The organism is Microcoleus sp. Z1_A1, from assembly GCF_036700305.1.
Lineage (GTDB): Bacteria > Cyanobacteriota > Cyanobacteriia > Cyanobacteriales > Microcoleaceae > Microcoleus.
The window spans coordinates 1-50,105 of record NZ_JAUBOR010000037.1 but is presented as its reverse complement, the minus strand read 5'-3'; the positions used below and the strand labels follow the sequence as shown (position 1 = coordinate 50,105).

35 protein-coding genes and 1 pseudogene are annotated in these 50,105 nt (G+C 47.3%); 20 read left to right on the top strand and 16 right to left on the bottom strand.

Going from position 1 to position 50,105, the window contains the following annotated elements:
• The first annotated feature begins 111 nt into the window (after positions 1-111).
• Positions 112-1,257, top strand: coding sequence for a tRNA lysidine(34) synthetase TilS (gene tilS, locus QT973_RS21105; protein WP_333392106.1), 1,146 nt, complete (start codon positions 112-114; stop codon positions 1,255-1,257).
• On the opposite strand, the gene hmpF is transcribed toward tilS, so the two are convergent.
• Positions 1,254-2,999, bottom strand: coding sequence for a pilus motility taxis protein HmpF (gene hmpF / locus QT973_RS21100; RefSeq protein ID WP_333246760.1), 1,746 nt, complete (start codon positions 2,997-2,999; stop codon positions 1,254-1,256). The two genes, tilS and hmpF, sit on opposite strands and share 4 nt — an antisense overlap.
• A 723-nt stretch (positions 3,000-3,722) precedes the next feature.
• Between hmpF and QT973_RS21095 the strand changes: the two genes are divergently transcribed.
• The 10 genes and pseudogenes from QT973_RS21095 to iscB all read left to right on the top strand — a co-directional run bounded on the left by QT973_RS21095 (position 3,723) and on the right by iscB (position 20,842).
• A complete protein-coding gene (locus tag QT973_RS21095) occupies positions 3,723-4,013 on the top strand; it encodes a helix-turn-helix domain-containing protein (protein WP_333056451.1) in 291 nt (96 codons plus the stop codon).
• Between the two features lie 139 nt (positions 4,014-4,152).
• The gene (locus tag QT973_RS21090; RefSeq protein WP_333056450.1) at positions 4,153-4,977 is read left to right on the top strand and encodes an RNA-guided endonuclease TnpB family protein; all 825 of its coding nucleotides are present in this window, start codon (positions 4,153-4,155) and stop codon (positions 4,975-4,977) included.
• A gap of 358 nt (positions 4,978-5,335) precedes the next feature.
• The gene (locus tag QT973_RS21085) at positions 5,336-6,574 is read left to right on the top strand and encodes a response regulator (protein ID WP_333056449.1); all 1,239 of its coding nucleotides are present in this window, start codon (positions 5,336-5,338) and stop codon (positions 6,572-6,574) included.
• 699 nt (positions 6,575-7,273) lie between these two features.
• Positions 7,274-7,807 carry a chemotaxis protein CheW gene (locus QT973_RS21080; RefSeq protein ID WP_039887356.1) on the top strand — a complete coding sequence of 178 codons (534 nt, stop codon included), beginning with the start codon at positions 7,274-7,276 and terminating at the stop codon, positions 7,805-7,807.
• 147 nt (positions 7,808-7,954) lie between these two features.
• Positions 7,955-11,050, top strand: a complete 3,096-nt coding sequence (locus tag QT973_RS21075; protein ID WP_333056448.1) for a methyl-accepting chemotaxis protein — start codon at positions 7,955-7,957, stop codon at positions 11,048-11,050.
• 57 nt (positions 11,051-11,107) lie between these two features.
• Positions 11,108-12,010: an HNH endonuclease gene (locus tag QT973_RS21070; RefSeq protein WP_333056447.1), complete on the top strand. Its 903-nt coding sequence runs from the start codon at positions 11,108-11,110 to the stop codon at positions 12,008-12,010.
• Positions 12,011-12,061: 51 nt separating this feature from the next.
• Positions 12,062-17,398 (top strand): response regulator, encoded by a 5,337-nt coding sequence (locus QT973_RS21065; protein WP_333210857.1) that lies wholly within the window; start codon positions 12,062-12,064, stop codon positions 17,396-17,398.
• 289 nt (positions 17,399-17,687) lie between these two features.
• Positions 17,688-18,911, top strand: coding sequence for a Rid family detoxifying hydrolase (locus QT973_RS21060; RefSeq protein ID WP_333056445.1), 1,224 nt, complete (start codon positions 17,688-17,690; stop codon positions 18,909-18,911).
• A gap of 261 nt (positions 18,912-19,172) precedes the next feature.
• Positions 19,173-19,307: pseudogene (locus QT973_RS21055) on the top strand (RRXRR domain-containing protein); the annotation flags it as partial.
• Positions 19,308-19,567: 260 nt separating this feature from the next.
• Positions 19,568-20,842, top strand: coding sequence for an RNA-guided endonuclease IscB (gene iscB, locus QT973_RS21050; protein ID WP_333262671.1), 1,275 nt, complete (start codon positions 19,568-19,570; stop codon positions 20,840-20,842).
• A gap of 155 nt (positions 20,843-20,997) precedes the next feature.
• Here the strand turns inward: iscB and QT973_RS21045 are convergent, their stop codons facing one another.
• The 3 genes from QT973_RS21045 to QT973_RS21035 form a co-directional block, all read right to left on the bottom strand.
• The gene (locus QT973_RS21045; protein ID WP_333232253.1) at positions 20,998-21,663 is read right to left on the bottom strand and encodes a methyltransferase domain-containing protein; all 666 of its coding nucleotides are present in this window, start codon (positions 21,661-21,663) and stop codon (positions 20,998-21,000) included.
• Between the two features lie 25 nt (positions 21,664-21,688).
• Entirely contained in the window at positions 21,689-23,032 is a 1,344-nt protein-coding gene (locus QT973_RS21040) for an amino acid permease (RefSeq protein ID WP_333374491.1), read from the bottom strand.
• Between the two features lie 395 nt (positions 23,033-23,427).
• Complete coding sequence (locus QT973_RS21035; RefSeq protein ID WP_333056441.1) at positions 23,428-23,817, bottom strand: hypothetical protein; 390 nt, start codon at positions 23,815-23,817, stop codon at positions 23,428-23,430.
• A 159-nt stretch (positions 23,818-23,976) separates the two neighbouring features.
• Here QT973_RS21035 and rppA point away from each other — a divergent pair, with 159 nt between their 5' ends.
• Positions 23,977-24,651 (top strand): two-component system response regulator RppA, encoded by a 675-nt coding sequence (gene rppA, locus QT973_RS21030; protein WP_333056440.1) that lies wholly within the window; start codon positions 23,977-23,979, stop codon positions 24,649-24,651.
• A complete protein-coding gene (locus tag QT973_RS21025; RefSeq protein ID WP_333056439.1) occupies positions 24,644-25,915 on the top strand; it encodes a HAMP domain-containing sensor histidine kinase in 1,272 nt (423 codons plus the stop codon). The genes rppA and QT973_RS21025 overlap by 8 nt, the downstream gene beginning before the upstream one ends.
• A 556-nt stretch (positions 25,916-26,471) precedes the next feature.
• Here the strand turns inward: QT973_RS21025 and QT973_RS21020 are convergent.
• A complete protein-coding gene (locus QT973_RS21020) occupies positions 26,472-28,625 on the bottom strand; it encodes a polyribonucleotide nucleotidyltransferase (RefSeq protein ID WP_333056438.1) in 2,154 nt (717 codons plus the stop codon).
• 447 nt (positions 28,626-29,072) lie between these two features.
• Here QT973_RS21020 and QT973_RS21015 point away from each other — a divergent pair, with 447 nt between their 5' ends.
• Entirely contained in the window at positions 29,073-32,522 is a 3,450-nt protein-coding gene (locus QT973_RS21015) for a DEAD/DEAH box helicase (protein ID WP_333262674.1), read from the top strand.
• A gap of 448 nt (positions 32,523-32,970) precedes the next feature.
• Positions 32,971-33,798, top strand: a complete 828-nt coding sequence (locus tag QT973_RS21010; RefSeq protein ID WP_333056436.1) for an SWIM zinc finger family protein — start codon at positions 32,971-32,973, stop codon at positions 33,796-33,798.
• Positions 33,799-33,949: 151 nt separating this feature from the next.
• Here the strand turns inward: QT973_RS21010 and QT973_RS21005 are convergent, their stop codons facing one another.
• Both QT973_RS21005 and queG read right to left on the bottom strand, forming a co-directional pair.
• Entirely contained in the window at positions 33,950-34,588 is a 639-nt protein-coding gene (locus tag QT973_RS21005; RefSeq protein ID WP_333056435.1) for an HAD-IA family hydrolase, read from the bottom strand.
• 179 nt (positions 34,589-34,767) lie between these two features.
• Positions 34,768-35,733 (bottom strand): tRNA epoxyqueuosine(34) reductase QueG, encoded by a 966-nt coding sequence (gene queG, locus QT973_RS21000; RefSeq protein ID WP_333056434.1) that lies wholly within the window; start codon positions 35,731-35,733, stop codon positions 34,768-34,770.
• A gap of 209 nt (positions 35,734-35,942) precedes the next feature.
• Between queG and QT973_RS20995 the strand changes: the two genes are divergently transcribed.
• From QT973_RS20995 to QT973_RS20985, 3 genes are all read left to right on the top strand, one after another.
• Positions 35,943-36,905: an orange carotenoid protein N-terminal domain-containing protein gene (locus QT973_RS20995; protein ID WP_333056433.1), complete on the top strand. Its 963-nt coding sequence runs from the start codon at positions 35,943-35,945 to the stop codon at positions 36,903-36,905.
• A gap of 130 nt (positions 36,906-37,035) precedes the next feature.
• Positions 37,036-37,164: a hypothetical protein gene (locus QT973_RS20990; protein ID WP_333056432.1), complete on the top strand. Its 129-nt coding sequence runs from the start codon at positions 37,036-37,038 to the stop codon at positions 37,162-37,164.
• An 81-nt stretch (positions 37,165-37,245) separates the two neighbouring features.
• Complete coding sequence (locus QT973_RS20985; RefSeq protein ID WP_333210843.1) at positions 37,246-37,680, top strand: nuclear transport factor 2 family protein; 435 nt, start codon at positions 37,246-37,248, stop codon at positions 37,678-37,680.
• A gap of 656 nt (positions 37,681-38,336) precedes the next feature.
• Here the strand turns inward: QT973_RS20985 and QT973_RS20980 are convergent.
• The 3 genes from QT973_RS20980 to rsmH all read right to left on the bottom strand — a co-directional run bounded on the left by QT973_RS20980 (position 38,337) and on the right by rsmH (position 42,784).
• The gene (locus QT973_RS20980; protein WP_006633914.1) at positions 38,337-38,759 is read right to left on the bottom strand and encodes an ATP-binding protein; all 423 of its coding nucleotides are present in this window, start codon (positions 38,757-38,759) and stop codon (positions 38,337-38,339) included.
• Between the two features lie 508 nt (positions 38,760-39,267).
• Positions 39,268-40,941, bottom strand: a complete 1,674-nt coding sequence (locus QT973_RS20975; RefSeq protein WP_333392103.1) for a SpoIIE family protein phosphatase — start codon at positions 40,939-40,941, stop codon at positions 39,268-39,270.
• Between the two features lie 940 nt (positions 40,942-41,881).
• The gene (rsmH, locus tag QT973_RS20970) at positions 41,882-42,784 is read right to left on the bottom strand and encodes a 16S rRNA (cytosine(1402)-N(4))-methyltransferase RsmH (protein WP_333392101.1); all 903 of its coding nucleotides are present in this window, start codon (positions 42,782-42,784) and stop codon (positions 41,882-41,884) included.
• Between the two features lie 58 nt (positions 42,785-42,842).
• On the opposite strand from rsmH, the gene QT973_RS20965 reads away from it, so the two are divergent.
• Positions 42,843-44,027: an NAD(P)H-quinone oxidoreductase subunit H gene (locus QT973_RS20965; RefSeq protein ID WP_333056426.1), complete on the top strand. Its 1,185-nt coding sequence runs from the start codon at positions 42,843-42,845 to the stop codon at positions 44,025-44,027.
• Between the two features lie 187 nt (positions 44,028-44,214).
• Here the strand turns inward: QT973_RS20965 and QT973_RS20960 are convergent, their stop codons facing one another.
• On the bottom strand, positions 44,215-44,874 hold the full coding sequence (locus QT973_RS20960) for a hypothetical protein (RefSeq protein WP_333056425.1): 660 nt from the start codon (positions 44,872-44,874) through the stop codon (positions 44,215-44,217).
• A gap of 214 nt (positions 44,875-45,088) precedes the next feature.
• Between QT973_RS20960 and QT973_RS20955 the strand changes: the two genes are divergently transcribed.
• The gene (locus QT973_RS20955; protein ID WP_333262679.1) at positions 45,089-46,306 is read left to right on the top strand and encodes a class I SAM-dependent methyltransferase; all 1,218 of its coding nucleotides are present in this window, start codon (positions 45,089-45,091) and stop codon (positions 46,304-46,306) included.
• Between the two features lie 103 nt (positions 46,307-46,409).
• On the opposite strand, the gene QT973_RS20950 is transcribed toward QT973_RS20955, so the two are convergent.
• The 5 genes from QT973_RS20950 to QT973_RS20930 form a co-directional block, all read right to left on the bottom strand.
• Complete coding sequence (locus QT973_RS20950; protein ID WP_333196244.1) at positions 46,410-46,634, bottom strand: DUF433 domain-containing protein; 225 nt, start codon at positions 46,632-46,634, stop codon at positions 46,410-46,412.
• Positions 46,635-46,751: 117 nt separating this feature from the next.
• The gene (locus QT973_RS20945) at positions 46,752-47,399 is read right to left on the bottom strand and encodes a hypothetical protein (protein WP_333338681.1); all 648 of its coding nucleotides are present in this window, start codon (positions 47,397-47,399) and stop codon (positions 46,752-46,754) included.
• Between the two features lie 55 nt (positions 47,400-47,454).
• The gene (locus QT973_RS20940; protein ID WP_333314992.1) at positions 47,455-47,904 is read right to left on the bottom strand and encodes a hypothetical protein; all 450 of its coding nucleotides are present in this window, start codon (positions 47,902-47,904) and stop codon (positions 47,455-47,457) included.
• 17 nt (positions 47,905-47,921) lie between these two features.
• Entirely contained in the window at positions 47,922-49,064 is a 1,143-nt protein-coding gene (locus QT973_RS20935) for a DNA cytosine methyltransferase (protein ID WP_333314994.1), read from the bottom strand.
• A gap of 96 nt (positions 49,065-49,160) precedes the next feature.
• Entirely contained in the window at positions 49,161-49,910 is a 750-nt protein-coding gene (locus QT973_RS20930; protein ID WP_333058189.1) for a Uma2 family endonuclease, read from the bottom strand.
• Between the last annotated feature and the right edge of the window lie 195 nt (positions 49,911-50,105).

The following is a 50,105-nucleotide window of genomic DNA, read 5'->3' as shown; positions in this document are numbered from 1 at the left end:
CCGTCCAAAAAGGACGGGCGGGACGCCCATCCCACAATAACAATTAAAATTGTAAGTTATTTAATTCGCGATCCTAACTTCCTGATTTTTGCTTAATAAAAAACTGCTCTCATGGCTGAATCTTCCAATTGGACGCACATCCACGCTCAAGTGCACAAGACGCTGCTGTACCGACAAATATTGCCATCAAATCAGCGATTGCTAGTAGCAGTATCGGGCGGACAAGATTCTCTGTGTTTAATTAAATTACTGCTAGATTTGCAGCCAAAATGGGGGTGGAATCTAGCGATTGTTCACTGCGATCACCGTTGGCGTTCTGACTCGGAAGCCTCGGCTAATCATGTAGAACAATTAGCTAAAAACTGGGGAATATCCTACTATTTGGAAACAGCCTGGGACATCCCGAAAACAGAAGCAGCGGCCAGACAGTGGCGATATCAAGCTTTAACCGAAATTGCGATCGCCCACAACTACCCCTACATTGTTACAGGCCATACAGCTAGCGATCGCGCCGAAACACTCCTCTACAACCTGATTCGCGGCAGTGGTGCCGATGGACTTTCTGCCCTCACCTGGAAACGGCCCCTCGCCGATTTTGGATTGCCGATTTTAGACTTTAGATTGCGGAATTCCGGCGAAAATCCCAACTCCCAAATATCTGCCGATTTTAGATTGGAGAATTCAAGTGAAAATTTCCAATCGAAAATCCAAAATCTCAAATCTAAAATCTATTTAGTTCGTCCCTTGCTCGAAATAACTCGATCGCAAACAGGTCAATTTTGTCAAGAGCAAAAACTACCAATTTGGGAAGATTCCACAAATCAAGACTTGCAATATAGTCGCAACCGGATTCGATCGGAATTATTGCCTTATTTGGAAACTCATTTCAACCCAAAAGCCCAACAAGCCCTAGCTCAAACAGCCGAACTCCTGCGCGCCGACGTAGAATATCTCGAACTTGCAGCCAGCGACTTGCTACAGCGAGCAATGTCTCCAATTGCAGACAATATGCAGGTGAATTTTCAACTTCCCGTCAAGTTAAATCGCCCGATTTTGCGGGAAGCACCCCTTGCCTTGCAGCGACGGGCAATGCGGCAACTACTGCAACAAATATTGCCCTCGGCGCCCAGTTTTGAAAGCGTAGAAAAACTAACCAGCTTAATCGTAGCGCCCAACCGATCGCAAACCGATCCATTTCCTGGAGGAGCGATCGGTCGAGTCGAACACCCTTCGATAATTTTACATATTAAATTTTAAGCTGAGAGCAAACTCGAAAGGACTTGCCGCAACTCAGAAACTACCCGATTTTGCTCGTCTCCCGTCTCCTGCACCCGATCGAGTTCCCCCGCCACCGCTTCGAGCTTTTGGCGTAGCGCATTCAAATTGTCCTGCACCGGCTGCAACATTTCTTGATAAACATTCACCCTGCCCCAGAGTTGCGCCACTGCACCTTTCTGGTTGAACAAATTCTGCTCTAACTGCTTGAGTTCGTAGCGTTTCGCCTCACTTTCCCCATTTTGGCGGTTGACATTTGCCTCAATTTGGGATATTGCTTCCTGCACTTGCTGAATTTCGTTTTCCAGTCTTTGCAATTCTTGGCTTTGCTGCTGTCGCTGAGTATTGAGCTGTGCGACAATTGGCCCCAAATCAATATCTCCTCGCTCTTGTTTGGAAGCATTAGCAGTACCCAGCCGCCGCCACAGCACCGCCTGATGCTGCTTTAAAACATCTTCTCGTTCCTGCAACCGGAGGCGCTGTCCCACCAGAGTTTCGTTTAACATCTGATAACTTTCGAGCTCATCTGCCATTTCATTTTCCAAAGCCATGCGATCGTACTCGGAAGCAGCTTGAATTTTCTCTTGCAGCTCCTCGATTGTCTCCCGCTGCAGAGTCAACTCCTCCTCTTGATCGTTAACAAACCGGAACACCTTTTCCAAATCCTGTTGCAGGTGTTGCACCAGCCCTTGTAACTCATCAACAGGCATCTTCTCCAAAGCTGACACATCTACTTTCTGCTCCGTACCCGCAGCACCCGAAGCAGATGCGAGCCTGGAAACTTGCTGGTAAAGCTCCTCAACAGCCCGCACCTGCAAAGACACCGACTGAGCCTGAGCCTGCTTAGCGCTGAGGGTACTTTGCTGTCCTTTAAGCTCCGCCCTAGCCCCGGCCAAAGTATCTTGAGATTGGTACCACTCTTGCCAGCGGTTTTGGAGGCTCTGATTTTGTCGATCGACCTCTTCTTGTTGCTGTTGAGCTATGCTCTGTTTTTGCTCCAACTGCTGCCAGTGCTGATCCAGAATTGCCTGTTGAGCGCCCACGGCACCAAGAGACTGATTCATTTGTTCCCGCACCCCTTGGGCCGAAGCAATTGCCCCTCCCAGCTTCTGCATCAACTCCTGAATCCTCTGGGTCAGCTGCTCATCAACTACTGGCCCCTGCCGAACCTCAGACTGCTGCTGGGCCACCCGTTGCTGCTCGCCCCGCAACTGTTCCCAAGCCGTCTCAATTTCCACGCGACTGCGATCGACTTCTTCTCGCAGTCGGTTAGCTTCATCTCGAGTATTTTCAATTTCCGAGCGCTGAGCCTCCAGCCGCTCCAACTCCTCTTCCATTTGAGCCAACTGCTCTTCGCGGGCTTGCATTTCCATTTCCCGGCGATTGAGTTCCTGACTCGAAAACGTCAGAGAAGCCTTCCACTGTTCAATTTCCTCTTCCTTATCCTTAAACTTGTCCTGCAATCGCGAGAAATTTTGCAGAATGCTCACCAACTGGCGGGCAGCCTCCTGAATCCGCTGCACTTGCTTGCTAGCGCTCAACTCAACCAGCACCAGCGTGCCGTCGTTAAACTTATTAGCTTCCTCAACTGGGATCGCGTCATCACCTGGTACGGCGCTCCAGTTATGTTCGCCCCGCTGACAAGCTAGCAGTTTCAGTTCAGCCTTACCGCCACCGAGACCAAAGCCGCTTCTCTGTTTTTGTACTTCCGCTAGATACAGCACACTAATAGTCCTCTGCTTCGTAAAACCTATCCCAACTTACTTTAAGTTACTTAAAGGCCTAAAAGATAAGTGGTGTTTACTTCCTACGCTGTTGGGTAGACGGCTAATTCCAACATAAGTAGGCTATCCCCCTTAAGCCAAAGGTTCTTGACTAAAGATAACACTGCCTGTGATTTTTAGTCAACTTACCTAAAGTAAACAAGTGTAGGCAAGTAAGGATCGCTTTTTGCCAATTAAGTCTTACTTCTTGGTATTGTTTGCCCAATCGGGGGATAGCATTTTTTCTAACTTTTCTTCAGCACTAACGCATAGCACGTTCTCACGGGAGAACTTCCAGAAATTACGGGCGTCACCAGTTGTCTGGAGGAATGAGACAGCAGTACCAATGCCACTTGATTAAAGACTAGCTCTCACTGCGAAGACTGCCATAGGCTAAAGCTGAAAAAGGTCAGTCCGTCAAAAACTTTCTATTGATTGTACCAGGCTTTAGTTGCGGCTCGATCGTCAGAAAAGCCATCGCTACCCCCAAGCGGACGCCATCCTTCGGCGGACTAGGGATTTGAACCGCGCTGCCTTAGAATAGGGTAATGACGCGAGCCGATGACGCTCGCGGGGGGCGAGCAAAAAGGTCGATCGGCACTGAGGGTGAGAAACTGTAACCAAAATCCTACTCACATCTACTCATTCCTTCTGAAATGAGTAGGGATTGAAGCAGTATATAGCGTGATTCAAAGCGATAGAGAGGTAAAAATGCTGTTAGGCTTCAAAACCGAATTGAAACTGAATAATCAACTTACTCGCACATTGTTAGCCCAGCATTGTGGAGTAGCGCGTCATGCGTTGAATTGGGGATTGTGGTTGACCCCAAATATACTTCACCACAATAAAACCAACGAGAGTGAAAAGCTCAAACTTCCCACAGCTACTGACTTGCACAAACTCTTAGTAGCTATAGTGAAATCAAAAAATCCTTGGTACTATAGCAATCCTCGCATCATTTGTAAAAATATGTAGGGGTAGTGCTACCCCTACTCCCCCTGCCTACCCCAGCCAAGTTGGGGCAACCGGGCGTGGGGAGAGCCCCTACAAGAATTACACGAATCATTTAGGATTGCTATATGAATGCAGCAAGTCTACACCGCAGCAAGCATGAATGGCATTGCGCGAAGCAGGGAAACGGTGTTTTAACAAAACTCGGGGAGTGCCGATATTTAAGAATCAAGGGCGGCGTGACTCTTTCACGTTAAAAAGCGCAGTTAAAATCTTGGGTGACAATAAAATTCAATTTCCTGTTATTGGCATTTTGAAAACTTATGAAAGATTGCCACAAGTATTAACCAAGTCTTGCACGATATCCCGTCAACCCGACAGGTGGTTTATCAGTTGGCGGTTTGACGCCCAACAGCAGGAATCAGGCAATACAAGCATTTTCAGAGTTGACCTCGGCATTAAAGCATTAGCTACTCTCTCAACAGGTGAAGTAATTGCTGGGGCAAAATCCTACCCAAAATATGCAGCCAAAAGGTCAAGAAGGCAAGGGCTAAACCGCCCTAAAATGATCGGTTCAAGCAACGGTCAAAAAGCGCAAGTCAAGATAGCGAGACTGCATAAAAAAATAGCTAACACACGTAAAAATACGTTACATAACTTGACGACATTACTTGCCCAAAATCACGGTTTAATGGTCATAGAGGATTTGAATGTAAGCGGAATGATGGCTAATCATAAGTTGGCTGCGTCTGTTGCCGCTCTGGGATTCTTTGAGTTTCGCCGCCCGTTAACCTACAAATGCGAGTTGTACGGTTCAAAGTTGGTAATTGCTGACCGTTGGTTCCCGTCCAGTAAAACCTGTTCTAACTGTGGAACAAAAAAAGAAACACTTTCCTTGAGCGAGAGAGTGTTTGAATGCTCCTATTGCGGATTGGTGATTGACCGTGACTTAAACGCGGCAATTAATTTGTCAAAAACCGTCAGTTAGGCGGGGATCGTGCCTGTGGACTGGTGAGTTTCGACACCGCCAGGATGAAACAGGAAGTAAGCTTTACAATACTACTGAGTAGACTTGTCTAGTCATGAGTAGATGTGAGTAGGTCTTATGTAACGGAATACAAGGTGAAACTCTACACTTAGAGAATGCCGCGAGTTGCGCGGTTTCAGCTTGTGGACTGGTAGCGCGGCCGAGACCCGGCAGCAAGTATCGCCCTTTCGTCAATTCCCAATTGTGAGATCGGCATCAGCGCGTAAATTATTGACGGAAACTAAAGTCAATGTTTTCGCCAGCACACAGTCTTTCCGATCTCAGACGCCAACGGTTTTAAGGAGGACATTTTAGCTGCATGCAGGGAAATTTGAGTGAAATAGACATCCGCAGCATCCTGCAATTGATTGAGTTAGGCCAGCGAACCGGAGAACTGTTCGTAGAGGCCTACACCTCCACCGGCAGCGGCACGGGTACTCAACCTACCTCGCGCTCCCTTGCAGGACAATCCTGGTATGTCTTCTGCTTCAACGGTCAGATTATTTACGCTACCCAGAGTGCGGGCAGTTTGTTTCGCTTGCGCGACTACCTGCGCCGCTACAAAGCAGATACCGCCCTCGACAAAATCCAAGTTCCCTATATGGCATCTACCAATGCCCCAGAATACGGCTACCTCTGGGCCCTGCTAGAAAACCACATCCTCACCCCAGCTCAAGGCCGCAACATCATCCAGAGCATGATCCACGAAACCCTATTTGACTTGCTCAGTCTCCACCAGGGTTCCTTCACTTTTGAAATGGGCCCAGCTTTGGCTCCTCAACTGACCAGCTTAGAAATTAGTTCGCTCCTGGCCAAGATTGTCAAACAGGTGCAGCAGTGGAAGCAGTTTCACCCTCACATTCAGTCGCCCAACCAATGCCCGGTGATTTCAGATCCCTCCGAGCTGCGAGTCGCGCTGCCTGTCAACACCTTTAATACTCTCAGACGCTGGGCCGACGGGCACACTTCGATCCGCCAAATGGCGCGCTACCTCAACCGAGACGTGCTCACTGTCGCTAAGGCGATTTACCCCTTTGTGCAGCAGGGATTGGTGCAAGTATTTTACGAACCCTCTGTAGCCCCCACCAACAACAAAAAAGAATGGTCGTCCCCAGAAACCAAAGTTCCCAGAGTTGTCTGTATTGACGACGACAATACTATTCGCAAAACAGTCGAGTCAATTTTAAATGAACACGGTTACGAAGCTACTACGATCGGCAATCCCCTCCAAGCCCTGAGTTTGGTGTTTCCACTCAAACCCGATTTAATTCTGTGTGACATCGCCATGCCGGAACTCGACGGCTACGAAATTTGCGCTATGCTGCGTAGTTCTAGCGCTTTCCGGCAGACGCCGATCGTGATGTTGACGGGCATCGACGGATTTATCGATCGCGTTAAAGCCCGCATGGCCGGAGCTACAGACTTTTACACTAAACCTTTTGGTGAAAGCGAGTTATTGATGCTGGTAGAAAAATATGTGGGCCCAGGCTACCCTCGGGTCAATCTCTCGGAAAGATTATTAGACCGATCGCTAGAAGACCAATTAGAAGAAAAATAAGTTTCGCCCCCATGGCATGATGGGAGCTTTTTTGTACCTGCGGTTAGATCGAGTCTCGGCCACCACAAAGAGAAAGCTGGACGTACTATTGGCGATCGCACCATAAACTAGAATGTATAAATCCGCGCGCTGGCATAAGGGCGTCGGTAAAACTCTGTTCAATTTCTAGACCCAAGTGGGTCTAACACGCTCAAAGTGCAAATATAATATACTTGTTCTCCACTTGCAGCCGCTCCGAAAAACTGATGTACAGAGCTACTTATTGCTAGGTATTTCTGTACAAAGCCAGAGAGTCCAATTCTCAGTCTTAACTGACTCCGTTCATGATTGTCGGGACATCAGCCATGTCAACAACTCCTCGCTAATCCCAGTATCGGTTTAGCATTCATCGCAGAAATTACCCAGAGTTTTACCAATTGAGACGGCGGTGGGATTACAAAGTGAAGCTTTAGGGGTTTCAAATTAATTGTTCGTACTCTATTTGAGCTAATTTGTAAGCATTGGTCGCGCGCATTTATTGAGGGCAGTCAATTATTGACGGAGAAAATTTATTGCCAAGGATCTCCGGCAGTAGCGCCATTCACCCCTTGGCTGTGTCAAGCTTGGCTGTGTCAAGTTTCGACCATCGAAGTTTCGATCGGCTTCTTCTTGGCGGGAAACCTCAACAATTTTGCTAGAAATGCAGGTGTCAGAATTATGATTAGCGGTAGCCCAGACTTTATATTACCAGGACTAGGCGTAGATCCGGCTCCGGAATTCCAAGAACTAGAAACTCCCGAAGGAGAGCTGCACCTGCGGTTCTACGTTCCTTCGGGGAACGAGTTCGCTCTGCCAGCGACAGGGATTAGAGAGGTACTATCCCCGTCCCCAGACCGCATGACACCGATCCCCAACGTTTCCTCTTTGCTTTTAGGTACGCTAAATATGAGAGGACGAGTGATTTGGGTGGCAGACCTCGGCCAATTTCTGGGAGACCAAACACCTCTGAACACAGATAGACCCGAAATCCCGATCGTGGCTGTGGAAGACCAAGACACGATTTTGGGGCTGGCAGTCGATCGAATTGTGGGGATGGACTGGCTCGACGTAGAGCAACTGCACTCTCAGAACAATGCACCAGACGGCATGATTCCATTTCTGAGGGGAGAATGGATGTTAGGTGCACCAGCTCAGAAAGTGCTCCGACTGCTAGATCAAGTGAAAATTCTGCGCTCGGCGCGGTGGGCAGCGTGAAATCGATTTTAGATTTGCGATTTGCGATTTTCGATTGAGGTCTAATCATAAACAGTCACACGACGTGAGGCGCGCATCTAAACATTCAATTCAAGATAAAAATCAAAAATCTCAAATCTAAAATCTAAAATCCAAAGAGGGCGGCAAATGGCAACAAGTACCAACTTTCAGCAGGACTACCAACGGGCAGAAGCGGCCTACATGGATGGCAATTATTCAGAAGCCGCAGCCCTAGTTTATCAATTAGTAGAAGATTTTCCCGAAGACCCCAGCGCTCGCCTGCTGTGCGGACACATTTACTGCTACGGACTGCAACAGTATGAGGTGGCGCGGGAACAGTACACGGTTGTGCTAGGTCTGAGTGATGACCAGAGTTTGGTAGAACACGCTCACAGCGGAATTACCTACACAGACCAATTTTTATCTGGAGAACTAGAAACGGAAAATTTCGAGGCTTTGTCTGCTGAAACTGAATTAGAATTCTATCCAGACTTATCTCTTGATGAAGGGTTAGAAGACCCGGATTTGGGACTTTTCCAAGGAAATTCCCCATCCCTTTCCTATAGAAGTCAATCCCCAGACGACATGGAAAACGAGGACTTGGCCGACTTAGGCATGAGTGGCTTGGGATGGGAACCAGAAGACGACGATGGCGCAGGCTCAGTCCCAGATTTAGCCTCACATTCTAACCCCTTTGGTGGCGACAGCGGCGGAATGGCAGCTTATGCTGAGAACTCCGGCTCGCTAGACGGCATAGACGAGTTTGCCGACTCGGACTTTGGAGACCCTTTTGCCTTAGATGATGGAGGGTTTGATGGTGCTGACTTGTCTAGCAGCAAAGTTTCTGGTTCAAGCGCACCTTACTCAGGAGATTCGTTTTCCGAAGCTCCGACTCAGATGCTCAACGGTCAAAGTTTTGCCTCTTCAGAAAGCGGGAATTCCTTCGACTCGAACCAACTAGACTCCCCCATCGGGCCCTCGGACAATTTTGGCGAACCTTTTGGTGCGCTCGATTTGCCAGACGAATTCGACAATAACTCCGACTACGACTACCAATCCCCGCCCCAGATTGGCCAAAATTACGGTCATAACACACCTGGGGTCGAAGATGAAGACCCCTTTGCCGAGGCGATGCCCTCGTCGGGTTTCGGGTCTTCTAGACCTCAAAACAAACAGTCGAATAACGGGTCGGACTACTCGTCAAACTATTCGCTGGCGGAAGACGAAACGCTGTTGATGGGAGGTGCTGTCCCCAACTCTCAAAGTCAAAGGTCGAGCCGGGGACAATTTAATTCAGTCGATCCAGCCTCCTCCAACAGCAACGGTTACAGCGACTCGGAACCCCCGGCATTTAGCTCTAGAGACAACTTCGAGTTAGATGCTTTTGAAGACGACGCTTTTAGCGATTCTTTCTCTTTCGACGAAAACGAACAAGCAACAGCTTTCGGGGCTTCCGACAAGAACAACAGCGCCTGGTCGTCAAAAACTGGGAACGCTCAAGAACACAGCGACTTTTTAGACGAATTTGACGAATTTGACGATTTGGGCAATTTGCCGGACTTTGATATCTCAGAAGATGCCACCAGTTCGATCTTGACTAGAGGTAACACCAATTTCGGCAACTCGACCAGCGGCATGATGGGAACGACTGGGAGCAGCCTGGACTTTGACAACAGCGATGGCTCAGCAATTCGGGATGACGAAATATTTAGCATAAGCGGCCCGGCTGATACGTCTGTGTCGACTTTTTCTCCCACAGAAACAGAAGCGCTCGATACTTCGGTAACAGTAGAACAGGGGGGACTGGCTTTCTTGGAAAATGCCCCTTTGTTTACAAAACAGTTGTACACGGCAATCGGGGCGGGACTTGTTTCTCTGGTAGCTGTGGCTTTCGTCACCAACATTGCCTCCTATCAAGCTCTGCGGCAAGACAAACCGGAGGCGATCGTTTACCTGCGCCAAACAGGCTGGGTAATGACTGCAGCCGCAGGCTTTACCAGCTTTTTAACTTCTTGGGGCATCGGCCAGTTGATCGCCAAGCAGGTACGCAAGTCGTCGGACAATTTGCAAGCTCAGTTCGATGCCGTATCTCAAGGAACTTTGGATGCTCGCGCTACGGTTTACTCGGAAGATGAATTTGGCAAAATGGCTGCTAAATTCAACCACATGGCGAAGGTCATCCAAACCACGATTAGCGATACTAGGCGCAAGTCTGACGAGCAGGAACAGGCAAAAGAAGACTTGCAGCGCCAAGTGATTCGCTTGCTAGACGACGTGGAAGGAGCGGCCCGGGGTGACTTGACGGTGACGGCAGAAGTGACCGCAGACGTTTTGGGTGCTGTTGCTGACTCGTTTAACTTGACAATTCAAAATCTGCGCGAAATTGTCCATCAGGTGAAGCAGGCGGCTCGGGAGGTCAGCAAAGGCGCGACAGATAGTGCCAAGTTTGCGGGCGATTTGTCTTCAGACGCGCTGCGGCAAGCTGAGGAACTGGCGGCAACGCTGAATTCGGTGCAAGTCCTCACCGATGCGATTCAGCGGGTCGCAGAGAGCGCTAGAGAGGCGGAAGAAGTGGCCCGGGGCGCGGCGGCAACGGCTCTGAAAGGGGGCGAGGCTGTGGAGCGGACGGTGGCCGGGATTTTGGAAATTCGCGAAACAGTAGCAGAAACCACGAGAAAAGTCAAGAGGTTGGCGGAAGCTTCTCAAGAAATTTCTAAGATTGTGGCTTTAATTGCGACGATCGCCTCCCGGACGAATTTGTTGGCCCTCAACGCCAGTATTGAGGCGGCGAGAGCTGGGGAAGCGGGCAGGGGTTTTGCGATCGTGGCAGATGAGGTGCGACAATTGGCAGACCGATCGGCTAAGTCTTTGAAAGAAATCGAACAGATCGTGATGCAAATTCAAAGCGAAACCGGCGCGGTAATGACGGCGATGGAAGAAGGGACGCAGCAGGTTATTGAGGGGACAAGATTGGCAGAACAGGCGAAGCGATCGCTTGAAGATATCATTCAAGTTACTAATCGAATTGACGTGCTAGTGCGATCGATTACTGCCGACACTGTAGAGCAAAACGAAACAGCTCGCGCGGTCGCCAGTGTGATGCAAGCTGTCGAGCTGACCGCTCAGGAAACGTCCCAAGAAGCGCAGCGAGTTTCGGGTGCTTTGCAAAATTTGGTGGGCGTTGCTCGCGACCTTTTGACATCGGTGGAAAGATTCCGAGTAGAAACAGCAGAAAGACAATAATCAATTGTCTCATGCTTTTTTTGCGGGCTGATTTACAAGCACGTTAGTGTGGCAATAATGGCATACAAAAAGCAACCTCGCAGTCTTGAAACCCCTGCGGGGATGCCAATTCAACACCTAAAGGAAGTAGGAGTTGCACAGATGGACGATAACATAGTAGAGGTAATACCGGGCATCTTTGGTGAAGTTCAGCCGACGGGCTGTATTATCTCTACCCTAACCAAATCTAGGAGTGGCTATGCAAACAAAAGACTTCGCATTAACGGTGAATGGAAAACGTTTACTGTCCACCGTTTAGTATTAGAAAATATCTTAGGTCGTCCGATTAGACCGGAATACTTTGCTTGCCACACTTGTGATGTCCGCAACTGCATTAATCCAAACCATTTATGGGAAGGTTCTAGACTGGAAAATTCTCAAGATAGGTTTAAGAAAGGACGAATTAAAGATGTAGGAAGTACATCTGCGCCGAAACCTCAAAAACAAGTGCGAGGCATAGAAGTAATTCCAGGCATTCGCGCTGAAATACAGCCGAACGGCTGCATGATTTGTACCTTGGTTAAAAGAAGTGATGGTTACGCCATTAAGGGTACTAAAATTAATGGCAAAACAAAAAGTTTCTACGCTCACAGACTTGTACTGGAACACAAACTGGGAAGGCCTGTTAAACCCGGTTATTTTGCGTGTCACAGTTGCGACGATCGCGGTTGTGTCAATCCTGACCATTTGTGGGAAGGAACCCCCGCCGATAACTCCCGCGATGCTATAGAAAAAAACCGCTTTCCTTTCGTTCCCGGCAAGATATCTATCCACCGCAAACTCCAACCCGAACAGGTGCGCGAGATTCGCTATCTTTTAAGTGAGGGCATATCGAAAACAAAAATAGCCAGGACATTTGCGATATCTCGCAGTCAGATTATTCTCTTGGCAAGGGGCGAGATATACAGAGACCTTCTCTAGAACTACTAACATAGACCCAATACAATAACGCTTAAAATCAGGAATAAAACTATGCTGCCGGAGCAACAACAGAGGATAATGGGCTACTTTATTGAGGAGGCAAAAGACCACCTCAATACGATCGAACAAGGGTTGCTGAATCTGCAAACCACGATCGAAGACCCCGAACTGGTCAACGAAGTATTTAGGGCCGCTCACTCTGTCAAAGGAGGAGCAGCAATGCTGGGGCTGACGAGCATTCAGCAAACAGCTCACCGACTAGAAGATAGTTTTAAAGTATTAAAAGAGTGCAGCGTTAAAGTAGACCAACAGCTAGAGTCCCTGTTTCTGCGAATTTTTGACACATTGCAAGGGCTGTTAGAGCAACTGTCGGGGCCTTTTGGACTGACAGAAGAATTGGGAGAACAGATGGTTCGAGAATTAGAACCAGTATTTGAAGAACTTAATGGGCACTTGGGGGGACTCGTTGGACACGGAGAACACCATGCAGACGAGAGCTACGCGATGTCAGTACCCGAACCAGTTATGGCGGGGGTGGGAGTCGGGGCCTTTGCCTCATCAAAGAGTTTTCCAGATTCGCGGTCAGTTTACGCACCTGATGCCAGAACAACAGAAGACAGCGCGCTGCAGCTAGTATTTGACTCGGACGTGCCGGCGAGGATGCGGGAACTCCTGCAAGAGTTTAAACAGCCGGAGGGGCCAGAAAGCAGGCGGCAACTTAAGAACATTTGTCGGAACTTGCTCAGGGCGGGGGAAGAATTTGAACTGCCCTGCTGGATAGAATTGATCCAAGCTGTATCCAAGGCGATCGCCAACCCAGACAATACCTACCGTACCTTAGCCCCAACGGTGATCAAAGACATCAAACAAGCGCAAGAACTGGTAATTTCTGGTCTAGAATCGTCGATCGCCCCAAGCGCAAAACTTCTGTCGCTGCAGCCGGCTGTTCTGGTTCCAGAAACAGATTTTGAAGATTTGCTGGCCTTCGCTCAACCGACGAGTAAATCCGGGAAAAATGTGGTTTCTGTTGAGGATGAGGCCTGGGATCTGGTGGGTTCGGGCGATGCCCAGGATGGATTGAACAAGTTGCTGCCGACTATTTCTGGGCTGAGTATAGACGAGCTGTTCGACCAACTCGATAGCGGCGACAGCAACGATGACAATGGCATTCGATCGTCCCAGTTCGACGAAGATTCCGCCTTCGCAGAATCGGATATAGAGACGGGTGCTTTTAGAGGCTCGACCCGCAGCGGCCCGGAAGTGGGCGCGGCAGAACTCAACACTTTAGCTGACTTGTTTGACGGCGAGTCCCCGGATCTCGACGGCGCTTGGGAAGAAGAAGAAGACCTCGACTATGCACACTCTTCTGGGATATCGGCGGCCCGAATGCTGGGGTTAGACGATGATGACAATTCCGGCGATTTTACTGATTTGTTGTTTGACGAATACGATGCGGAAAGTTCCGAAACGAATAGGACGCCTCCGATTGATGACCTGACGAGTTTGTTTGGGGAGGATTTGCTGTTTGGAGAAGAGGCAGAGGGCTCGACAGTAGCTGCCGATCGGAAAAATGCGGGTTCGAGCCAGCGGTTAACCCGCAACCAGGTTAAAACGGGTAACGGTAGGGGCGGTTTGGAGCGGCGATCCGACACGGTGGCCCCAGCGAGGGGACAAGCTGACGAAGATGCTCTCGGTACGCTGTTGGACGAAGTGGCGGCCCAAACTTCTGCTGGTGGTACGGAGGACAATGCTGATTTCGAGAACTTGTTCGGCGATTTAGGCTTATCTGAGGCAACAGGTGGGCAGGCAGTCTCTTCGGAGTATTCCCTGAAGTCGGAGGCTTTAGACGGAGAATCGAAGCAGCCGGCAGCCGGGGGGGACAATAATGATTCAGCGAATGCCGAAGCGCTTGAAGAGCCTGAAATGGATGATTTCGAGTTGTTCTCTGAGCTGGGCGAGGATTCGGATTTGAGCGAGTTGTTGGGGATTACTTCTAATTTCCTTTCTTCAGAAGACGAAGGTGGGGAGAACGGGGGCGATCGAGCTCAAGCTGCAGGCACCGCACAAAATGAGGAAATGGGCAACGTTCTTAACATGACATCAAATTCTGATTTAGATATCTCAGCAGATGAAAACTGGCTAGAAGATGCTTTCGGCCTGGAAGACGAGTCTGTGCAATCGCTCAACCTGGAAGGGGACGATACGGATTTGGATGCGCTGTTTGGGGATATGACCTCGGACGCGATTTCTGAGGATGAACAGACTGTGCGGGATCGGCAAGGAGTGGCTACTTCCCGAGAAGCTGCCGATTTGGCTGAGCTTTTCGGTTCTGTACCTACGGGTACGGAGTATGAGGGAGAAGCTTCGGGGCAAGCCCGTGGGGGTTGGCCCAAGGATGGGGATTCAGAATTGCTGAGTGCGGATTTGGGAGTTGATGAGGGCGACTTGGGGAGTTTGTTCGACAATAATAACAATGGTGCGGCGGTTTCCGACCAAGGCTTGGCAAATTCGGCAGAGGTTGAACTTGGGGCTTTGTCCGACGATCGTCCTGAGTCGGAAATTTCAAATCTCGAATCTGATGAGGGCGCAGCTTTCGATTTCTTGGAGGATATGTTTGGGGAAGGGCTGGTGCAGCAGCCCGATGCTGTAGTGGCGCCAGATGAGGGCGCGGCTCATGATGAGGAAGAATTGTCGGCCGAACTGCCCGATGGTTTGGCAGGCGGGGTGAGTGCTGATTTGTTCGATCGAGCCGAAACAGATGTCGCCGGGGAGTATGAGGGCGAAGATGATTTGTTTGATGCCCTGGAAACTGATTTTTCGAGTGTGGATTTAGAGCCGCTGCCTGCTGAATCTCTCGATGGTATGTTTGATGGCGATGCTGACTTGCTCTCGGCGATGGAAACCGGCGCTACTCTCAACAACGCAGAGTTGGAGGGTTTTGATGATTTGTTGGATTCGATCGATGCTGAGGTTTTGGTGACTTCGGAACTGACGACGGGCTTTTGGGACGCTGAGGACGAGTCAGCCCAGGCCGATGCCTCGGAGTTAGATGAGGGGTCGCTGGCAGACTTTTTTGGCGATGGCGAATCAGGCGATGAGGATGATTCTGAAGGCAATTTTGACGATTTAGAAGCACTGTTAATTGCAGGCGGTGCGGGAGCTGTCATAGCAGCTTCTGCGAGTACAAATCAGAGTCCGGTAAATACAGAAGTTTTCTCGGATCTTGAAGAACTCCTCAGCGAGAGCGCAACTATGCCGGAAATTCACGGGCTACCGGCGACAACTGCTAGTAAAGCCGCGCGCACCGCTGCCGATGAGAGCGACGACGAATTTGGCGATTTGGAAAAACTGCTCGAAGATCCCAAGGACAGCGGCCGCTCACAGGGGGAAGGCAATATGGGGCCGTCGGCGATCAACAGACCCAGGCGGAATGCCCGCGCGGGCGGGTTCGGCGACCAGACGATGCGGGTGCCGGTCAAGCAACTGGATAACCTCAGCAATTTGATGGGGGAACTGGTGGTGAACCGCAACAGTTTGGAGCAAGACCAAGAACGGATGCGCCAGTTTTTGGACAATTTGCTGCACCAGGTAACGCTGCTGAGCGATGTGAGCCAGCGGACTCAGGATTTCTACGAGCGGAGTCTTTTGGAGATTGCTTTGCTGGCAAACCGGCAGGGACACCGATCGGCCTGGCGCTCTGAGGATTCGGCCCACACGAGGGAAAGTGCCTGGAGACCAGAGGAAATGGACAGGTTTACTCCTTTCCACAGTTTGGCTCAAGAGATTATTGAGCTGATCGTGCGGGTGCGGGAGTCGGCTGCGGACATTGAGTTTTTGGTGGATGAGGCGGATCAGGTGACTCGCCAACTGCGGCAAGTTACGACTCAACTGCAAGAAGGTTTGACTCGCGCCCGGATGAAGCCGTTTGCGGAGACGACGGACAGGCTGTTCCGGGCGGTGCGGGAAATCGCGATTAAGTGCGGGAAGCAGGCTCAGTTGCAGGTTGAGGGTAAGGAGATTTTGATCGACAAGATGATTGTGGATCAGCTATATGACCCGATGACTCATTTGGTGAACAATGCGATTACTCACGGGATCGAAGCGCCGGAGGTGCGTCTGGCGGCTGGGAAGCCTGCAGTCGGCAGGATTACGATTCGCGCTTTCCACCAAGGGAACCAAACGGTGGTTTCGGTTTCTGACGACGGGGCGGGAATTGATCCGCAAAGGGTGAAGGCGAAGGCGATTAAGCAAGGTATGCTGACGGCGGCTCAGGCTCAGAGGATGTCTCGCTCGGAAGTTTACGATTTGCTGTTTATGCCCGGTTTCAGCACTCAGGAACAGGCGACGGAGTATGCCGGCCGGGGGGTCGGTATGAATGTGGTGCAGACTTCGCTGCAGGAGATTCGGGGCACTGTGTCGATCGATTCAACGATCGGCAAAGGGACTGTGTTTACCATCCGTTTACCTCTCGTGTTGAGTATTTCTAAGGCTCTGACTTGCATTAGCGATCGAGCTCGCATTGCTTTCCCGATGGATGGGGTCGAAGATATGATCGATGTGCCTCGCGATCAGGTGACGACGGGGGCGGACGGTTTGCCTTGCATTGAGTGGCGGGGTCAAAGCTTGCCGTTCCGGCCGCTGCGGGATCTGCTGGCTTACAGCCGCCATTTGGGCCGGGGCAGTGTTTACGGGTTTAATACTGACGATGACATGATTTCGGTGATTGTGCTGCGCTCTGCTGGCAATTTCTTGGCGGTGCAGGTGGATCAGGTTTCCACAGAACAGGAAATTGTGATCAAGCCGTTGGAGGGGCCGGTGCCGAAGCCGATCGGGATTGCTGGGGCCACGGTGCTCGGGGACGGTCGGATCGTGGCGATTGCGGACGTTCTGGAGCTGATCGATTTGGCTACGGGAAGGCTGCGGAAGGACACTGGCGGTACGCTTTGGGATGAGGGCGAGAAGGCTACTAAGGAGGCGGAAATCGAGAAGACTGAGCCGACTGTGCTGATTGTGGATGACTCGATTACGGTGCGATCGCTCTTGTCGATTACTTTTGAGAAGTCTGGCTATCGTGTGGAAGAAGCTCGCGACGGTAAGGAAGCTTGGGAAAAGATGAAATCTGGTCTGCCTTGCGATATCGTTTTCTGCGATATTGAAATGCCGAGAATGGATGGTTTGGAACTACTTTCTCGGATGCAGAAAGATGCGGTTTTGTGTGAATTGCCGATCGCGATGCTAACTTCTCGCGGTGCTGACAGACACCGCCAAATGGCTTACAGTTTGGGCGCGAAAGGCTATTTCACTAAGCCTTATTTGGAGGAGCAATTGCTTGATGCTGCTTCTCGGATGTTGAAAGGTGAGGTTGTTGGTGCTCCGGTTGGTGTGTAATGTGTTTATCTGCGTTTGTCTGCGGTTGAAAAATGGGAATTTGTTAACCGCAGATGAAATTGGATTGATTAAACCGCAGAGGACACAGAGAACGCAGAGAAAGAGAATAGAGAGAGGGATGATTCTGAGGAAGTACGAATTTGATATAATTTATCTGCGTTTATCTGCGGTTGAAAAAGGGAGTTGATTGACCGCAGATGAAAATGGATTGATGCAGATTTATATCGCGCTTTCGGTTTTGGTGGTAGGCTGGGAATGTGGGGTGTAGCGGAAGGGCGATCGGTTATTTATGGACGCTGAAGAACTTTTAGAAAGATACGCTAAAGGCGAACGCAACTTTCAGTCGGCTATGCTCAGAGGTGTAGACCTCAAAGGTGCAGACTTGAATGGGATCGACTTAAGCTCTGCAAACTTGACAGCAGCAGAGTTGAATGAGGCAAAGTTAACGAGAGCAACGCTTAATGGTACAAACCTCACGAAGGCATCTCTGAAAGGTGCAAATTTGAGCGGGTTAGTAGCAGCTTCTTCTGCAAATTTCACTGATGCAGATTTGTGCGGTGCTGACTTAAGTAAGGCTAATTTGAATTCTGCTAATTTTAGTAATGCCAACTTGAAGGAAGCAAACTTAAGTGATGCCCAACTAACTGGTGCAAACTTCACTGAAGCATCCTTGATTGAAGTGTGTTTGAGCAGAGCTAACCTCAACAGCGCAAACCTAATTAAAGCAAACTTGACTGAAGCAGACTTAAGTCGGGCGGAGATAACTGGCGTAAAAATCAAAGATACTAATCTTCATGGAGCCAAGCTTCGCGGTGTGAAATTGTATAACTATGACTTGTCGGGTATCAATCTAGCAGAAGCCGATTTAGCTGGAGCCGAATTGGCAGGAATCAATCTGAGAAACGCTTGTTTGCGGGGGACAAATTTAGAGAGAACAGGTCTTCAAAGAGCTAATTTGATGCGAGCTAATCTGGAGGCTGCTAAGCTTAAGAGAGCAGATTTGACTGATGCCAAGACTTATGGTATGAACATCAAGGATGCAGACTTAACTGGTACAATCATGCCCGATGGAGAATTTTACAAACCGGAAATTTATCAACAAGAATCCCAAAAAGTGATATCTATGACGCGCAAAATTATTCGTACTGACAAAGCACCCGCACCCGTGGGCCCTTACAATCAAGCGATCGCCGCTACGGGCACTATGCTGTTTGTAGCTGGCCAAATTGCGATCGACATTAGACTAAACGATATTGTCTACACCGACGATGTGGCAAAACAAACCGAACAAGTTATGGCAAATCTCGAAGCCATTCTCACAGAAGCGGGCGCTACTTGGTTGGATGTGGTAAAAACTACGGTTTTCCTCAAAGATATGAATGATTTTGCCGCCGTGAATGCGGTTTATGCGAAATATTTTGATGCGGAAACTGCACCGGCGCGCGCTTGTGTGGAAGTTTCGCGGTTGCCGAAAGATGTGTTAGTTGAGATTGACTGTATTGCGGTTATTTAACGTAAGGAACCCCACGCTTAAAAGCGGGGGCTTTTAGAAACTCCGACTCGATCGCCAGCGGTGCAAGAAGAAAGCCCGAACCTTACCAGAGACAGGATTAGACCTACGTTTTTCGAGTCATGATACCGGCGAATGCGTCGCTAGTTTTCCGCTCTATCACTGAATGTTAAACAGGTTTAACGGGGTTAAGCCAGTGCCTTCAGTCTAAAAAGCTCTTAAAACATTCAAGGGAGCGAACTTTACCCAGCAATGGAGGACTTCATGTCTAATTTCGTTTTTGTAATTGATAGCCACAAGCAACCGCTCAATCCAGTGCGCCCAGGAATGGCTCGTAAATTGCTAACCGCTGGCAAAGCTGCTGTTTTCAAAAGGTATCCATTTACGATAATTCTCAAGGTAAGGAACCCCACGCTTAAAAGCGGGGGCTTTTAGAAACTCCGACTCGATCGCCAGCGGTGCAAGAAGAAAGCCCGAACCTTACCAGAGACAGGATTAGACCTACGTTTTTCGAGTCATGATACCGGCGAATGCGTCGCTAGTTTTCCGCTCTATCACTGAATGTTAAACAGGTTTAACGGGGTTAAGCCAGTGCCTTCAGTCTAAAAAGCTCTTAAAACATTCAAGGGAGCGAACTTTACCCAGCAATGGAGGACTTCATGTCTAATTTCGTTTTTGTAATTGATAGCCACAAGCAACCGCTCAATCCAGTGCGCCCAGGAATGGCTCGTAAATTGCTAACCGCTGGCAAAGCTGCTGTTTTCAAAAGGTATCCATTTACGATAATTCTCAAGGTAGAGGCAACAACAATCCAAAAACCAATCACCCTTAAATTAGATCCTGGGTCTAAAACTACAGGAATTGGATTACTCCAAGGAGAAAGCGTAATTTTTGGTGCAGAATTAACTCACAGAGGTCAATCCATCAAAGCTAGCATTGAGTCTCGCCGTTCACTGCGTAGAGGAAGGAGAAACCGCCATACTCGCTATCGGAAAGCTAGATTTTTAAACAGGACTCGTCCTAAAGGATGGTTAGCCCCAAGCTTACAGCATCGTGTCGAAACAACCCTAACCTGGGTAACTAGATTGACGAAAGTTGCTCCCATTTCTTCTATTGTTCAAGAACTTGTGCGGTTCGACTTACAACAACTAGAGAACCCAGAAATTAGTGGACTAGAATACCAACAAGGCGTTTTATGTGGCTACGAAATTCGCGAATATTTGTTGAACAAATGGGACAGAAAGTGCGCGTATTGTGGAGTTACTGATACACCTCTACAAGTCGAACACATTCATCCCAAAGCTAAAGGTGGATCTAATCGTATTTCTAATCTTTGCCTTGCTTGCGATGCTTGCAACAAAAAGAAAGGTACTCAAGACGTTGAGCAATTCCTATCTAAAAAGCCAGAGATTTTGAAGCGGATTTTATCTCAAGCAAAACGTCCATTAAAAGATGCAGCAGCAGTCAATTCGACTCGCTGGGCATTATTTAACCGACTTAATATGACTGGTTTACCAGTTTCTACTGGCAGTGGTGGCTTGACAAAATTCAATCGCACTCGACTAAACCTACCCAAATCTCATTGGTTAGATGCTGCAAGTGTCGGCAAAGTCGAAGAATTAAAGGTACTGATTTGTCAACCGCTGCTAATCAAGGCAGCAGGACACGGTACTCGACAAATGTGTGGCACAAATAAGTTTGGCTTCCCAATTCGTCACAAGTCGAGAAAACAAATTCATTTCGGTTTTCAGACTGGCGATATTATCAGCGCAACAGTCACCGCAGGCAAAAAAGTTGGCTATTATGTGGGACGAGTTCTTTGCCGTGCATCTGGCTCATTCGATCTTGCTACAACTAAGGGAAGAGTAGCAGGAATTAGTCATAAATATTGCAAGCCTATTCACAAGAAAGATGGCTATTCCTATGGATTTTGATTCAAGGCGACTGAAGTCGCAACCGCTTTCCTCCCCATGTCTAAAGCCAGGGGCTTCTCGCTCGTTCTTCGGTGAGTTAGAGTGCTGAGCTGGCACGTCGATCTTTCTACGTGCCAAGTATCTAGAGTCTGACTCCTCAAGCTGCAATAGTCTCACTACTTCTTCAAATTAGCAGGAGGAGTTTCAGGTACAACCCAGTAGTAGACTGTTCTGCCGTCCACTTTTACTACTTGCTCAGGTTTCCAGTCGCCCATATCGAATTCATGGGACACAATGCGCGTACCTGGTTTTAGACTGAGTAATTTGGGGCGCAGTTTTACGTTGAGTTCTGGCAGGAGATAAAGCGTGACAACTGTTGCCTCACTGAAGTCTGTTTGGAATAAATCTTCCTGACGAAACTGGACACGATCGGTAACGCCAGCCTTTTTGGCGTTCTCGTTAGCTTCTCGAATGCGTTCTGGGCTGATGTCAATACCAATGCCCCGCGCGCCAACCTTTTGAGCGGCTGCAATCACAATCCTACCGTCGCCACTACCCAAGTCGTAAACTACGTCATTGGCTTGCACGTTTGCCAGCCGCAGCATTTCATTCACAACCGGTACAGGGGTTGGAACGTAAACGACATCGGGTTGACGGGTGGGAGCTTCTGTTGTGGGGCTAGGAGTCGCTTGAGCCACATCGGAAACAGAATTAGTTGGGGATGCGGCAGCCGGAGTTGGAGCCACTGTCTCAAAGTTACGTTGTTGGGTACAGCCGATCGCAGCAAAACTGAAAATGCTAACGCCAACAAAGAATGATTGCCTAATGGTTTTGAGTTGCACGATTGTAAATCTCCAAAAAAAGTTGCTATGTAGTGTGACGGGCAAAGGGAATACCCAGTAGAACAACGATGACCCCTACGATCGCGCCGATGCCTGTATAAACCAGACTGGAATAGAGCAAATAGCCACAAATGGCGCAGAACACTATGGGAACGATCGGGTAAAACGGTACGCTAAACGGGCGTAGTCGATCGGGTTCTCGAATGCGTAAAACAATTAACGACAGGGTGCTGATCAAAAAGAAAAACCAGAAGATGGGCGCAGTGTAGTCCACCATTGTTTCAAATCCTTTGCGGGTGAAGGTTCCCAGCCCAATCAGGGTCAGCGCGATCGCACCTTGCAATAAATAAGCGGTTGTCGGTGAACTCGGATGCGGGTGCCAGCGTGCCAACCAGCGAAATGCAGACCTATCCTGCCCCAGAGCAAAGCTGCTGCGTGCCCCCGTAAAGATGCTGGCGTTGATCGACCCCAGGGTGGCGGTCACAACCAGTAAACTCACAAACGCGGCTCCCGGTTCACCCAGCACTCGCCGCAGTAAATCTGATGCAACGGCTTGAGAGTCGGTCATGCCTGCGATACCCAATCCCCGCAGATATGCCAGATTAATCAGCAGATAAAGTCCTGTAATGATGCCAATGCTCCAGAGGAATGATCGCAAAATATTGCGCTGTGGGTTGTGAATTTCGGCAGAAATGTAAGCGGCTTCATTCCAACCACCATAGGACAGCAGCACGAAGACCAGCGCTAAGCCCCAGGAAGAGGTACGGGAGGCATCGGAGGAAAGGGCCGGGACGGGAGGAGGGGAGGATGCCAGACCCACTACGATGACCAGCAGTAAGCCTAAAACGAGTATCACCGCTAGCCCGTTCTGGAGGCTTTTACTCTGGCGCAGTCCAATGATGTTGAGCATTGTGAGCAGGGCGATCGCGACTGCTGCGTAAATTGCAGGGGAGTAGCCACCTAGTGGAAGTAGCTGAGAGGCATAGTCGCCAAACACAAATGCCAGCAGCGCGATCGATCCAGTCTGAATCACGGTCATGCGTGCCCAGGCAAATAAAACTGCGATCGGTTGCCCCAATGCCCGTTTCAGGTAGTAGTAGTTGCCGCCGACATGGGGATATGTAGTTGCCAATTCGGCGTAGCAAAGTGCCCCCAGCAATGACACAACACCGCCTATCAGCCAGACTCCTATGACACCACCAACGGTTCCGGTATTAGCCGCGACCAGAGCAGGGGTTTCAAAAATGCCTGCGCCGATTACTAGCCCGACAATCAGGGCGATCGCATCAATTAGACTAATAGAGGGTTTTGGAGTCCCTGTTTGGGGTTCGTTACGTTCCACCAGTGCAGTGTTCTCTAATCTATCCACAGTTTTAGCTTCTCAACGAGTAGAATTTTTTACGACACCCAGGCTTAAACCAATTTCCGTTTTGCCCAAAAGTCCGGCGCCGACTCAGAAGAATTAGAATTCCTGCGATACCAGAAATTAAATAAAAAGAGTTGCTGGAAACGTGAACTGTTCATCCTTAAAAATCTATTTAGGAGAGGGTTGACAATCAAGGTCTACTCTTAGCTTCCACAGCAAATGTGACTCAAAGGTGACAATCCCCACATTTTTCCAATTAATTACTGGGAGCCTATCGATATTACAGAAGACAAAATTTCTAGTCCTTCTCATCACCAGCACTAAATCCCTGCTTGGGATCGGCGGTACTCGATCTATTTCCCACTCGCCAATGGTGGAGCAATTTTTCGCTCAACCGCTTAGTTCTTCATCCGGTAGCTGATCAATTTACGGACATTTTCAACCGGCATTGCTAATTCTTGGGCGATCGTTGCTTCGACCTGACTGGTTTGGGTAACAGGAAACTCGTATTCCAGCTTCTTTAGAGTTGAGTCACTGGTGTTGACAAAAATAGTGGTAACACCCAGGCTGCGATCGATTTCTGCATTTATGGTCAAGATTGTTACTGGTAATCTCCGATTTAACGGTCTATCTGCCAGTAGTTTGTTGACAGAGTTATACGGACGGCTTAGAGTTTGGGCCGCGATGAAGTTACCTGTAGTCCAGAATAAGGCTGCTACCAATGGCAGAGGTACCCAAAATTCCCAGGCAGCGCGGTGTAGAAGTGGTAGGATGCGAGGTAAAGTCATGGGAATGTTGGATTTTAGATTTAGATTGCTCGAAATAATCGGGAGAAACTACCAACATTTTAGTTAGCAACTGATTGGCATAAATCTTACCTGTGATGGATGCTTTTCCTAAATTTCTTCTCTAACATACATAAAATTTGCCGAACAATGGTTAGACGGATGCGAATTCTCCTGGTAGAAGACGATGTAGATCAACTGGAGCCACTTCAAGCTGCTCTCTCTGAGGCTGGACATATTGTCGATGGTGTAGAAGATGGGGCGACGGCCCAGTGGATTTTATCGAAGCGGGACTATGATCTGTTGATCCTTGATTGGTTATTACCTGAGATCAGTGGCTTAAGCTTATGCCAGCAATACCGCCGTCTGGGAAAAACGGCCCCGGTGTTGCTGTTGACTGCCAAAGATGCGATTGTTGACAAAATTAGCGCTTTAGACGCTGGAGCCGATGATTATCTCATCAAACCCGCCGATGTGTTTGAACTGCTGGCACGGGTGCGGGCCTTGGGACGACGATCGCCACTTTGGAAAGGGGATACTTTACAGGTTGAAGATATGACTCTACATCTATCAACGCTGACTATTGAACGGGGGGAGCAAAGTATGCAGTTATCGACTCGTGAATTTCTATTTCTAGAGTATCTGATGCGCCATCCTCGTCAGATACTCTCCCGCAGCCAAATAGAACAAGCCTTGTGGGAGTGGGGCAACGAACCTGAGAGTAATGCGATTACTGTCCTAGTGCGTCGTCTGCGGCAGCGATTGCAGATGATAGGTGCTGTCAGTTGGCTAGAAACCGTATATGGTATGGGATATCGCTTGAATCCAGATGTTTAATCGTAGCCGCCGCAATCTGGCCCACTGGTTTACGCTCTCGATGGGGGCTATTCTGATCGTGTTTGCCGGGATCATTTACTACCAGCGAGCGGTTAACAGCTTAGAAGAGTGCGATCGACTACTCTACAAAAAAGCAAGAGTCATGGCTGCCAATATTGACTATGGTTTGCGGCAGGGAAAAGAACACATCGATCTGAGTAACGTTCCGATTCTTGGTAATTATTCTCCTCCCTCTGGCAGTGAAATTGTTTACGCTAGGTGGTATTCAGCGACTGGACAACTGCAACAGTTTTATGGGGCGCAGCCCTCGGATCGGATTCAGGCTCGCGCGGCGTTTCAAACCATTGAGTCTTCCCCCGAGTGGCTGCGACAATTAACGCTTCCGGTTGACTACAACGGACGCACGATTGGCTACCTCCAGATTGCCATCCCTTTGACGGATGCTCAGAAAACACTGAGAGAGTTACTGATTGTGATGGTGATAACATTGCCCTTGACTCTGGGCGCGATTAGTCTAGTAGGTTGGTTTTTAGGCGGATTGGCTATGCAACCGATTCAAAACGCCTATGTCCAAATGCAAAGATTTACGTCTGATGCTTCCCACGAACTAAGGGCACCGCTTGCCACCATACTCAGCAATGCCCAGGTTGGCTTACTCAGCCCAGTCGATGCCGGCGGGCCTAAGCACTCTCGATTGGAAAAGATTGCTGAAACGGCTAAGTCGATGAATCGGTTGGTGACTGATCTCTTGTTTTTAGCACGACAGGCAGGACAGTTAGATGCAAAGTCGATTCAATCGATTCACTTGAATGACCTGTTAAAAGATACGATCGCCACTTCATCAATACAGGGTGTTGCCCAGCATTTAAGCCTTCATTTAGAACTGCCTGAAGAGAGAGTTATCATCAAAGCCAATTCTGATTTATTAAAACAAGCTATCACTAATCTACTCACCAATGCCTGCAAATATACCTTACCTGAAGGAACAGTGTGGCTGCGGTTATTGACTCAATCTCATCGCATTTTAATTCAAATAGAAGATACGGGAATCGGCATTCCCGATGTAGATTTGCCACACATTTTTGACCGATTTTACCGAGTTGATGAGGTACGAACACGGAAGAAAGGCGGCTCTGGATTGGGATTGGCGATCGCCCAGCAAATTGTGGAAGCTCACGGCGGACACCTAACGGTAAGTAGCGAGGTTGGGAAAGGTTCTCTGTTTCAAATAGAACTGCCCCTGTCAATCGATTTTAGATTTTAGATTTTAGATTTTAGATTTTAGAATTGAAGCATTGACCCAGCCCAAAAACCGATACCGTGCCACGTACTTAAGTCGTGGAAATATAAAAATTTTAGACTCTTGTTCAAGCTCCCAGATTGCATCTGTGGGGTAAATCTAAAATCTAAAATCTAAAATCTAAAATCGACTGACCCCACGGATAAATTCGGGGGCTCCTTTATCGGATACAGGTTTTTTATTTCTGGACTGATGAATCACGTGGCGGGTATCCTGGATGCGGGAATTGTCATAGAAGATATCCTGCGGCTATAACGGGGACATCGAAGATTGTCACTCTTGAATCACAGTTGCGATCGATTGTGTAGTTGCGGTTTCAGCCGCCGAGGGGAAAGTGCGCGACTTTATTAACTTCTACAGCCGATCGCACTTTTGTCGATCTGTCGCTGTCGCGCACCTACTCCCAAATCTGAAACAATCAGATTTAATCACGAGTTAGCAATTAGCAATTACTAATCACCAGTTAGCAATTAGCAATTAGCAATTACTCTATAAGTAATTACCAATTACCAACTGTAAACTATTTATTCAACGCTTCGCGGGCGGCTACCGCTTCGTCGGGATGAATATTCAAGCGGGTCAAATTAATTCGACCTTTGTTGTCAATTTCTCGCACTTTGACAATCACTTCATCGTTCACAGCTAACTCGTCTTCCACTTTCCCAACGCGGTAGTCAGCTAACTGGGAAATGTGAATCATTCCTTCTTTTCCGGGCAAAATTTCCACAAAAGCGCCGATCGGAATAATTCGAGTTACGCGGCCGACATACACATCTCCTGCATTCAACTTGCGCGTCATGCCTTGGACAATGTTGTATGCCCGCTGAGCTTTTTCGCTGTCGTTGCCAGCAATTGTCACGGTTCCGTCGTCTTCGATGTCTATTTTGACACCGGTTTCTTCGGTGATGGCTTTGATCGTTTTGCCACCTGGCCCAATTACCAAACCGATAAATTCTGGATCGATTTTCAGGGTTAGCAAACGCGGTGCAAACGGCGACATTTCCTTGCGGGGAGTGTCGATGCTTGCCAGCATTCTTTCTAAAATGTGCAGTCTGGCGGGTTTGGCTTGGCGGATGGCATTGGCAATTACATCTAAGGGCAAACCTTTGATTTTCATGTCCATCTGCAAAGCAGTAATCCCGGTGTCGGTACCGGCTACTTTGAAGTCCATGTCGCCTAAGAAGTCTTCAATTGCCTGAATGTCAGTCAAAATTCGGACTTCATCGCCTTCTTTAATTAAGCCCATTGCCGCGCCGCTGACGGGTTGGGAAAGGGGAACGCCTGCATCCATTAATGCTAGGGTTGAGGCGCAAACTGAACCCATTGAGGTGGAACCGTCGGAAGAAAGGACTTCTGAAACTACGCGAATCACGTAGGGGAAATCTTCTTTGGATGGCAAAACCGGCAGTAAAGCGCGTTCTGCGAGGGCTCCGTGACCGATTTCACGGCGTCCGGGCGATCGCATCGGCTTGGTTTCTGCTACCGAAAACGGCGGGAAATTGTAGTGATGCAGGTAGCGTTTGTCTTGCTGTGGGTGCAAGTCGTCTCCTAAGTCTTGGGCGTCGCCTGGGGTTCCCAGGGTAGCTGCAGACAAGACTTGGGTTAACCCCCGATTAAACAACCCAGTGCCGTGTACTCGCGACGGCAGCACGCCTACGCGACAAGAAACGGGTCGCACCTCGTCTAGCTTGCGGCCGTCTACGCGGATGCCATCTTCGAGGATTTGTTTCCGCATCATTTTTTTGGTAACGTCTTTGAAAACGTTGCCGATCGCCTTGCTGTTGGCGGTGGCTGCTAGTTTTACCGGATCGTCTTCGGCAAGTTCGGCGATCGCAGCTTCGACTTCATTTGCCTTAACTTCGTCCAATGCTGCATTCCGTATTGTTTTGTCTTTTTCAAATCTTGACAAAATGATGCGGATGGGTTCTTGGGCGCGATCGCGAATAAAGTTTTCCAGGGCCGAATCTTGCGATGGCCGTTCCTCTACCACCAAATCGATGCCCAATTCCGCCATAATTTCGCGCTGGGCTTGAATCAAGTCACAGGCTGCTTCATAGCCGAAGTCGATCGCCTCGATGATATCCTGTTCCGGCAATTGGTTAGCGCCAGCTTCTACCATGATTACTCCGTCAGGAGAACCAGCTACCACGAGATCCAACTCGCCTTCTTTGATTTCGCTGTAGGTGGGGTTGATGATGAAATCGTCCCCTACCAAACCGACTCGCACTGCAGCCATCGGCCCGTAAAACGGCATTTTCGCCAGCAGTATCGCCACCGAAGCCCCCGTCACCGCCAAAACGTCTGGTGGCACTTGTTCGTCCATCGAAACCGTTGTGGCTACAACTTGGATGTCATCTCGCAGCCAGCTTGGAAATAGCGGACGCAGCGGTCGATCGATCAAACGGCCAGTCAAAGTCACTTTTTCTGGGGGGCGCCCTTCCCGGCGCAAAAATCCACCGGGAATTTTACCGCCAGCGTAGAGTCTCTCTTCGTAATCCACCAACAGGGGCAGGAAATCAATTCCTTCTCTCCCCTGGGATCGAGTCGCTGTCACTAAAACCGCCGTGTCACCCGACTGAATCAAAACTGCACCGCCTGCTTGAGGCGCTAGTAAACCAATCTTCAGTCTAATATCCCGTCCATCGAAGGATATTGACTTGTCTATCTCTACCATGTAGCACTGCTTCCTTATCTACCACATTCTTTCTCTGTCGGGATCGTAACATTACCACAGGATGTTTGAGAGTCCGACGCCAAAAGACAGGGATAATCGCCTCGCGATCGACTGTCTGCGTCTCGATTGTAGGCATTTATACTCTAAATTATTTTTTGCAGTCTGGGGTCGATGCTTCGGTCGATCGTCCGCTAAACGCCTTCCATAGATGGTACGATGAATTTTCGTTTGGGAATTGGGACGTTGAAGGAAGAAGGAAGAAGGATTTAGTTATCTAGGTCAGGGAATAAGCGGTAAGGTGTGCCATAAGTACCTAAATACACAGGTTCTACCTAATTCCTATCTGGGTCAATTTTTCCTCGGTTTGTTTTAAATAAAAATTTCATTTATCCATATAAATGCTGTAGTCAACCTCGCACTTAAATACAAATATCAGGGTAAAAAAATATGGCTATTTTACACGGCAGTTGGCTCGTAGAGAATGAAAAAAGTTGCTTATTTATTTGGGGAGAAACTTGGCGAAAAATTGGGGCAATTGAAACCATAGAATCGGGGATAAATTTACCGCATCCCTTAGCAATGACCGAATCGGAATTTAAGACTTTCCTCAATTCGTTACAGCAGTCGGGAAAACTAAACTGGCAATTACCGGAAACCGCAGAAACTCCACCGGAAAAAAGCAAAAAAACTAGGCGATCGCCCAAAACTCAAAACGCAGAAATTCCCACCCCAGACTCCTCAATTCAAAAGGAAATTCGGGCGATCGCACTTCCCACCCAAATCTCAGAATCCAATGCAACCCTGATGCCGCAGCACTCAGCAGCAGCACTTGAGGAACCCGCTAAAACCGAGGAAATTTACCTTTATCCCTGGCAAGTCGAGGGTTTTTGTCTCAACCCTCAAGCAGCTTTTATTTTCTTGCAATCACTACCGCTTAACAGCACGGAACCAGACTCTTTTGTCGGCTCAGATTTGCGTTTTTGGTCTCATATTGCTAGGTGGAGTTTGGATTTGTTGGCAAGATGCAAATTTTTGCCTGGATTGGAGAAACAGCCCGACGGTTCTGCTATTGCCAAATGGCAACCGTTGTTAGATAGTTCTACAGATACACTCCGCCTCGCCACTTTTGTCAAGCAAATGCCGACGGCTTGCCGAACATATCAATCGAAGGAAGGTTCGGCAGCGGATTTTGTAACGGATGTAACGGATGTAACGGATGTCAGTCCGGTGTCCGTCGGAAGAAGGAAGAAGGAAGAAGGAAGAGGGGAAAAGGAAGAAGGAAGAGGGAAGAAGGAAGAAGGAAGAGGGGAAAAGGCAGAAGAAGGGAGTCAATTGCCTTTAGCGGTGGATTTGCCGATGGGGGCGGAGGAATTGGTGTTAGGCTTTTTGAGTAGTATTGTAGATAGTCAAGTGCGATCTGCTGGTAGCTCTACTTTAGACATCAAAGCAGTTTCTCCTGTGCGCGACTGGCTGCAAGCTTTGCAGCAGGAATCTGGAATAGTTCAAGTAGAAACAGCAGCATTGGAAAACTTGGCAACCAAGCTGACTGCTTGGACTGCACCGCTGCAAAATCAATTATCTCAACAAAGTCAATTTCGCACTTGCTTTCAACTCATACCGCCGTCTCCTGGTAAAGCAAACTGGAATTTAAATTATTGCTTGCAAGCTGCAGATGAAGCGGAATTTTTGGTAGACGCGACAACTGTTTGGAATAACTCTGTCGAGCGTTTGGCTTATGCGGGGCGGACAATAGAATTGCCTCAAGAAACTTTGCTCAGTGGCTTGGGTTTAGCCTCGAAACTTTATCCGTTAATTGAACCGAGTTTGCAAGCACAGCGGCCTCAATCTTGCCAATTAAATCCGCTGCAAGCTTACGAGTTTATTAAGTCTGTAGCTTGGCGGTTTGCTGATAGCGGGTTGGGCGTAGTTTTGCCGCCGAGTTTGACAAAGACGGATGGTTGGGCGAGTCGTTTGGGTTTGAGTATTCAAGCGGAAACAACCCCCCCCAACCCCCCCTTAGTAAGGGGAGGCGCTGGAGAAACTAACCCCCCCTTAGTAAGGGGGGGCAAGGGGGGGTTGGGATTGCAAAGTCTGCTAAATTTTAAGTGGGAATTGACGATCGGCGGACAGCGCCTTTCTAAGGCAGAGTTTGACAGATTGATTGCGTTGAATTCGCCTTTGGTGGAAATTAACGGCGAGTGGGTGGAGTTGCGCGCGCCGGATGTGAGGGCTGCTCAAACTTTTTTTGCTAGTCGCAAAGAGCAAATGACTCTTTCTTTGGAGGATGCTTTGCGTTTGGCGTCGGGCGATTCTCAGATGATTGAGAAATTGCCTGTGGTGAATTTTGAGGCTACGGGTCAACTTCAGGAATTGTTGAATACTTTGAGCGATAATCAAGCGGTAAGTGCGATCGCAACTCCGGCTAGTTTCCGAGGACAATTGCGGCCTTATCAAGCGCTAGGAGCAGGCTGGTTAGCATTCTTAGAACGCTGGGGTTTGGGTGCTTGTCTCGCGGACGATATGGGTTTGGGAAAGTCGATCGAGCTAATTGCCTTCCTGCTGCATTTACAAGAAAAAGATTCTTTAGAAGCGCCGACATTACTGGTTTGTCCGACATCGGTATTGGGCAATTGGGAGCGGGAAGTCAAGAAATTTGGCCCGACGCTAAAAGTGTTAGTTCACCACGGAGACAAACGCGCTAAAGGCAAAGTATTTGCGACGGCAATTAAGGGAAAAAATTTGATCGTTACCAGTTATGCGCTAGTGTTCCGTGATGCTAAAGAAATTCAAGGCATTAAGTGGCAAGGATTGGTTTTAGATGAAGCGCAAAATATTAAAAATTCTGAGGCTAAGCAGTCGCAAGCAGTGCGACAAATCGAGGCATCTTTTAGAATTGCGCTGACGGGAACTCCGGTGGAAAATAGACTGCAAGAATTGTGGTCTATTTTGGAGTTTCTCAATCCTGGCTATTTGGGGCCGCGCAATTTCTTTCAGCGCCGATTTGCAATTCCGATCGAGAAATACGGCGATAGGGAATCTTTGCAGACTTTGCGATCGCTCGTTCGGCCTTTCATCCTCCGCCGCCTGAAAACTGACAAAGAAATCATCCAAGATTTGCCCGAAAAACAGGAGATGACTGTATTTTGTGGGCTGGCGACTCAACAGGCTGCATTATATCAGAAAATAGTCGAAGAGTCAATAGCTGAATTAGACTCAGCCGAAGGCATTCAGCGCCGGGGAATGATTCTGGCTTTGCTGGTAAAACTCAAGCAACTTTGCAACCATCCGGCTCTTGTCAAAGCAGAAGCTAAGCCGAAAGAATTGGAGATTAAGAGTCAGGAATCGGGGAAATTGCAGCGGTTGGTGGAAATGTTAGAAGAGGTGCTCGCTGAGGGCGATCGGGCTTTAATTTTTACTCAATTTGCTGAATGGGGAAAACTCCTGAAACCGCATCTAGAACAGCATTTAGGGCGAGAAGTTTTGTTCTTGTACGGAGGAATTCGGCAACAGCAGCGGGAAGAAATGATCGATCGCTTCCAGCACGACCCCCAAGGCCCGCCGATTATGATTTTATCTTTAAAAGCTGGTGGTACTGGTTTGAACTTAACCAGAGCAACCCACGTTTTCCACTATGACAGATGGTGGAATCCCGCAGTAGAAAATCAGGCAACTGACCGCGTATTTCGCATCGGTCAAACTCGCAATGTGCAAGTCCACAAATTTGTCTGCACTGGTACGTTAGAGGAGAAAATACACGATATGATCGAAAGTAAGAAAGCTCTAGCCGAACAAGTTGTCAGCGCCGGCGAAAACTGGCTCACCGAACTCGATACAGACCAACTTCGCAATTTACTAATCCTCGATCGCAATGCTATTATAGAAACCGAAGAAGAATAATGTGCTTAATTACCAATTCCCAACAGCACGACACGGATGTCACGGATACACGGATAGCTGTTTTTTCCTTTGTGACCGAAAGCATCCAGGATACCCGCCACGTGATTCATCCGTCCAGAAATAAAAAACCTGTATCCGATAAAGGAGCCCCCGAATTTATCTCGCGCAAGTCAATGCTTCAATTCTAAAATCTAAAATCTAAAATCTAAAATCGATTGACTCCAGTATCCCAATTACCTGTTTGGCCAATGCCCGATGCCCAATTCCCAATTCCCGATTGAAGCCAGAAGGAAGAATGAAGAGGGGAAGAGAAGGAGATAGGGAAAATTCCCTGTTTGGCCAAGGCCCGGTTCCCAATTCCCAATTCCCTGTTTGGCCGATTCCCGATTCCCAATTCCCAATTCCCGATTCCCAAATCTAAAATCTAAAATCTAAAATCTAAAATCGAATGATTGACAGAGAATGGTGGACACAACAGTGGTTAGATTTAATCAATACCTACCGCTTCAAAAAGCGCTTAGAACGTGGCTGGCAGTACGCGCGCGAGGGTAAAGTTCTCAGCATTAAATTTCCCAATCAAGAAGTAATTGCCATAGTTCAAGGCACTGATCCAAAACCCTATCAAGTTTCTTTAGGACTCGATACATTGAGCGATGAAGATTGGGATTATGTGATTGAAAATATGTCGCAAAGAGCAGTTTTTTCAGCTAAACTCTTAGCAGGAGAAATGCCGCACAATATTGAGGATGTATTTGCGGCCGCCGGCAAAACGCTATTTCCGTTAAGTTTATCTGATATTCGATCGCGCTGTAGCTGTCCTGACCCGCAAAACCCTTGCAAACACATCAGTGCAGTATACTACTTATTGGGCGATCGCTTCGGCGAAGACCCTTTCGTACTGTTTCAACTGCGGGGGAGAACCAAAGAGCAAATCTTGACAGCACTTCGTCAAAGACGGGGTACGGAAGGAGAGGAAAATACCCAGCTAAACAAGGGTGAAAATTCCCCTACTGCGAATGCTAAATTGCCGAAGGTCGATCGCTTTTGGGAATACAATCAGCAGCTAGAATCATCTTTAGTAGTAATTGTACCGCCGCCCAGCAGCGAAACAGTATTAGATATCTTAGGCCCAATTCCCATCGCCACCGACGGAAAAGGAAGCGCTAGCAAATCCTCGCCCGCCTCTGACGCACTCAAGCAGCATTTTAGCAAAATCTACCAAGCAGTTAGCCAGCAAGCAGTTTTAGCAGCACTGAAACGGGGCGAAGGAGATTAACCTAATGTATTCCCAGAGATGATACAAGAGATTATGGCTGATAACAAATCAAGCTTTAATACCCATTTTATTCTTGAGTTTCTCTCTGCTGGAACGAGAGTTTGTCTAGAATAGATTTCAACCGAGGAGTCTTACTTTTGGCAATTTCCGTTTATACTTCCCGCAAATTACTCATAATTTCTATCAATTCCTGGGGGCTTTGAATCAAAAAATCAGGATTGTGTGCCACCAAAGCCTCCTCAGAATTAAAACCCCAACCTACAGCAATTACCTTAATTCCGGTTTTTCGAGCAGCTTCTATATCTCTAATCTCATCTCCCACATAAACGACTTCTTTAGCATTTATATGTTCGGTTTTTAGCCATCTATTAATAACTTTATGTTTGCCAAAAGTTGAGCCAGAGTAAATAAACGTGAAAGTGTCTTGCAAAGCATTTTTTTTCATCGATTCCAAGACATTTTCTCTGGAATTAGATGTGATAATGCCCAGTTGAAATCCCTGTTTTTTTAACTCCAGTAAAACTTCTTTAATCCCCGGAAATAAACGAATGTTGGGGATTTCGCTGCGTAACTCCGCTTTCAACATTCTAATCAACAGCGGGAATTTGAAGATAGAAATACCAGAATACTGAAGGACTTGCCAAGAAGTTAAATTGCTCAGTTGAGCGATTTGCTCTTTGGTTGCAGATTTAAAGCCTAATTCGACTGACAAACGGTTGGTGATGCTTAGAAGAATATCGATTGTATCTGCTAAAGTGCCGTCAAAATCAAAAATAATTACTTTGGTCATTGGACAATAGCAAATAAGGAACGGGGAAGCATACAATTTTAGATTTTAGATTTTAGATTTTAGATTGGGAATTACTTACTGCATAATGTATTTGCTCTTGGCGCTCCGTACACACCCTAGGGTTATTATCTATAGGGTAAGGTGCACCCTAAGCACCCTGAGCGCGAACATCTCAACTTTTAAGGGTTAATTTGATTGGCTTTCGCATTTCGCCGCAGCATTTCGGGTTTTATGCGCCGCAGCGCCGAAGCTGTAAATCTGCGGTTCCATTCTTCGTCGGAGATGTCGGCTAATTCTGCAAGTGTCGGTGCTATGTTTTCAGGATAAGGCTCAAAGTCTGCAACATCAGTTGGTTTAGCAAATCGCTGATTCCAAGGACAAACATCCTGACAAATGTCGCAACCTGCTACCCAGCCTTGTAAATTAGATGCAATTTCGTCGGGCAATTTTTCGGCTCGATTCTCGATCGTGTGATAGGCTATACATCGATCGGCATTCACCACAAAAGGCTCAGTAATTGCTCCCGTCGGACACGCCTCTATGCAGCGAGTGCAAGTGCCGCAATGTTCCGTATGAGACTCATCCGACGCTAACTCCAGATTAGTCAAGATTTCGCCCAAAAACACCCAAGAACCGTATTCGCGCGAAATTACATTACCATTTTTGGCAATCCAGCCAATCCCGGCACGCTGCGCCCACATTTTATCCTGAACTGGCCCGGTATCAGCATAATACCGCGCTTCAATTCCCTCGCCTTGCGATCGCACCCAATTTGCCAAAAGCTTCAGTTTTTTGTGCAAAATTCTATGGTAATCCCGCCCCCAACCGTAGCGAGAGATTTTAGCATATTCGATCGCTGCATCGTCCCCCCCCTCCCACAGGGGATTTGCGGGGCGTTGGTGGGGCGTGTAGTAGTTGATGGCGACACATATTAATGACTGCACCTCTGGCATCACCAATTGAATATCCTGCCGTTTCGGGTTTGCCATCCATGCCATATCCGCCTGATAACCCTTGTCCAGCCAAGCTTGCAATCTTTGTTTTTCTATATCAAAATCCGTGTCTGTTGAGGCTATCCCGACTTTGTGAAATCCCAACTCAAGGGCTTTTTGCTTAATGCGATCGCTATTAATTGATTTTTTCATCACGTAAGAAACCACTGCACAATTTGTGCCATAAGTCTAGTAACTTTCAGAGTAATTTTCGGACAGTATTGATAATACTTTGGCAATCTTTATATTTATAAGTTTGAACTCCAAAATGTCAAAAATGTTACATAATTTAATTTAGGGAGAATTCGATTCGCTAATTCAAGTACGCAAGTAAAACCGACAGCGAATCCCACAGCATACATATGGCAGTTAGTATTCAATCAGCTCAATCTATTTTCTCCAACACCGAGATTGCTAGCGTTGTTCCGGCTACCACGGAAGCGTTCTACAAACTCAGCGTTGAAGACCAACTAGCCTTGCTCTGGTATGCCTACACCGAAATGGGCGTTTCCATCACCGCAGCAGCACCGGGAGTAGCCAGCATGGCCCTTGTCGAAGGCATTCTGAGCGAAATCAAGCAAATGTCGCCGGCTGCTCAAAGCAAAACTATGTTTGACCTAGCCAGCAACGCCGACACAACAATTGGCCGGATTTACACTTCTTTGCGGGTCAACACCAAACTCGGTTTCTGGTACGAGTTGGGTCAGTTGATGAAACAGGGCGTTGTCGCTCCGATCCCCGCCGGCTATCAAATGTCTCCCGAAGCCACCGCAGTTCTCGAAACCATCAAGCAACTAGATCCGGGTCAGCAAATTACCGTACTTCGGAATACCGTAGTTAACATGGGCTATGACCCTGCTTTTAACCAAGAGTACGGCAAACGCTCAGCCCCCCGCAGCACTCCCACCGCTCCAGAAGAGCGGGTGAAAACCCAAATTGAGGGTATCAGCGAGCAGACAGTGCTCAGCTACATCGACTACATGAACGCCTTCGACTTCACCCCAGCCGTCGGTTTATTTGCTGAAGAAGGTGCCCTGCAACCACCTTTCCAAAAGCCGATCGTTGGTCGCGACGCTATCCTCAACTATATGCGCGAAGAGTGCGTCGGACTGAAAATGATGCCCGAGCGAGGCGTATCGGAACCCGCAGAAGATGGCTACCGCCAAGTGAAAGTCACTGGCAAAGTCGAAACTCCCTGGTTCGGATCGAATGTGGGTATGAACATCGCGTGGCGGTTTTTGCTCGATCCCCAAGGTCAAATTTTCTTTGTGGCGATCGACTTGTTGGCATCTCCGAAGGAATTGCTCAATTTGATCCGCAAATAGAATATTCTGGTTGGCTCTGTTAAACAGGCTTGCCCAAAAACCCAGATGCCTTTAGGTGTCTGGGTTTATAGCATTTTAGGTTTTAGATTTTAGATTTTAGATTCAATAATTGAAGGATTGGAAATGACTGATGGTATCAGAGTTTGCCGGTTGGCTAAACTTGCATTTTTTGAAAGTAGTATTGATTTTGGTCGATCGCTCCCAAAGCTGCGATCGACCCTCTCCGGTTCCTCCTTTTTTAGGAGAATTATTTTCCTAGCCCTACTTATATCTTTTGAGGGATTTGCTGCGACAAAGAGAATGATTAAAGTATACTCATTCATTTGAAATCACTTGTTTTATGACCGCAACAACTCGACCTATTTTAACTACCTCTATAAAGATTGCAGGTATCACAATGCCAGGGATACTGCAATATTTTGAAACTTTAAACGCGGGCGATTTTGACGCGACGGCTAATTTATTTGCAGATGACGGGGTGCTGCACGCGCCGTTTGAAGATCCCATTATCGGCAACATTTCGATCGCCACTTATCTCAAAAAAGAAGCGCGAGGAATGCAGCTAGAACCCCAGAAAGGTGTCAGCCAAATTTTAAAAGATGGCAATGTAGAAGTTCAGGTCAGCGGCCGGGTGCAAACTTCCGCCTTTGGTGTTAATGTCGGATGGCTGTTCTTGCTCAATTCTGACCAAAAAATCCTTTCAGTCACGGTCAAACTGTTAGCTTCTCCCCAAGAATTGCTAAATCTGCGGTCGCAGACGAAATTTGATGTTTGATAATCTGTTTCACATTTAAATTGTTTGTTTTGGTTTGACCTGTCGATCGAATGTAATGGCTCAAGCCATCATTATTTTTGCGCGCAATTGAGGCAGAAACCGGGTTTTTTATCCAAATCTCCAGTGAAGCGCCGTCAACCGTTGAAAAACCCGGTTTCTTGATTATTTGCGCGCAATTGAGGCAGAAACCGGGTTTTTTATCCAAATCTCCAGTGAAGCGCCGTCAACCGTTGAAAAACCCGGTTTCTTGATTATTTGCGCGCAATTGAGGCAGAAACCGGGTTTTTTACCCAAATCTCAGGTGAAGCGTCGCTAACTGTTCAAAAACCCGGTTTCTTGGGTATTTGTGCGATCGGGACTGTACCCCTACAATCTTACAGTCTCGCCTTGGGCTGACAATAAAGCATCCAGGATACCCGCCACGTGATTCATCCGTCCAGAAATAAAAAACCTGTATCCGATGAAACTTGCCGAACGTATTTATCTCGCGCAAGTCAATGCTTCAATTCTAAAATCTCAAATCTCAAATCTCAAATCGATTGACGCTACTGCACGGAAAATTGGCTGTCACCGCAGCGCGTGCGACAGACAGCCAAAGCGAGTCAAAAAGTGCCTTGCCAATCATTAATGACTAATGACTAATGACTAACGACTAATTAAGATTTTTCCGGCAAACTCGCTTCCAACTTGAGACAGTTGCGACCGTCTATTTGCAAAGTGTAGTCCACCCGATCCATAAGTCTGCTCATAATCAGCCAGCCGTAGCCGCTTTCCTGTTTAGCTTCCGGCCTCGGGGGATTGTAAGTATCCATTTCGTAACCTTTACCGTAATCCCAAATTTCTAAACCAATATCCCTATTTTTTAAATTCAAGCGAATTAACACGGGCAAATTGGGTTGATCTTTGTGAGCATGGCGGATCACGTTAGAATAGGCTTCTGCTAACACCAAGCGCAAACGATTCGACTGACGCGGCCAATCGACGTGCTCTCCTAGCTCTACTTCCAAACTGCTCAGCAACCAATTTTCAACAATTGTTAAAAACCGCAAGTCGCTTGGCACATGAAGCTCAGTATTCATAAAAAAATCCCGTAAGTTTGAAAACCCTGTGTCTTCCAGGTATGAAATACGACGAGCCGAATGGATTCGGCCTCAATACTTGTCGCTAATCGGGGGATACGAGCCTTTTCTGTTTAAAAATCAGGCATTCGTCATTCGGTAGAAGGCAGAAGTTAAGAGAATAGTTGAAAACTTTTGTTATGGGCTTAAAGCCCCTTAACAATTGATAATTATACCGAGACTGTAAGCAGTGAGGTATAAAAAATCTGTGTTTCAATCCTTGGCTTTTAAGCGTTGGTTTTTTCTGACGAATGCCTTCTACCTTAACCCTTTACAGGTATTTAATCCCCCAGGAAAGCGATTCAGGAAACTAGCTGCGCCATCGCCGGCTAGGTTTTTACTGTGGTTTTTGACTGGTGACGATAACACCGTCCTTTGTAGGACTACTCTATGGGCCGTCAACAAGCAGGGCTTAAGTTTTTTCGGCTCTCACCCACCCCCGACTATGCGTCGGGAGTCGCTGACAGATTCAAAGAACCTCCAGAGAGAGTATGGTTTGGTCGTCTTCTTGAACGGGATTATCAGCTCGGATGTGAGCCAACAAATTGTCCAAGTTGAAAGAACCAGGTTCCTGAATCAAAAGTTGCCAAAGCCCTTCTTGTTGTAGCATAGAACGGGTTGGTACACCCCCTGCTACCGCTTGACTTGTCACGCTAGCTTCAGTAATTCCGTCACTCGTCAGCAGAAATACATCTCCTGACTTTAATTCGATCGTACCTGCTTTGCCTCTCCAAACTGGTAGTATCCCCAAAGGAATGCCACGAGCTTTCAGGAAATTAGGCTCGGCTGGCGTTTTACCGCTAGCGGCTTGAGCTTTCACCTCCGAGTGAGACCAAACAATCGGGTAAATGTGACCGGCATTAGCAAAAGCGAGGTGTCCCGTTGACGGAGTGTAACGAGCTACAACCATTGTAATAAAATGGTTGTTGCCGATCAGGTCGTCAGACATACTGCTATTCATGTTCTGCATAACTTGATCGGGCTCTGGAGAAACTTCTTGGGAAAGTTCCCGCCGCATCACCGAAATCGCGCTCGCCATAAATAGAGCAGCCGGAACTCCCTTACCCGACACATCTCCCACCGCTATCCAAATATCCCCTTGGGAGTGGACGTAGACTTCAAAAAAGTCGCCACCAACTTCCCGCGCGGGATAGCAGCAAGCTTGCACCCTGACAGTTTCAAAATCCGGCCAACTTTGGCGCAACAAGTTTGTTTGGATTTGGCGAGCCACTTCCAACTCGTTTTGCATTTGCTTGGCTAAATCCAGAGTGCGCTGGTAGAGCTTAGCTTGAGACAGTGCCAGAGCAGCTTGAGCTGCTACACCTTCTATTAACTCTATCTCTTCTGCCGACCAAGGGTTAGTGCCGCCAATCTGGGACAAAGCCAGTACCGCCAGCAATTCTTGCTGGTAAGTCAGGGGCACGGCAATCTCAACCGAGTTACCATTCCCCCCACTGTTGGAGTTCACTTGAGTTTGGCGGGTGGCTACAGCTTGAACCAGCAAATTTTCATCAAAAGAAAAGCTACTGACTTCAGAGGTTTGGGCTTGGTAGGGGAAGGTACTGGGCAATAGTCGATCGGCCTCTACCGGCCGCAGCATACAATAGTTTGCCTCAAAAGTTTGACCTACGGTTTGAACAATAGTTTGTACCATACTAGAGTAATCTAGCGACCCGCGAATCACGCTCATTACCTCATTGAACAGAGATTCCTTGCGTAAAGCGCGACGCAGTGCAACGCTGCGCTGCTTGTAGTATTTGTAAGTTTCTGAGGCTTGATTGATCACCAATTTGAGTTCTTCTGGATTCCACGGTTTGGTGATGTATTTGAACACTTGACCTGAGTTGATGGCCTCGACCAAATCTTCAACATCTGTGTATCCCGTTAGCAGAATCCGAATCGTATCGGGAAATCGCTCGACTGTTTTCCCCAAAAACTCGGTGCCATTCATTTCTGGCATCCGCTGGTCAGATATAATCACCGCCATCTCGCCCTGTTGGTCTAGAACTTCCAGGGCGCTGAGGGCGCTATCTGCTTTGTAAACCTGAAAGTCGCGTCGAAACGTCCGGTACAATAAATCCAAGTTGTCAGGTTCGTCATCGACTACCATCAGTTTCAGCTTGCTTCCATCTCCCCGACTCATCTTTCTTCCCCCTTGAAAACCCCCACCATAGCTGTAATCAGCAAGGTGGCGGGAGGAAAAGGGGGGCTGGATATATGCAACATATCAGTTACGTCAAGTTGAGTTAAAGAAACCCGTTTTACCTCAAGGTGAGCATTCCTTTCGCACCATCTGTTCGCACAGATGAGAGGCTTTCGATACTGTAACCCGCCTCGGTAGGCCGCTTCAATAGGGAAAATTCCCCAGTCAGCTTTCACAAAAAATACTCGGTAAGTGGGAAGCTCCGAGACTTTAGTCCTGAGAGGAAAACGACCCGGCGATTTCAATCGCCTTGAATCCCCTCGCGGGGCAGAGGGGTATGGTTGCCCCAAGGCGTGAGGATATGGTTGTCCTCAATCTCCCATTTCTGGGGTAAAGTTAGCTTCGCCAATGTTATAGAGGCTTGCGCCGGCTGGCAGCACTGTCGAGCGTGACTTTAAGACTGTTTAACTACTAGCGACAGGGCAGGGGACTAGCTTCGCATCAAGCGGGTGTCATGACCTAAATAACGTAGCCTGTTAAGGCGATAGCTGGTCAGTACAGCTTGTTTGATTTCTCTTACAAGCGAGCGTGGCTTTAGCCCGCTCGTTACTGACGCTGTGATACGAGCAATGACCTTGTTAGCAGTCGGTACTTTTCTAAACACACCAGCATTCAAAACTGCTAATTAATGCTCTGATTGCAGAGTTCTTAACTAGCTGGGTACTGTCCTCGGTGTGAATTTTAACACTTACTACTAACGCAGGTATTGCTACCTAAGTCTGGTCAACACCGGCTGTATTTCAAGCCCCACTGTACCCGGAGGGTTAGTGGTGGGTTGTTGGCGCTATTCCCTACATCTTTGCCGAATCGTACTTGATTGCTGCATCCAAGTCTCCCTAATCTCTGAACTTTTTGCAGCAAGCATATTACTACTGCCGAATCAAGTTATTCTTTCTGCCAGTCTGAGCTTAGCAGAACGAGAGCGGGGATTTCTAGCGACTTCTTCGGATTGTGGCACGATCGGCTTTTTTGTCAGTACCTGCAAATTGGGTGTTCCTCTGAGTTGGTGCTTGACTGGTCGGTCTTCGAGACTGTGAAATGTAATGATTCCGATTCTCCCCCCTGGTTTTAACCACCTTGGCGCAAGGTTTAGGAAAGTTTCTAAAGAAGCGAGTTCGGAGTTGACAGCTATCCTTAAAGCTTGGAAAGTGCGGGTGGCCGGATGGATTCTGCCGTTGCGCTGCTTGGGAGGGAAGCTGCTGGCGATCGCCCCTGCAAGTTCTGTTGTAGTTTGAAAAGGGCGCCCTTGCACAATCCGCCTCGCGATGCGCCGCGACAGTCGCTCCTCGCCGTACTTGTAAATAATATCTGCTAGTTTAACTTCTTCCCAGTGGTTGATAATCTCTTCTGCCGTCAAAGATTGCTGCTGGTTCATACGCATATCTAGTTGAGCCCGGTGGCGAAAACTAAATCCCCGTTCCGGTGTATCGAACTGAGCAGAGCTGACGCCCAAGTCTGCTATGATACCATCAAATTCAGCCTCTGGGGACTGATATTCAGCAAAGTTACCGTGCCAAAACTCAACGGGCGAGTTGGCAAATCGGGCTTGGCAAAAACCGATGGCTTGTTCATCGCGGTCGATCGCCACCACTGTAACATCAGCCGCCGCCGCTAAAATCAAACTCGTGTGTCCGCCGCCCCCAAGCGTCGCGTCCAAATAGTGCCCGCCTGGACGCACAGCCAAACCCGCAATTAATTCTTGACCCAAAACTGGAACGTGATAGGTGTCAATACTGACATCTGATCCAGGGGTATCCTTCTCAGAGAGCTCGATATCCTTCATAATCTATAACAGCGAAACAAAAATCAACAATAGTCAGTAATCATTAATTCATTTAATTATGTCAAGAATTGAGACTAGAACCGAACCGATGGTGCTCAACATGGGGCCGCACCACCCTTCCATGCACGGGGTACTGCGGTTAATTGTCACCCTGGACGGGGAAGATGTGGTGGACTGCGAGCCAGTTTTGGGCTATCTGCACCGCGGGATGGAAAAAATTGCCGAAAATCGCACCAACGTGATGTACGTGCCCTACGTTAGCCGCTGGGACTACGCTGCGGGGATGTTTAACGAAGCGGTGACAGTGAATGCACCGGAAAAGTTGGCGAATATTGCTGTCCCCAAACGGGCTAGTTATATTCGGGTAATCATGCTGGAGTTGAACCGGATTGCTAACCACTTGATGTGGGTAGGGCCGTTTTTGGCGGACGTGGGGGCGCAAACTCCTTTTTTCTATACTATGCGCGATCGCGAACCAATTCTCGACTTGTGGGAAGCAGCGACCGGTTATCGCATGGTGAATAATAACTATTTCCGCATCGGCGGAGTCGCCGCCGATTTGCCCTACGGTTGGGTAGATAAGTGCCAAGATTTCTGCGATTATTTCGTTCCCAAAATTGACGAATACGAACGTTTAATTACCAACAATCCAATTTTCCGCCGCCGGATTGAAGGCTTGGGTACTATTTCTCGCAACGAAGCGATTAACTGGGGACTTTCCGGCCCCATGTTGCGCGGTTCCGGCGTAAATTGGGATTTGCGGAAAGTTGACCATTACGAATGTTATGACGACTTCGACTGGGAAGTCTGTACCGAAGCTGCTGGCGATTGTTTAGCCCGGTATTTAGTACGGATTCGGGAGATGCGCGAGTCGGTTAAGATTATCTATCAAGCCTTGAAAGGACTCCCCGGCGGCCCTTACGAGAATTTGGAAGCGAAGCGCTTAGAAAGCGGGCCAAAATCTGAATGGAATGGTTTTGACTATCAGTTTATTGGCAAAAAAGTGGCGCCGACTTTTAAGATTCCCAAGGGCGAACATTATGTCCGCGTCGAAAGTGGCAAAGGTGAGTTGGGGATTTATATTATCGGGGATGATAGTGTGTTTCCTTGGCGCTGGAAGATTCGGGCTGCGGATTTTAATAATTTGCAGATTTTGCCTCACATTGTGCGCGGCGTGAAGATTGCGGATTTGGTGGCAATTTTGGGGAGTATCGACATTATTATGGGCTCGGTTGACAGGTAGAAGGAAAAGGGCGATCGCATTTTTGGGCTGTTTGCTAAAAAGTGCGATCGCTACTTTTTTGAATCATATACAGTCCTGGGCGCATAATACCAAAGAAACCGGGTTTTTCACTTCAACTGTCGGCTACAACGAAAAATTTTCGTAAAAACCCGGTTTCTGACTACCCATGAGTCTGGGAGTGTATAGATTAACAGTAACGAAAATCTACCTCGGTTCCGCACTGCGTACAAATACCCTCAGAACAATCATCAGCTCCTCCTGACCAGTCAAAGTTTGTGCCTTTGCAGTACGGACAATACTCAGTTAAAGATAAAATTTCAGCGGGGACACACCGCCATCTGGGTAAAGTAACAGCTACCTCTGACTCTAGGGAAGTAAATGTATTGACAGGTAAACGATGTACTCGCTCGACTAATTCATTGACTTTGATAATTAATTCATTAGCATTTTCTACCCACAAATAGCCGCAGCGGACAGCGCGACTGATTAAAACATTTCTTTTTTCTTCAATAAATATTCGATTTCCGTTGGGGTCGATCGCCCTGCATTCCCACCCTGCAAATATAGGAACTTCTTGTGCGTAATTCCCTATCAAACCTGGAATGTTATTGAGTTGCCGTTCAGCAAGACAACCGATCCATAGATCCCAGTGAACTCTTTTGCATCTTTGTGAAGAAATACAACTTTTTAACAAATTATCAAAGGCGATTATATCCTTGTCTACGCCTCTGTGACCTAAGTAAATACCGCGTCTTTTTGTATCTGCTAAATTAAATATGACTACATAATCTGGTAATAAGTGGCTCGATTTTTTGAACTCTTCTAAACAAGATTCTGGTGGTATCATAAAGAAGCATTATATTTAAAATCTAAGGCTAGCTTATCACAGCGATCGAAAATTTGCCATGTCAAATCTCAAGTTTGCGATCGGCTTCAAAATGATATGATATCAATAATCAAAATCTCTCTCTTCTCTCTTCCTCTGTGTCCTCTGCGCCCTCTGCGGTGAAAAAAATCTTTATTTCAAAAATAAAATAAAATCAACTTTGATTCCATAAATTATGACATTCCAGCAATCAGATATCAATGACAGCAACCCAGAACTCTGCGCTTTAATCTGCGAAAGAATTGCCGCCAGTCCCCAGCAGCGTATTACTTTTGCTGAATATATGGATTTGGCATTATATCATCCGCAGCACGGATATTATAATAATAGCGATCGCCAGTCGATCGGCAAACAAGGCGATTTTATCACGTCGTCTCACTGGGGTGCTGATTTTGCGGAGGTTTTGGCACAGCAGTTTGTGGAAATGTGGGAAATTCTAGGCAAACCTCAAAACTTCGCGATCGTAGAAATGGGCGCTGGGCGGGGAAATTTTGCCGAAAATGTGCTGCAATATCTGCAAATACAATATCCCGATTTCTTTCATATTTTAGAATACATTATTGTTGAACTTTCCCCTGTACTCCAAGCGGAACAGCGGCAAAGGTTAGCCCATATCAAGTGTATTAACTGGTGTAATTGGGATGAGATAGTTAATAACTCAATTGTCGGTTGTTTCTTTTCTAACGAGTTAGTGGATGCTTTACCCGTGCATCAATTCATTCTAGAAGAAGGGCAAGTTAGGGAGATTTACGTTGCCGCAGAAACGCCCAAAAATGAACAAGAAGAGATAAAATTTGTTGAAGTAATTGGCGAAGTTTCCACGCCTAAAATTGGCGAATATTTGGATTTGGTGGGCATCGATTTGTCGGCTAGTGTTTACGGGGATGGTTATCGCAGTGAGGTGAATTTGGAGGCTTTGGACTGGATGAGTACAGTTGCTCAAAAGTTGCAGCGGGGATATTTGTTAACTATTGATTACGGTTATCCGGCGCACCGCTATTACAATCCGAGGCGCAGGGAGGGGACGCTACAGTGTTATTATCTGCACCGATATCACAATAATCCTTATATTAATGTGGGGCGGCAGGATTTAACGGCTCATGTTAATTTTACGGCGCTGGAAAGGCAGGGTGAATTGTGCGGTTTGGATGTGGTAGGGTTTACTCAGCAGGCTTTGTTTTTGATGGCGTTGGGTTTGGGCGATCGTATTGCTTCTCTGTCTACAAATGATGCGGAAGTATTGGATGTGGCAACGTTTTTGCGGCGCCGGGAGGCTTTGCATCAATTGATCGATCCGATGGGTTTGGGGGGTTTTGGGGTTTTGGTACAGTGTAAGGGGTTGAAGGAGGAGGAAAAGGGGAGAATGTTGAAGGGTTTGATGGTGCCTGATTGATTATTTGAGATTGATTATTAACTAATTTAATAGTGGAGATTTTTTGAACCGCAGATGAACGCTGATGTAATTTTGATGGATTCTGTATCTACCCAAATTATTGTCATGCAACCAATACCGGATGATTGAGTTTGCGCGAAGCATACAAAAGAGATGCTCTCAGATCGTCTGCTTCAAGATCGGGCATTTCTTCTAGTATTTGTTCCGCACTCAAACCAGCCACAAATAAGTCCAGTACGTCTGATACCCGAATTCTCATGCCACGAATGCAAGGGCGACCGCCACACTGTCTAGGATTAACCGTGATTCTTGCGAATAGCTCCGACATTAAAGTTAGCTCCTACAACGCTTAGTTATAGTATGAATGAGTGCGATCGTAATTGTCAATAACTGGATTCCCATGATTATTAACTAATTAAGCTGTACCAATTACTTTTGTCATCACTTAAGCGCACTGACTCAGTGGCGGAAATTCCCATTCTCTTGAATATAAAGTAGATGGCAGCTTTAAACAATAGGCAGCAGGAACCACCTCAATTAACCACCAATTAAACATATCTCGTTTGGCCACAGCAAAACCAGAAATAGCATCGCCGGTAATGGCATCATACAGAATATCTAAGATGGCATTATAGGCTGTTTTTGTATTGAGTGTTTGCAGCAAGCCATAGAAGATATTATAAGCTTCGTCAGTAGCTTGATATTTTCCAATTTTGTTGATATTAGGAAACAAGGTATCTGCACAAGTTTCGGGAATTTCACAACCATCCTTCAGCCAACAAGATACAATTTTTTGAACTCTATCAGCCTTGTCTTCTTCAGGAAAGTAATGTTTAATGGTCGGTTTAGCTGCTAATGCTATTCCATAAGCCATGTAGACATATCGCTGATGGGATATTGCATCATTAGGCATTCCAAAAGCTGTCATTACTTCTACAAAAGCTTCTTCTACATTGTATTTTCCACCCGTTTCGTATAAATCACGATACTTTCTTTCCCAAACCCTGTGAAGAGTTTCCTGTAATTGCTCAGGAATATCTGAGTTGCTGGGCAATTGAAAATTTCTGTAGTAGCCTATGTCAAACTCGAACATTGACTTTTCTTCGTTATGTATTTGGATTTTTTAGAGCGAGAGCTATCGCTCCCTCTTAAAATTCTAAGTAGTAGTCAGAATCGGACAATTTATAGAGACGGATATAGTCTCTGCCGTAATTTTGCAATGTCTGGCTCGTGACAGGCTCAAATTTCTGCAATGCACCACTTTGTTCTAACTTACCTTTGATCCAGCGACCTAGAATTTTTAAGTCTTTCTTGGATCTAAAGTTTTTGTAATAATCGCCTTGAGTGCGACAGGGAAAATTTGAACCATCATCAGTATAGGCGGTAAAATCCCCCTGGGGATAAACAGGATTATTTGTCGTTTCTGTATCTACTATAATCTCAACTTCATACCAATCTCTAGGGATAACCTTCCCGGTCGATTTACTTTCTCTTCCTTTTCCGAAAAAAGCATTGAGATTGGATTTTTGCTGAGCATCAACCCTGGATAAAGATATATCCACATAGGGCGTTGCGGGAGTTATGGCAGGTAGGGACATTAAGTTACCTCACTTCACTAAAAAGTTAATGTTAATTGTAATGGCTGTTGTGCAGCCTCTAATTCTGCGTGTTGTAAGCGTTCCTTAATTGACATCATTTGCAGTTTTTGATTTAAATTGTATAAATCCACTTTCGGATAATTCCCTTTAAATAGCGGAATCAGAGATTCAACAACGTCAACTATTCCATCTGGCGGAACTGCATTGCCAATTTGTCTTCTTACTTCAGTAATAGAACCTTCAAAAACAAAATCATCGGGAAATGTTTGCAACCTAGCTCTTTCACGATTTGTCAATGAACGGGGTTCGGGATAATGATATCCCCAAGTACCGCCACCACCACCAGCAATAATTGTAGCACAGGGTTTATCTGGATGAATTCGCCGATAAACGTGACTGATCATGCCTTTTACATAGTATGGACTATCCTTGGGAATATCAGTAAAATTCCCTCCGGGGTTAATTAGACTCAAAATTTCAATGGTTCGAGGCTGAATTTTCTGATGTTCCTGATTATATTTCACTTTTTCCACATTTTTGAGTGCTTCACCTGCTGTGCGATAGGGATGTTCACGATTTTGACCGTATTTGGGCTGAGGATGCACAAAATTAAATCCTGTATCCATCCGAATTCCAACTAATAAAACTCTTTGGCGAAATTGGGGAACTCCGTAATCAGCAAAATTGTAGAGTTTAGGTTTAACTAAGTAGCCCGGAGCGATACTTTCAAAGTCGGAGATTATTTGTTTTATTGCTTGATAATTATTGGCACTTAATAAGCCTTTGACATTTTCTGCTACAAAAACTTTGGGCTTTTTTTTGTTGACGAAATCGAGAAAGTATGTATATAAATTACCTCTGGTTCCTTCAAGTCCGGGGCGCTTCCAAATCATGGAAAAGTCTTGACAAGGAAACCCTCCTATACATATTTCTGCATCGGGAACTTGTGCAATGTCTATATTTTCTATGCTGTCGTTGACGATGACATCAGCAATGTTTCTGCTGAAAGTTTGGCAGGCGTATTTATTGGAGTCGATCGCCCAAACTACTTCAAATCCGGCTTTGTGGAAGGGCAAGTCCATGCCGCCACAACCTGAAAACAATGATATCAGTTGCGGTTTGGTTTTCCAGGCGATCGGCTTGAGACGTTCGATTAACATATTAGTTCGCATTAGGACAAGGGCGGGCTGGATGCCTGCACCACAAGATATTAATTATACCAAAACATCATGGTATTCGACTCATCAATTGATATTTCACTCTTCGTCATCTAACTCGATCCCCGCTTGACGCAATTTTTCGGCCAATTTTTCAGCGCGGAGGCTTTCGCGATCGGCTCTTTCCTCAGACCAAAGCAACAACTTGCCTTCAGGATTCCACCACCTCAACCAACAGCCTGTCCTTCCTTCGTGCGTTCCTTCCCACATTCCTAAAAACAAGTCTAATCCCGGTATCCAATAACGTCCGTTTTCATCAGGTTTTTGCAAGTTGTAGTGCTCTGATTCTAAAGCGTAAACTTCTAAATGAGCTGTTTTGGCTCGGAATATGACGTATCGGGGGACTTTGATTACTTGCTCGTAAAAATACCACTTTCCCACCCGCGAGGTAAATTCAACGGAGTATTCTTCTCCATAGGTTTCTGAAAGAAATTCCATCACGAGTTGAGGGATGGTTCCTTCTGTGTGCGGCGTGTAACTGCGGCGGACTTGCGAGACATTTTTTGGATTGACGGGTTTCACGTACATCCAATCTGGTGCTTTGCAGATAATGCGCTGTTCGTCGCTGCTTGAACCTGGGAAACTTATTCCTGCACACAAGGCAAAGTTGGAAACAATTAAGGCATCCTGGATTAATTCAGGAAATGCTGTTAGCGGCTGGCGCAAAGCGGCGGCTAATAATGGTTGGCTTTCGTCTTCCACGGGGTCGTCTGGTAGTTGGAAATCTTCTGGTAGTAGCGGCCAGGTGATTGTGAGTTTTGTTTCATGATTTTTAGTTGCTACAGACATAGTTTATCAGAGGTTAAATGTTTTAATGCTTAAATTATATCTCTTGGTTTTTGGGATTCATGTTAATGGCTTAATGACGAGGCAGATCCTCTGGATCTGCCTTACCGGGCAGAGCCAATTAGCGGGACTTAAACAAATTTTAAGCCCAAACAAAGCCTAAACTGGCTTTATAAGCGGAGAATACGTCCCAATTTT

Coding starts and splice junctions, on each gene's coding strand:
- QT973_RS20985 (WP_333210843.1), top strand. CDS start 37,246: ATGACCGCAACAACTCGACCTATTTTAACTACCTCTATAAAGATTGCA.
- QT973_RS21070 (WP_333056447.1), top strand. CDS start 11,108: ATGGCATACAAAAAGCAACCTCGCAGTCTTGAAACCCCTGCGGGGATG.
- tilS (WP_333392106.1), top strand. CDS start 112: ATGGCTGAATCTTCCAATTGGACGCACATCCACGCTCAAGTGCACAAG.
- QT973_RS21060 (WP_333056445.1), top strand. CDS start 17,688: ATGGACGCTGAAGAACTTTTAGAAAGATACGCTAAAGGCGAACGCAAC.
- QT973_RS21085 (WP_333056449.1), top strand. CDS start 5,336: ATGCAGGGAAATTTGAGTGAAATAGACATCCGCAGCATCCTGCAATTG.
- QT973_RS20945 (WP_333338681.1), bottom strand. CDS start 47,399: ATGTTCGAGTTTGACATAGGCTACTACAGAAATTTTCAATTGCCCAGC.
- QT973_RS20990 (WP_333056432.1), top strand. CDS start 37,036: ATGGTATCAGAGTTTGCCGGTTGGCTAAACTTGCATTTTTTGAAAGTA.
- QT973_RS21065 (WP_333210857.1), top strand. CDS start 12,062: ATGCTGCCGGAGCAACAACAGAGGATAATGGGCTACTTTATTGAGGAG.
- iscB (WP_333262671.1), top strand. CDS start 19,568: ATGTCTAATTTCGTTTTTGTAATTGATAGCCACAAGCAACCGCTCAAT.
- QT973_RS20965 (WP_333056426.1), top strand. CDS start 42,843: ATGTCAAGAATTGAGACTAGAACCGAACCGATGGTGCTCAACATGGGG.
- QT973_RS21015 (WP_333262674.1), top strand. CDS start 29,073: ATGGCTATTTTACACGGCAGTTGGCTCGTAGAGAATGAAAAAAGTTGC.
- QT973_RS20995 (WP_333056433.1), top strand. CDS start 35,943: ATGGCAGTTAGTATTCAATCAGCTCAATCTATTTTCTCCAACACCGAG.
- QT973_RS20940 (WP_333314992.1), bottom strand. CDS start 47,904: ATGTCCCTACCTGCCATAACTCCCGCAACGCCCTATGTGGATATATCT.
- QT973_RS20950 (WP_333196244.1), bottom strand. CDS start 46,634: ATGTCGGAGCTATTCGCAAGAATCACGGTTAATCCTAGACAGTGTGGC.
- QT973_RS21075 (WP_333056448.1), top strand. CDS start 7,955: ATGGCAACAAGTACCAACTTTCAGCAGGACTACCAACGGGCAGAAGCG.
- QT973_RS20975 (WP_333392103.1), bottom strand. CDS start 40,941: ATGAGTCGGGGAGATGGAAGCAAGCTGAAACTGATGGTAGTCGATGAC.
- rppA (WP_333056440.1), top strand. CDS start 23,977: ATGCGAATTCTCCTGGTAGAAGACGATGTAGATCAACTGGAGCCACTT.
- QT973_RS20980 (WP_006633914.1), bottom strand. CDS start 38,759: ATGAATACTGAGCTTCATGTGCCAAGCGACTTGCGGTTTTTAACAATT.
- queG (WP_333056434.1), bottom strand. CDS start 35,733: ATGAAAAAATCAATTAATAGCGATCGCATTAAGCAAAAAGCCCTTGAG.
- rsmH (WP_333392101.1), bottom strand. CDS start 42,784: ATGAAGGATATCGAGCTCTCTGAGAAGGATACCCCTGGATCAGATGTC.
- QT973_RS20960 (WP_333056425.1), bottom strand. CDS start 44,874: ATGATACCACCAGAATCTTGTTTAGAAGAGTTCAAAAAATCGAGCCAC.
- QT973_RS20930 (WP_333058189.1), bottom strand. CDS start 49,910: ATGTCTGTAGCAACTAAAAATCATGAAACAAAACTCACAATCACCTGG.
- QT973_RS21090 (WP_333056450.1), top strand. CDS start 4,153: ATGGCATTGCGCGAAGCAGGGAAACGGTGTTTTAACAAAACTCGGGGA.
- QT973_RS21025 (WP_333056439.1), top strand. CDS start 24,644: ATGTTTAATCGTAGCCGCCGCAATCTGGCCCACTGGTTTACGCTCTCG.
- QT973_RS21035 (WP_333056441.1), bottom strand. CDS start 23,817: ATGACTTTACCTCGCATCCTACCACTTCTACACCGCGCTGCCTGGGAA.
- QT973_RS20935 (WP_333314994.1), bottom strand. CDS start 49,064: ATGTTAATCGAACGTCTCAAGCCGATCGCCTGGAAAACCAAACCGCAA.
- QT973_RS21010 (WP_333056436.1), top strand. CDS start 32,971: ATGATTGACAGAGAATGGTGGACACAACAGTGGTTAGATTTAATCAAT.
- QT973_RS20955 (WP_333262679.1), top strand. CDS start 45,089: ATGACATTCCAGCAATCAGATATCAATGACAGCAACCCAGAACTCTGC.
- QT973_RS21020 (WP_333056438.1), bottom strand. CDS start 28,625: ATGGTAGAGATAGACAAGTCAATATCCTTCGATGGACGGGATATTAGA.
- QT973_RS21005 (WP_333056435.1), bottom strand. CDS start 34,588: ATGACCAAAGTAATTATTTTTGATTTTGACGGCACTTTAGCAGATACA.